Origin of the sequence: Streptomyces sp. NA04227, from assembly GCF_013364195.1 — a bacterium.
Taxonomy (GTDB): Bacteria; Actinomycetota; Actinomycetes; order Streptomycetales; family Streptomycetaceae; genus Streptomyces.
On sequence record NZ_CP054918.1, the window covers coordinates 7587337 to 7643476 of the forward strand.

Below are 56140 nucleotides of genomic sequence, written 5' to 3' on the forward strand. Positions count from 1 at the left end.
ACTGCTGTGCCGGACCGGGCGGTACTCCGGGTAGTGCACGGGTTCGGGGCTCGGACGTACGGGCGGCGGCTTGGGGCGCGGCCGTTCCGGCTCCGGAAGCTCCGGTTTCGGTGGGGCGGGCGGGGCCGGTGGGGGCGGCGGAGGTGGCGGGGGCGGCTCGGGCGACGGTGGCGGGGGAGGTGCCGGAGGCTGCACGGTCGGTGGCGGCGGACGGTCCGGTGGCGGGGGTGGCGGGGGCGGAGGATCGGGCGGACGGGGAGTCGGCGGACGGCAGAAGGCGCCGTCACCGGCCACGGCGGTGAGGTCGCCGAGTCCCGATCCGAGGTCGCCGATCGAGGCCCAGGCGCAGCTGTCCGCAGGCACCGCGGCCGAGGCGGCGCCGGCGGGCACACCGAGCACCCAGACCAGCGTCAGGAGCGCGATCATGCGGGTGACTAGGGCGGAAGGAGTCCGCGGGGTTGGCTGCACGCCGGAAGCATCGGCGGCGGCATGCGCACTCAAGCCGAAGCGGACATGGAATTGCTCCGATGGAGCGGAGTTCCGCGTCATGGGGTTTGCGAGCCCGGGAAACCGTCATGTGAAGTGCCCTGTTGAATCCTGGACAGTGATCTCGGGTAATCGAAACGGGGCGCCTAACGGGAGTTCGTGATCACGACAGCGCGTGACCGTGGCGGTGCGTGGCGCAATTCAGTCCGCCCGTCCGGTATGACTCAAAGCGGGGCTTCACCTGGCCGCCGATAGGCGGTAGTTGGCGCCGCCGACGGTGAACTCCCGTGCTGTGCCTGCCGACTGGCCGGTTTTCGCCCTGTTCCGTTCGGAATGCATAGGGGCGAATTCGTCCGTCTTTTCCGTACGTCTACGTGCGCGTTGTGACTGAGAACGGACTGCCAATTTCCGTTTTGGCTCGCTCCTTTGGCGGGCGATCAGTAACCTCTGCCCGGACAGTGGCTTCCTACGCCTTGGAGACTCCAGATGCAGCGACCCGCCTGGGCGCCGACCGGTATCGACATTTCGGTGCCGAGCGTGTCCCGCATCTACGACTACTACCTGGGCGGTTCGCACAACTTCGAAGTCGACCGCGAAGCCGCGCGCAAGGCCATGGAGTTCATGCCGGGACTTCCGAAGATCATGCAGGCGAATCGTGCCTTCATGCGCCGCGCCGTACGGTATGCGGTGGACCAGGGGATCGAGCAGTTCCTGGACATCGGTTCCGGCATCCCCACCTTCGGCAATGTGCACGAGGTGGCCCAGAAGGCCGCCCCCGGCGCCCGCGTCGTCTACGTCGACCACGACCCGGTCGCTGTCGCCCACGGCGAGGCCGTACTGGCGGACAACCCGCACGCGCAGTCCGTGGCCGCCGACTTCCTCCGGCCCCGGGAGATCCTGCAGAGCCCGCCGGTCAAGGAACTCCTGGACCTCGACCGCCCGGTGGCCGTCCTGCTCATCGCGCTGCTCCACTTCATCGACGAGGACGACAACCCGCACCAGGTCCTCGCCGAACTCGTCGGCGCCCTTGCCCCGGGCAGCCTGATCGTCCTCACCCATGCCGCACCGGAGTTGATGCCGGGCCGGGCCGAGACCGAGGGGGTGGCCGGGGTCTACGAGGCCATCCGCAGCCCGCTGTGGCTGCGCCCCAAGGAGGAGGTCGCCCGGTTCTTCGACGGACTCGAACTCGTCGAACCGGGCCTGGTGCCGATACCCCACTGGCGGCCGGAGGCCGCCACCCCCGAGGAGGAGGACCCACAGTCCCTTGCCCCGGGCTACGCGGCTGTGGGGCGTACGGCGTGATGACACAGGATCCGGACGGCCCGGAAGACAGAGTGCGGCGCTTCGCGACCATATGGGGCCGGGCGGTGTACCCGCTGACGGCCACCTCGCTCACCCGCCCGGAGTTCGAAGAGCAACTGGTGCCGCTGGCCCGGCAGTTGCGAGACGCGCTGTGCGCCCCGGTCTTCGACGCGGGCCGGGGCCGCGCGGTGGGCGCCGCACTGGTCGACGCCCACTGCACCGACCCCGACGCACTGGCCCGCGCGCTCGACGTCGTCGAGTCGTATCTGGTGCTCTACTGCGGCGGCGACGGCGACCGCGAGGAGATGCGGTCCCGCTCGTCCCGCCTCCAGCACTCCGCGGCGGCCGGATTCGCACACGCCCTGCGCGAGCGCACCCTGTCCGAGCAGGAGGCGATCTCCGCCGCCGCGCTGAAGGCCCGCAGCGCCGTGGCCCAGGCGCTGCACGCCAGCGAGGCCCGGTTCCGCGCGGTGTTCGAGGGCGCGGCGATCGGCATCGGGATCGCCACGCTCGACGGCACCATCATCGACGTGAACAAGGCCCTGCTGCGCATGCTGGGCGCACCCGAACACGTGGTGCGCAGCCGCAACGTCTCCGAGTACCGGCACGCCGAGGACTCCCCGCACGTGTGGAACCTCTACGGCGAACTCACCCGCGGCGAGCGCGAGCACTACCACGTGGAGAAGGCCTTCTACCGGCCCGACGGCACGGCGCTGTGGACCAACATGACCGTCTCGCTGCTGCGCGGCACCGACGGCGAACCGCAGTACCAGCTCGCGCTGATGGAGGACACCACCGAGCGACGGCTGCTGAACCTGCGCCTGCGCTACGAGGCCACCCACGACGCGCTCACCGGGCTGCCCAACCGCACCCTGTTCTTCGAGCGCCTGGAGAAGGCACTCGCCGCGGGCGGACCGGGCCGGTTCGGCCTGTGCTACCTCGACCTGGACGGCTTCAAGACCGTCAACGACAGCCTCGGGCACGCCGCGGGCGACCGGCTCCTGGTCGAGGTGGCGGACCGGCTCCAGGCCTGCGCGACCGCCCCCGGCGAGATGGTGGCCCGGCTCGGCGGCGACGAGTTCGTCGCCCTCATCACGGGCGAGCGCACCGAGGAAGAGGTGGACGACCTCGCCGGGCGGATCATGCACGCCCTGTCCGCCCCGATCCGTATCGACGGACGGGAGTTGACGGTCCGCGGCAGCATCGGCATCGTCGAGGGCCCGGCCGCCGAGCGCAACGCCGCCGAGGTGCTGCGCAGCGCCGACATCACGATGTACCGGGCCAAGTCCGCGGGCGGCAACCGCTTCGAACTCGCCGACCCGGAGCAGGACGCGCGGGCCATCACCCGGCACGGTCTGACCACCGCGCTGCCCGCCGCGCTCGCCCGCAGCGAGTTCTTCATCGAGTACCAGCCGCTGGTCCACCTCGGCGACGGCAGCGTCCGTGGCGCCGAGGCCCTGGTGCGCTGGCTGCATCCGCAGCACGGCGTCCTCGGCCCCGACCGGTTCATCCAGCTCGCCGAGCACACCGGGCTCATCGTGCCGCTCGGGCGCTGGGTGCTCGAACAGGCCGTATGGCAGGCACGGCAGTGGAAGGAGCGCCACGCGGGCGCGGGCCCGCTGCGCATCAACGTCAATCTCTCGCCCTGCCAGCTCACGCACCCCGGACTGGTCTCCGACACGGTCGAGATACTGGAGCGCGTCGGCCTCGAACCCGGCGGACTCTGCCTGGAAGTCACCGAGTCGGCGCTGATCGGCGCGGACGACGATCTGCTCAAACCCCTGCGCAGGCTGGCCGAGATGGGCGTCGACATCGCCCTGGACGACTTCGGCACCGGCTACTCGAACCTCGCGAACCTGCGCCGCCTGCCGGTGAGCATCCTCAAGCTGGACCGCTCCTTCACCCAGGGCATGCAGCAGTTCCCGGCCGACCCCATAGACCTGAAGATCGTCGAGGGCATCGTCTCCCTCGCGCACAACCTCGACCTGTCCGTGACGGTCGAGGGCGTGGAGACCGGCGCCCAGGCCGAGCAGTTGCGCGAGCTGGGTTGCGACACCGCTCAGGGCTGGTACTACGCGCGTCCGGGCCCGCCGGACCGCCTCCACCAACTCGCCATGGCGGACGCCGTTTCCTGATCCGGGGGCGCGGCCAGGGCTGCCGTACGGGCCCGGTCAGCCGGAGTTCCGCGCCGCGAGCTGCGGCGCTTTGGCGAGCACCAACTGCTGGAGTTCACGGGCCGCGCGCGGCGGGGCCACATCGCTGCGGTGCGCCAGCGCGATGGTGCGCTTGAGCCCGGGACTGGCCAACGGGGTCACCCGTAGCCCGAGTTCGGCACGGGTGGCCACCATGTGCGGCACCACCGCCGCGCCGAGCCCCGCCCGTACGAAGCCGAGCACGGCGTCCATCTCGCCGCCCTCCACCGCGAACCGCGGGTCGAAGCCCTCGGCCCGGCAGGCGGCCACCGTCAGCTCCCGCAGGTCGTACCCGTGCCGGAACATCACCAGCGGGGTCTGCTCCAGCTCGCGGATGTGCACCGGGCGCCCGCGCCGTCCGGGGGCCGGGGCGTCGGGCGAGGAGACCACCACCAGGTCCTCGTGCAGCACCTCGACCGTGGTGAGCGCGGGGGAGGGGGTGGGAAGCGGCAGGACGACGAGGGCCAGGTCCAGGGAGCCGCGTGCCAAGTGCCGTACCAGGTCGTGCGATCCGCCCTCCTCGACCAGCAACTGCACGCCGCCGTACCGGTCGTGGAAGGCGCGCAGCACCCCCGGGAGCAGCCCCGTGCACAGGCTCGGCGTGGCTCCGAGCCGGACCCGGCCGCGCCGGAGCTGGGCCAGCTCCATGACCTCGTGCCGCGCGGTGTCGGCGTCCGCGAGGATCCGCCGGGCCAGCGGCAGCAGCGCCTCACCCGCGTCGGTGAGGGTGATGTTGCCGCGGGCCCGCTGGAAGAGGTCCGCGCCGAGCTCGCGCTCCAGGGCACGGATCTGCTGGGAGAGCGAGGGCTGGGCGACATGCACGGTTTCCGCCGCCCTGGTGAAGTGCCGTGTCTCGGCGACCGCGACGAAGTACTGGAGCTGCTGGAACTGCATTACCCCAGCATAGAGCAGTGATAGTCACTGCCTATCGAAATGAGCCGTTCCATGACTTGGACCGATGGTGCGGCCCGGGCCTACCTTCGGCTCCATGGCACTGGCAACGAGGACGGGTCGGCGGCCGTCCATGGCCCGGACGCTCTGGGACTCGACCGTCGGCAAGAAGACGGTCATGGCGGTCAGCGGACTGATCATGCTGGCGTATCTGCTGACCCACATGTTCAGCAACCTCAAGGTCTTCTTCGGTCCCGAGGAGATCAACGAGTACGCCCACTGGCTGCGCGAGCTCGGCGAGCCCTTCATGCACTACGGGTGGACGCTCTGGCTCGTCCGCATCGTCCTGATCCTCGCGGTCGTGGCGCACGCGGTCTCCGCGTACCAGCTCAGCCGCCTGGACATCAAGGCACGGCCCGAGAAGTACGTGCACAAGCGGCAGCGCTCCAGCTACGCCACCCGCACCATGCGCTGGGGCGGCGTCATCCTCGGCCTGTTCGTGGTCTGGCACATCCTCGACCTGACGACCGGCACCGTGCACCCCGGCGAGTTCGAGCACCTGCACCCGTACCAGAACCTCATCGACACCTTCTCCACCTGGTACAGCAACGTCATCTACATCGTCGCGGTGAGCGCCCTCGGCCTGCACGTCAGGCACGGATTCTGGAGCGCCGCGCAGACCCTCGGCATGGGCAAGCCGCACCTCGACCGCGGCTTGAAGATCACCGCGAACTTCCTCGCGCTCGCACTGACCGTCGGGTTCGTGTCCGTCCCCGTCGGCGTCATGACCGGACTGGTGAGCTGAACATGTCTTCCTACCTGCACTACGAGGCCGGCGACCCGCTCCGGGACGCCAAGGCCCCCACCGGGCCGGTCGCCGAGCGCTGGACCACCCGGCGTTTCGAGGCCAAGCTGGTCAACCCGGCCAACCGCCGCAAGCACACGGTGATCGTGGTCGGCACCGGCCTGGCCGGCGGCTCCGCCGGAGCCACCCTCGCCGAACAGGGCTACCACGTCGTCCAGTTCTGCTACCAGGACTCCCCGCGCCGCGCGCACTCCATCGCCGCGCAGGGCGGCATCAACGCCGCCAAGAACTACCGCAACGACGGCGACTCGGTGCACCGCCTCTTCTACGACACCGTCAAGGGAGGCGACTTCCGCGCCCGCGAGTCCAACGTGCACCGCCTCGCCGAGATCTCGGTGGAGATCATCGACCAGTGCGTGGCCCAGGGCGTGCCCTTCGCCCGCGAGTACGGCGGCCTGCTCGACACCCGCTCCTTCGGCGGTGTCCAGGTGTCCCGTACCTTCTACGCCCGCGGCCAGACGGGCCAGCAGCTCCTGCTCGGCGCGTACCAGGCGCTGTCGCGGCAGATCGCGGCGGGCAACGTCGAACTGCACGCGCGCACCGAGATGCTGGACCTGATCGTCGTCGACGGCCGCGCCCGCGGCATCGTCGCCCGCGACCTGGTCACCGGCGAGATCAAGACCCACTTCGCGGACGCGGTGGTCCTTGCCAGCGGCGGCTACGGCAACGTCTTCTACCTGTCGACGAACGCCATGAACTCCAACGCCACCGCGATCTGGCGCGCCCACCGGCGCGGGGCCTACTTCGCCAACCCGTGCTTCACGCAGATCCACCCGACCTGCATCCCGCGCACCGGCGACCACCAGTCCAAGCTGACGCTGATGAGTGAGTCCCTGCGCAACGACGGGCGTATCTGGGTGCCCAAGGCCAAGGGCGACACCCGCCCGGCCGCGGAGATCCCCGAGGACGAGCGCGACTACTACCTGGAGCGGATCTACCCCTCCTTCGGCAACCTGGTGCCCCGTGACATCGCCTCGCGCGCGGCGAAGAACGTCTGCGACGAGGGCCGCGGCGTCGGCCCCGGCGGCCAGGGCGTCTACCTCGACTTCGCCGACGCCATCAAGCGCATGGGCCGCGAGAAGGTCGCCGAGAAGTACGGCAACCTCTTCGACATGTACGAGCGGATCACCGCCGAGAACCCCTACGAGGTTCCGATGCGGATCTACCCCGCCGTGCACTACACCATGGGCGGCCTGTGGGTCGACTACGACCTGCAGACCACCGTGCCCGGCCTGTTCGCGGTCGGGGAGGCCAACTTCTCCGACCACGGCGCCAACCGCCTCGGCGCGAGCGCCCTGATGCAGGGCCTGGCCGACGGCTACTTCGTCCTGCCCGCCACGCTCAACGACTACCTGGCGCGCAACCCGAACCAGGAGCCGGTGACCGACGGCCACCCGGTGGTGCAGGAGGTGCTGGCCGAGACCGAGGACCGGCTCAACCTGCTGCTCGCCGTGAAGGGCGACCGCACCCCGGACTCCTTCCACCGCGAGGTGGGCGAGCTGATGTGGGAGCTGTGCGGCATGGCCCGCACCGACGAGGGGCTGCGCAAGGCCCTGGAGCGCATCCCGCGGATCCGCGAGGAGTTCTGGAAGCGGATCCGGGTGCCGGGCACGGGCGAGGAGTTCAACCAGTCCCTGGAGAAGGCCAACCGGGTCGTCGACTACCTGGAACTGGCCGAGCTGATGTGCCTGGACGCGCTGCACCGCGCCGAGTCCTGCGGCGGTCACTTCCGCGACGAGTCGCAGACCCCGGACGGCGAGGCGGCCCGCCGCGACGAGGAGTTCTCCTACGCCGCGGCCTGGGAGTTCACCTCCACCGGCGAGGCCCCCGTCCTGCACAAGGAACACCTCCTCTTCGAGTACGTCCACCCCACTCAGCGGAGCTACGCATGAAGCTCACCCTGCGCGTCTGGCGCCAGAAGAACACCGACGCCCCGGGCGCCATGGCCACCTACCAGGTGGACGAGATCTCCGAGGACATGTCGTTCCTGGAGATGCTCGACACCCTCAACGAGCAGCTCATCCTCGAAGGCGACGACCCGGTCGCCTTCGACCACGACTGCCGTGAGGGCATCTGCGGCGCGTGCAGCCTCGTCATCAACGGCGACGCCCACGGTCCTGAGCGCACCACCACCTGTCAGCTGCACATGCGGTCCTTCAAGGACGGCGACACGATCGACATCGAGCCCTGGCGTGCGGCCGCCTTCCCGGTGGTGCGCGACCTGGTCGTCGACCGGACCGCCTTCGACCGCATCATCCAGGCGGGCGGTTACGTGACCGCTCCGACCGGGGCCGCGCCGGAGGCGCACGCCGCACCGGTCCCCAAGCCGGACGCGGACTTCGCCTTCGAGCACGCCGAGTGCATCGGCTGCGGCGCCTGCGTCGCGGCCTGCCCCAACGGCGCCGCGATGCTGTTCACCTCGGCCAAGGTCAACCACCTCAACGTCCTGCCGCAGGGAGCCCCGGAACGCGAGACCCGGGTGCTCGACATGGTGTCCCAGATGGACGAGGAGGGCTTCGGCGGCTGCACGCTCACCGGCGAGTGCGCCACCGCCTGCCCCAAGGGCATTCCGCTCAGCTCGATCAGCGGCATGAACAAGGAGTGGCTCCGGGCGACCCGCAAGGTCCGCCGCTAGGGCCTGTCCGGCGATACGACGTCCGTACGGCCGCTTCCACTCGGCCGTACACCCGCAGCGGGGCACTGCCACCCCGCGGCCGGAGGGCGGACAGGCACGGAACCCCCGTCGTGCCTGCCCGCCCTTCGCGCACCGCGCGGAACGTCACGGGCAGGTCAACTCGCCGCCCCCGCAAGGCCGGTGAGCCGGGCGAGCCTCCGGTAGGAGTCGAGGAGCGCCTCCCGGTCGTACGTGCTGGTGGTCACCAGGACCTCTTCGGCGCCGGTCTCCGCGAGCAGCTTCCGCAGGCCCTCGGTCACCTCGTCCTCGGTGCCGTACAGCTGACCGCGCAGCCCGGACTCGTACAACTCGCTTTCCTTCGCGGTCATTTCGAGGCTCTCGATCTCTTCCGGCGGCAGCAGCGGAGGGAAGGAACCGCGAGTGCGGGCGTGGGCGGAGGCCCATGCCTCCGGTATCAGGAGCCGCCTGGCGTCTTCGGTGGTTCCGGCGACGGCAACGGTGCCCGCCACCACCACATGGGGTGCCGACGCCCGGGCGGAGGGCCGGAACCGGGACCGGTAGGTGTCGATCGCCCGCAGCAGGTTCTCGCGTCCCTTCAGGTCCCCGACCACCAGCGGCACACCCGCCTCGGCCGCGGTGACCGCGCCCGCGCCGGTGGCCAGTACGAAGACGGGGACGTCCAGGCCCTCGGCCGGTCGCGCGCGTACTCCTGTCGGGGAGCCGCCGTCGAACCACCGGAGCAGTTCCGTGAGCTGTCCGGCGAAGTCGTCCGCGTCGTCCCGGCCCCGGCCGAGTGCCCGGCGCACCCCGTCCGTGAAGCCGACGGACCGCCCGAGCCCCATGTCGATCCGGCCCGGGTACAGCGATTCGAGTACGCCGAACTGCTCGGCCACCACGAGGGGTTGATGGTTGGGCAGCATCACGCCGCCGGTGCCCACCCGGATCGTCCGGGTGGCTGCCGCGACGCCCGCCGCGAGCACGGTCGGCGCCGAACCCGCGACGCCGGGCACACCGTGGTGCTCGGACACCCAGAACCTGTGGAAGCCGAGTTCCTCGATGTGCCGGGCGAAGTCCACGGTGTCGCGCAGGGCCTCGTCGGGCCGCTGCCCCTCGCGGATACGGGAGCGGTCCAGGACGGAGAACCTGACCGCGGGGATCGCTGTGCTCACCTCCCGTACAACGCCCCGTGCGGCCGGGCATTCCCGCTCGGGCGCCGGGCCGTACGCTCCCTTACGTGACGCAGACCCGTAGGCCCCTGGCTCTCTTCGACCTGGACGGCACCCTCGCCGACACCGCCCACCGTCAGCACCACCTGGAACGCAAGCCCCGCGACTGGGACGCCTTCTTCGCCGCCGCGCCGCAGGATCCACCGCTGGCCGAGGGCGTGGCGCTGCTGCGCGCCACCGGCGAGGAGTGCGAGATCCAGTACCTCACCGGGCGTCCGGAGCGCTGCCGCGCGGACACCGAGGAGTGGCTGGCCCGGCACGACCTCGTGGCGGGCCGGATCTGGATGCGGCGCAACGACGACCGCCGTCCGGCCCGCCACACCAAGGTCCAGGTACTGCGCCGGATCGCCCGCACCCGGGAGGTCCGGATGCTGGTCGACGACGACGTTCTCGTCTGCCAGGAGGCCGAGCAGGCGGGCTTCCGGGTCGTACGGGCCGACTGGGCGCAGACCTCGGCGGCGCTCAAGGACGCCCAGGAGCGCCTCGGCCGTACCTGACCGTCCCCCTCCGGCATCAGAGGGATGGACCCGCCGTCTCAGCCCTCCTCGTCCAGGCGGAAGCCCACCTTCAGGCCGACCTGGTAGTGACGGATCTCGCCGTTCTCGATGTGCCCGCGCATTTGAGTGACCTCGAACCAGTCGAGATTGCGGAGGGTCTGGGAGGCCCGGCTGACGGCGTTGCGGATGGCCTGGTCGCAGCTCTCGTGCGACGAGCCCACGATCTCGGTGACCCGATAGGTGTGGTCGGACATGCGGAACTCCTTCGCGGTACGGCGGCTGCGGCGTACCTCCACCGTGCCCCAGCCCGCCCCCTTCCGCGAGGCGGGCCGGGGCACGGCCACGCTCAACGCGCGACGCTGAGGGAGAGCGCGAACCGTCCGGCGCTGTCCGTCCACCAGTGGCTGGTGTCCAGGCCCGCGGCGGCCAGCTCGGCGCGCAGCCCCTCCTCGCGGAACTTGGCCGAGACCTCGGTACGCAGTTCCTCACCCGCCTCGAAGTCGACCGCGAGGTCGAGGGCGGGGATCTTCACGCCGACCGGGCGCAGCGCCCGCAGTCGCATCTCGATCCACTCCTCCTCGCGGTTCCACAGGGCCACGTGCGCGAAGTCCTCGGGGTCGAAGTTCGCGTCGAGTTCGCGGTTGACGACCAAGAGGACGTTCTTGTTGAACTCGGCGGTCACACCCTGCGCGTCGTCGTAGGCGGCGACCAGCACGGCCTCCTCCTTGACCAGGTCGGTGCCGAGCAGCAGCGCGTCGCCCGGGTCGAGCATGGCCCGGACCGAGGTGAGGAAGCGGGCGCGTTCGGCGGGCAGCAGGTTGCCGAGGGTGCCGCCGAGGAAGGCGACCAGGCGCGGGCCCGGCGTGGCCGGCAGGGCGAACGACGTGGTGAAGTCGGCGATCAGACCGTGCACATCGAGACCGGGGTGCTCCGCGGCGATCGCCTCGCCCGCCTGGGCGAGGGCACTGGCGCTGACGTCGACGGGCACATAGGCCTTCAGCTCGGTCAGTTCGTCGAGCAGGTGCCGCGTCTTCTCCGAGGAACCGGAGCCGAGTTCGACCAGGGTGCGGGCCCGGGACGCCGCGGCGATCTCGCCGGAACGTTCCCGCAGAATCTCCGCCTCGGCACGCGTCGGGTAGTACTCGGGGAGCCGGGTGATCTCCTCGAACAGGTCACTGCCACGCGCGTCGTAGAACCACTTCGGCGGCAGCGTCTTGGGGGTACAGGTCAGTCCGTGCAGGACATCGGTGCGCAGGGCCGCGTCCGTCGCGTCCTCGGGCAGGGTGCGGGTGAGATGGAACGGGCTCACGCGGACGGCTCCTTCAACGGGGTCAGCTGGACATCGGTACGGCTCGCGACGAGCAGAGTGGCCTCGGGCACCTGCCGCCAGCGCGGGTCGTCGTCGTACGGTTCGGAGGCCACCACGGCCCGCTCGCCGGGTTCGGCGAGGAACCACAGACTGTCCCCCCACGCCGTGGCGGCGATCGACGTCCCGTCGGTGAGCAGCAGGTTCAGCCGTGACGACGGCGCCGCCTCGGCGACCTCGCGGACGGTTGCGGCCAGTGCCTCGCCGAGCGCCTCGCCGGAGCGCAGCCGCCGCAGCACCAGCGCCCACACCAGCGCGGAGTCGCAGCGCGCTTCGAGGCTCAGCAGTTCGGCGGGCGGCAGCCCGGCCGCGAGCGGGGCCAGCGACTGCGGCCAGCCGTTCACCGCGCCGTTGTGGCTGAACAGCCAGCGCTCGGCGGCGAACGGCGCCGCGGCCGCCTCCCCGTCGGCGCCCGCCAGGGTCGCGTCGCGCACCGCGGCGAGCAGCGCACCGGATCGCACCACCCGGGCGAGATCCCCGAACGACAGGTCGGACCAGATCGGCACCGCACGCCGGTACCGCGCGGGCACCGGATCGCCCTCGGCGTACCAACCCACCCCGAAACCATCGGCGTTGACTGTCCCGTGCCGCTGGTGCCGGGGCTCCCAGGACTGCCGGTACAGCGCGTGCGGCTGCGCGATCAGCAGTTCGCCGAGCACCAACGGCGGCCCCACATAGGCAACATGACGGCACATCAGGCGACCGCCTCGTCCGGGTGGGCGTCCCGCGCAGTGCGGAACCCGGAGAAGATCTGCCGCCGGATCGGATAGTCCCAGTTGCGGAACGTGCCCCGGCAGGCCACCGCGTCCACGGCGAACGAACCACCGCGCAGCACCTTGTACTCGGGACCGAAGAACACCTGCGAGTACTCCCGGTAGGGGAAGGCCGCGAAGCCCGGATACGGAGCGAAGTCGCTCGCCGTCCACTCCCACACGTCGCCGATCAACTGCCGTACGCCCAGCGCGGATTGACCCTTCGGATAGCTCCCGGCGGGTGCGGGCCGCAGATGGCGCTGGCCCAGGTTGGCGTGCTCCTCGGTGGGGTCCTCGTCACCCCACGGGTAGCGGGTGGAGCGTCCGGTGACCGGGTCGTGGCGGGCGGCCTTCTCCCACTCGGTCTCGGTGGGCAGCCTGCGTCCCGCCCAGCGCGCGTATGCGTCGGCCTCGTACCAGCTCACGTGCAGCACCGGCTCCTGCGGCGGCACCTCCTCGGTGACACCGAACCGGCGCCGCAGCCACCGGCCCCCCTCGTGCCGCCAGAACAGCGGTGCGGTGATCCGCTGCGCCTGGACATACGCCCAGCCCTCGGGCGTCCACCAGCGCGCGTCCTCGTAGCCACCGCTCTCCAGGAAGCGCAGATACGCGCCGTTGGTGACCGGGGCCGTGTCCAGATGGAACGCCTCGGTCCAACTGCGGTGCGCGGGGCGCTCGTTGTCCAGCGCCCAGGGTTCGGTGGACGTCCCCATGGTGAACTCGCCTGCCGGGACGAGGACTTCGGCCGGTCCTGGGTCGCCCACCACGGGAGCGGGATCGGGCGCGGTCAGCGCGGCGGGGCCCTTGCGGAGCTGATGGGTGATCAACATGGTCTCGTCGTGCTGCTGTTCGTGCTGGGCGATCATGCCGAAGGCGAACCCGGCGTCGGTGAGCGGACCACCGGTGAACGCGGTGCCCTCCAGCAGGTCCAGGGCGCGTCCACGCACCTCGGCGGCGTACCGGCGCGCTTCCACGGGCGGCAGCAACGGCAGCGAGGGCCGCGCGGACCGCGGATGCTCGAAGGCGTCGTACAGCGGGTCGATCTCGGGCCGCATCGCCGCGTGGCCGCCCACCGCGCGCAGCAGCCACTGCTCCTCCTGGTTGCCGATGTGGGCCAGGTCCCACACCAGCGGGGACATCAACGGCGAGTGCTGGGCGGTGAGTTCGGCCTCGTCGACGCAGCCGGTGAGCAGCGAGGTGCGCTCCCGGGCCCGCAGCAGGGCGGCCAGGGCGCGTGCGCGCAGTACGCCATGGTCCGCGGCGTCCGCGGCGGCGTCGTCGTGCGCGGACGCGTCGGCGGTGGGGGTGGGGTGGTGGCCGGTCATCGCAGGGCGTCCTTCCCGTGGACGGTGAAACTCTCGATCAGGTCGTCGGCCGGACATCGTCCGGGCAATACCCGGTGCTCGATGAACTCCCGTACCGCGCCCAGGACTTCCTCACCCGCGCCGAGTCGCGGCAGCGCGTCGAGCGCGGCCGTGAAGCACCGCACCGCCGCCTCGTGCAGCTCGGGATCGGTGAGCGCGTCACGTGCCGCGCACTCCCACAGGGCGTTGTGCGGCGCGGGCCACTCGCCGTACCGCTCGGCGAGCGGCTTCACGGTCCGGTACGCGGTCTCGGCGGCGGCCGGGTCGTCGAACAGGGCCGTGGTGACGGCGAAGGGCACGATCCACCCGTCCTCGCCGGGCTGCGCGTCGATCATCCGCAACTCCAGGTGCCCGCGCGGCCGCACCGGCGGGAAGAGCGTGGTCAGGTGGTAGTCCAGGTCCGCGCGGGTGGGCGGGCGCCGTCCCGCGCCTGCTGCCCAGTCCCGGAAGGTCAGGCCCTCGGGCACCGACCACGGCCCGGCCTCCTCGCGGACGCACATCACCGGCGCGTCCAGGACCCGGCGCGTCCAGGCCGTGCGCGGGGCGACGGTCAGGTCGGGCGCCGCGCTGCGGCCCGGTTCGATGCCCGCCCAGAACGCCTGCCGGGTCGACCGCCAGCCGGTCAACCGGCCCGCGTGGACGGGGGAGTTGGCGAAGGCCGCCACCAGGACCGGGCCGAGCCGGTGGGCAAGGAGCCAGCGGCGCGCGTGGCCGAGGGGGCCGGGCTCCTCGTGGCCCGCGTCCAGACAGACCTGGACGGAGGCCGAGGCGCACATCATGCCGCGCCCGTCGGGTCCCGCCCGGTCGAGGTAGGCCTCCATGGCGTCGTAGCGCGGCGCGTGGACCAGCCTGCGCGGGGCGCACCACGGATTGGCGCCGAGTCCGGCGAGGCTCAGTCCGAGGGTGGCCAGGGTGTCGCGTACGCGGGTCAGATCGGCCGAGACGGCGCGTACGCAGTCCGTCAGGGCGGGAGCCGGGAGGGAGGAGAGTTCCAGCTGACCGCCCGGCTCCACGGTCAGCGGTGAGCTCAGATCGAGAGCTCTCAGGGCCCGGCAGGCCTCGTCGAGCCGCTCGCCCGAGAGCGGCAGGGAGGGCTGTCCGGTCTCCTGGAGCAGCCACTCCACCTCGACACCCACGGCGGCGGGAGGGCCGGTCTTGAAACAGATCCCGTGGACGATTTCCTCGACTTCGGCCACCGATATCCCGGGGCCGTCGGTCCTGCAGACTTGGTCGGACATCTGGGGATTCTCCGATCCTCAGGTCGGGGTACGGGCCCGCTTCCGGCGAACCCGCCCGTACAGCCAAGACCTTCCCGGCGGATCCCACAAGAGCGCCCGAAGAGGGCGCGACGACCTGTCGCGTACCCGGCACGGGCCGTTCGCCAGGGCCTCCCACGTGCCCTTTCCGTCACCTGCTCCCGGTGCCGCCGGCCGACGGAGGCTCTGCGGAGAGCGGCACCGGTGTGGGCCGGTACCGCTCCCCCTTGGTGGAGCAGACAAAGGACATTCTGGGCCCGTCCAAGGATCGTGTCGCGCTGGACGATCACGTTCCGTGTTCGAGAGGTGACGCGGCCCCGCGTTCGCGAGGTGACGTGCCCTGCCTTCCCGGCGAGCCCGCCCCCTCAGCGCCAGCCGTAACGCTCGCGCAGCCGGTTCACCACCAACTGGAAGCGGCCCCGGTCCAGCGCACAGGCCTCCCGGCGCATCCCCTTGTCGTGCACGCGCAGTACGCGGTCGACGTCCACCCAGGAGTCGCGTCCGGCCCGGTCCCAGGGGCCGCTGCCTATCGGCACCCACTCGCGGTTGTGGTGGTGCGGCTTGCTGGTGAGCTGGACGGCGAGGAGGGTGCCGGCCGCCTCCCGGGCGACCACGAGCACCGGGCGGTCCTTGCCGCGGCCGTCGTTCTCCTCGTAGGGCACCCACGTCCACACGATCTCGCCCGGGTCGGGGTCGCCGTCGTGGGCGGGGGAGTACTCGGTGCGTACCCGTCCCACCCGGTCCGGATCGGCTTCGGTTGTCGCGCTGGGACCGCACCGACCGGGAGTGGCGGGGCCCGCGGCGTCGTGCGGTCCGGTGGCGCGCGTATCAGGATTGGCTGTCACGGCGGCCACGGTAGGGGAGTGCCACGGCGGTGCGTGCGCCGGGGCGAAGCCGCACCACGCGGCACCGGACGCGTGCCGCAGGCCAAGTCCCCTTCCCCTGCGCCCTGTTGAGCGGGCCCGGTACACGCATCCCGTACGAACCGTCCCCCGGGCAACGTCCCGCAGGCGGCCACAACGGCCGCTGCCGCGCCGCCGCTTGGCGTGAAAGGATGCTCCGGTCATGGTGCAGATACCGAATGAACAGGCCACGCGGGCACAGGTTCCGCCACAGCGCGCCGCGCACTCCGTGCCCACCAGCGCGGACGTGGCGCGGCGTGCCGGAGTCTCGCGCGCCACCGTCTCGTACGTGCTGAACAACGTCCCGGCGGTGCGCATCAGCGAACCGACCCGGCGCCGGGTGCGGGAGGCGGCGAGAGAACTTGGCTACGTCCCGCACGCCGCGGCGCGCAGCCTGCGCGCCGGACAGAGCCGGATGGTCCTGATGCCCTCCCCGAGCGCACCCGTCGGGGCGCTCTACCACCGGTTCTTCAACGAGTTCCAGTGGGCGCTGAGCCGTCTCGACTACACGGTCGTGCAGTACGGCAGCGTCGGGCTCAGCGGCGACGACGCGGCGCTCGCCTGGGCGGAGCTGCGCCCGGTGGCCGTGGTCGCGCCCGGCGCGCACGAACTCGGCCCGCAGGGCGTGGCCATCCTCAAACGCTCCGGCGCGCGCGCCGTCATCACGGTGGGCCCCCGCGCCGTCGAAGGCGCGCACGCCCTGCTCGTCGACCACCGCACGGTCGGCCGCTGCGCCGCGGAACACCTCCTCGCCCGCGGCTGCCGCCGGATCGGCGTGGTCATGCCGGAACTCACCGCCCTGGAGTTCTACTCCCGGCCCCGCCTCGCCGGGGTGCGCGAGGCCGCCGAGGCCGCGGGCGCCGAGGTCAGGGAGCTGCCGCTGGCCTACGAGGAGGAGTCCGCCGCCCGACTGGCGGCGCGGTGGCGCGACTGGGGCCTCGACGGCGTCTTCGCCTTCAACGACGAGTACGCGATGCTGCTGATGGCAGCCCTGCGCGACGAGGGCCTCGACATCCCGGCCGACACGGCCATGGTCGGCGTCGACGACCTCGTACTGGGACGCCTTCTGCGGCCGCGCCTGACCACCGTCCGCATGGACCTGCCCTCCGGGCAGGAGCTGGCCGAACTGGTCGACCGCACCGTCCGCCACCCCGGCGGCTCACCCGTGGTGCGCGACCTGCTCGGCACCACCCTGGTGCCGCGCGAATCGAGCTGAGCGGCCGGGGCACGGGACGGGCGGGTGCGCCGTACGCACATCCGCCCGGCCGCGGGCCCTTCGGCCGTCCGGAGCGTCAGGCCTGCGGGCCCGCCCCGGCCCCCTTCTCCTGCTCCTGCGCCTCGGCCTCGGCGATCGCCCGGCGCACCTCGTCCATGTCCAGATTGCGTGCCTGGCCGATGACATCGTCCAGGGCGGCCTTCGGCAGCGCTCCGGGCTGGGCGAAAACGGCGACCTGATCACGGACGATCATCAGGGTCGGAATCGAGCTGACGTTGAACGCCTGCGCGAGCTCCGGCTGCGCCTCGGTGTCGATCTTGCCGAACACCAGGTCCTGGTTGGCCTCGGCGGCCTCTTCGTAGACGGGGGCGAACTGGCGGCAGGGACCGCACCAGGAGGCCCAGAAATCGATCAGGACGAACGCGTTGTCCGTGACCGTCCGGTCGAAGTTCTCCTTGGTGAGTTCCACGGTCCTCGTCATGGTGTCCCCTAATTCGTTCTGCGGGTGCTGGTACGTATACGGGTACCCGGGGTACCGCAGCTGACAACGGTGCGGGAACCCGGCGTATTCCGGCCGCGTACCCGTGTGGCCGCCGCGCACACCTCGGTTCAGACTGGCCGCATGACGCAGAGCGCGGAACGGGACGGATCCACCGCATACGACGTGATCGTGCTCGGCGCGGGCCCGGTCGGCGAGAACCTCGCCGACCGGGCCCGCGCCGCCGGACTGAGCACCGCGGTGGTCGAGAACGAGCTGGTGGGCGGCGAATGCTCGTACTGGGCGTGCATGCCGAGCAAGGCCTTGCTGCGGCCGGTGATCGCCGCGGCCGACGCGAAACGGGTTCCGGGCCTGCGCCAGGCGCTCACCGGCACCTTCGACAGCGCGGCCGTCCTCGCCCACCGTGACGCGTACACCTCGCACTGGAAGGACGACGGCCAGGTCAAGTGGCTGGACGGGACCGGCGCCCGCCTCTACCGGGGCCGGGGCCGCCTGGACGGAACGCGCAGGGTGACGGTCGTCGCCCCGGACGGCGGCCGTCACGACCTCACCGCCCGGCACGCCGTCGCGGTCTGCACCGGCAGCCGCGCGATGCTCCCCCCGCTGCCCGGCATCGAGGACGCCCGCCCGTGGACCAGCCGCGAGGCCACCAGCGCCGACCGGGTTCCGCCGCGGCTGCTCGTCGTCGGCGGCGGTGTGGTCGGCGTGGAGATGGCCACCGCCTGGCAGGCCCTCGGCTCCGAAGTGACCATGCTGGTACGCGGCGAACGGCTGCTCCCGCGCGTCGAGCCCTTCGCGGGCCAACTTGTCGCGGACGAACTGCGCCGGGCCGGGGCCCAGGTGCGTACCGGCGTCTCGGTCACCTCCGTACAACGGCAGGACGGCTTGGTCACGGTCGGCCTGGACACCGGGGAGAGCGCCCAGGCGGAGGAGGTGCTGTTCGCCACCGGCCGGGCACCGCGCACCGACGACATCGGCCTGGAGACCCTGGGCCTGGAGCCCGGGAGCTGGCTCGACGTGGACGACACCTGCCGGGTGCACGGCTTCGAGTGGCTGTACGCGGTCGGCGACGTCAACCACCGTGCGCTGCTCACCCATCAGGGCAAGTACCAGGCCCGGGTCGCGGGCGCCGCCCTCGCCGCCCGCGCCCGCGGCATCCCGCTCCTGGAGACCGACCGCTGGGGCGCCCACGCCGCGACGGCCGACCACGAGGCCGTGCCCCAAGTGGTGTTCACCGACCCCGAAGTGGCCGCCGTCGGCCTGTCCCTCGCCGAGGCGGAAGCGGCGGGCCACCGGGTACGCGCCGTCGATGTCGACCTGACCTCCGTGGCCGGGGCCGGTCTCTTCCTCGACGGCTACCGGGGCCGCGCCCGTATGGTCGTCGACCTGGACCGCGAGGTGCTGCTCGGCGCGACCTTCGCGGGACCCGGCGTCGCCGAACTCCTGCACGCGGCGACCATCGCGGTCACCGGTGAAGTCCCGCTGGAACGGCTGTGGCACGCCGTCCCCTCGTACCCGACCATCAGCGAGGTCTGGCTGCGGCTTCTGGAGAAGTACCGGGACGAGTGAGCGTACGAGACCCGGGCCCCGGTCACCTCAGCGGCGCTTCACCGCACGCAGCACCACGAACTTCGGGTCGCTCGCGACCAGTTGGCAGCCGCCGAACAGCCGCCGCAGCAGCGCGTGGTACCCGAGGTGCCGGTTGCCGACGATGCGCAGTTCGCCGCCGGTGCGCAGGGCCCGGTGGGCACTGGTGAACATCCGCCGGGCCGCGGCATCGGTCGTCGCTTGGTGGCTGTGGAACGGCGGGTTGCACAGCACCAGATCGAGACTCGCCGGAGAAAAGCCGGTGAGCGCGTCCCCGACCGAGAACCGCGCCCGCTCGTCGTCCGGCCCCAGGTTCTCCTCGTACGTGGCCCGCGCGGAGGCGAGTGCCTGGTACGACTCGTCCGTGAAGTGCACCCGCGCCCGCGGCTCGGTGAGCGCGACCGCGGTGCCCACGAGCCCGTTCCCGCACCCGAGATCGGCGACGTCCGCCTCCCCGAGCCCGTGCGGCAGCTGCCCGAGGAAGAACCGGGTCCCGATGTCGAGCCGGTCGGCACAGAACACCCCGGCATGATTGGTGACCCACCGGCCGGACAACACTCCGATGTCCTCGGGCAGCCGGTAGCGCAACGGCCAGGGATTCGGCCCCGGTGAGAGCCCCCGCTCCGGGCGGCAGAAGATCAGCCGGGCCTTGCGCTCCGCGAGCGAGGTCGTCGTCGGACCCAGGATGTCCTCGAAGAGCCGCAACGTGGAGGTGTGGATCTCCTTGACCATCCCCGTGCCGAGCACCACCGTCCCCGCGTGCACCGCCGGAGCCAGCCTGCGCAACTGATCCTCCAGCAGCCCAAGTGACTTGGGCACCCGGACCAGCAGCAGATCGACCTGCGCGGGCGGCTCGTCCCGCGTGGTGAGCAGGGTCGCCGCGGTGTCGTCGTACCCGGCCGCGGCGAGATTCGACTTCGTGGCCTCGCGCGCGAGATACGAGTCGGTGATCAGTACGGGCCCACGCTCGGCGAGCGCGGTGGTCAGCGCACCCCACCGGTCGCCGACGACCACGGGCGCCGTCTTCTCGGGCCCGTGCTCATCGAGGTGGCGCAGCAGATAGGCGTCGGCGGCGTCCCAGGCACGGAGCCGGTCGCGCGGATCCTCGGGAAACCGGCGAAGCGCCAGCTCACCCCAGGGGGTGGGAAAGGGGTCGTTCATCGTGCCGCCCAGGCTAGCCGAGCCCGGGGCGCGGACCCCGGTCGGCCGTCGGCCACTCAAGCTGTGGTGGCCGACGGCCCGGCGCCTCACTCGGGGAAATCGCCGCCCAGAACGGCGGCCATCCGCAGATACGGCGCCGCTTCCGCGTCGCGGCCCTGCCGCTCCAGCGTCCGGCCCAGCATCAGCCGCGCGTACCGCGCCACCGGGTCCCGCTCCACAATCTCCCGCAACTCCCTTTCCGCACGCCGCAGTTGCGCCGAGTGGTAGTAGGAGCGTGCGAGCAGCAGCCGTACGCCGTCGTTCTCCGGCTCCTGCGCACGCAGCCCCTCAAGGATGCGCGCGGCGTTCGCGTACTCCTTGGCCTCGAAGAAGAACCGCGCCCGCGTCCAGCGCTCGGCCGCGGCACCCTCGGTCCAGTAGTCGGGTTCCGTGTGCTGCTCCACACTGCGGTCCTGCACGTTCACTGATGCCTCCTCATGCGGCTCGACGACGGATCGCGATGTCCTCGCGATGAGCTCCAACACCCACCTGAGAACGCACATTCCCGTCGCCGCGAGCCCGCCGGGAGGGCGGCCGAGGCTCTACGCTGAGCGCATGAGCAATCTTGATCGCGAGGCGGTCCCCAGTCTGTGCGGCGGTCGCGGCTTCGTCGTCGCCGAACCGGTACGTGAACTGCTCAGCCCGCGCACGGTCAAGCTCGGCGAATCCACCGAGGTCCGGCGCCTGCTCCCGAACCTGGGCCGCCGCATGGTCGGCGCCTGGTGCTTCGTGGACCACTACGGCCCCGACGACATCGCCGACGAGCCCGGCATGCAGGTACCGCCCCACCCGCACATGGGCCTGCAGACCGTCAGCTGGCTGCACGAGGGCGAGGTGCTGCACAACGACTCCACCGGCAGCACCCAGATCATCCGCCCCCGCCAGCTCGGCCTCATGACCTCCGGCCGCGCCATCAGCCACTCGGAACAGAGCCCGCGCTCCCACGCCCGCCTGCTGCACGGCGCCCAGCTCTGGGTCGCCCTGCCCGACGCCGACCGCCACACCGATCCGCGGTTCGAGTTCCACGGGGATCTGCCGCGTGTGACGGCGCCCGGCCTCGACGCCACCGTGCTCCTCGGCTCCCTGGACAGCGCGGCCTCGCCCGGCACCACGTTCACCCCGATCGTCGGCGCCGACCTCTCGCTCAGCGAGGGCGCGGATCTGAACCTCCCCCTCGACCCCGACTTCGAGTACGCGGTCCTCGCCATGTCGGGCGAGGCCCGGGTCGACGGCGTCCCGGTACTCCCCGGCTCGATGCTCTACCTTGGCTGCGGCCGCCGCGAACTCCCCCTGAGCGCACCCTCCGACGCGGGCCTGATGCTCCTCGGCGGCGAGCCCTTCGAGGAGGAGCTGCTCATGTGGTGGAACTTCATCGGACGGTCGCAGGAGGAGATCGAGCAGGCCCGGGAGGACTGGATGACCGGCTCCCGCTTCGGTGAGGTGAAGGGGTACGACGGGGCGGCGCTGCCGGCGCCCGAACTTCCGGCGGTGCCGTTGAAGCCGCGGGGACGGGTGCGCTGACCTGCGGGAAGGGGTGGAGGTTGCGGACTGGTGGGCGCGCCTCGCAGGCAGTTCCCCCACCGGCGGCGCTACCGCAGCTCGAACTGCACGCCCGCTCGCTGGGCGACCCCGCGTAGTTGGGTCACCAGTGTGGCCGGCATCGGAATGCCGTCGCGGGTACGCTCCTCGCGCGCTCCGGCCTGCGGGTCACCGGCCACCAGCACCGGCGACTCCGCGTGCAGCGGCGGGGTCCGGTGCAGGAGGTCGATGGCATCGTCGAGGTCGTCCTCGAACGTGCCGGAAAGGCGGAAGAACGTGGGGTCCAATGCTAGGAAGAAGTGCCCGATGTTGTGCGGCGCGGCAGGATCATCACGTTCACGGATGGCAGGGAACGTCCCGCCGCACAGCGTCGCAGCGAGGATGTGGGCCATCATGCTGAGCCCGTAGCCCTTGTGACTGGACATCTCCGGAGTACCACCCAGCGGGGTCAACCCACCCCTGTCTTTCGCCTTGAGGATGCGCATGGCCTCGGCGGAGTCCTCTACCGCCTGTCCTTCCTCGTTCACGACCCAGCCGCGTGGCAATGGACGCTGGTGGTAGTCGTAGACCTTCACCTTGTTGACGGCAGCGGTCGTCGTGGCGATGTCGAGCAGGAAGTTCGTGTTGCGGCGGGCGGGCGCGGCGAACGCGAGCGGGTTGGTGCCGAGTCTGGGCACCACGGAGCCCGTGGGTGGGGCGCACGTGAGCTGTGCCGAACTCGTGACCAGCCCGAGAAGCCCTTCCTTCGCAGCGAGGTCTGCGTAGTAGCCGGCGGCCCCGAAGTGGTGGGAGTGCACCACCGACGCCACGCCGACCGTGTTCTCCTTCGCCTTACTGATTGCCGTGCGCATGGCGTACACGCCCGCCGGGTGCCCAAGGCCGCTCGCGGCGTCGATGAGCGCGGACGCGGCGTTCTCCCGCACGATTGTGGGTCGCGCCGCAAAGTCGATGCGTCCTTCCTGCCGATACTTCTCGTAAGCGATCAGCATCGATACTCCATGCGAGTCGATGCCCGAGAGGTCGGTGTCGACCATGACGTCCGAGGTGACTGCTGCCAGGTCGCCGTCCATGCCCCACGCGGTGAGAACGTCGACGATCAGCCGCCGCACCAGGTCAGCGGGAACTCCCATCACTTTCTCCTTCTGTGTCATCAAAGTGGTCAGATCGCCGCGGAGTCGCGTACGGAGCGGGCCAGATCGTCGTCGCCGAGGTGGGAGAACGCGTCCGCGGCGATGTGGGCGCCGATCTGCAGGCTCGACGTCGCCGCGGGTGAGGGCGCGTTGAGCAGGTGGATCGCCCCGGGTGTGCGGTCGATGACGAAGTCGTCGACGAGCTCGCCGGTGGCGGTGACGGCCTGGGCCCGCACCCCGCTGGTGTGGCGGCGCAGGTCCTTGGCGTCCAGCGTGGGGACGAGCTTGCGAACTTCTCGCACGTACAGCGGCGAGATCAGCGACCGGCTCATCTCGGCGACCCCGTAGCGCCAGTATCTCCGCGCGAGGCCGCGCAGGGCCGGGTCGCGCACCATGTCGGTGAGCATTCGTGGGTCGATGTCGCGCCACCGGTAGCCTTCGCGCGCCAGGGCGGGCACGGCGTTGGGGCCCACGTGCACGGAGCCGTCGAGCATGGGGGTGATGTGCACCCCGAGGAACGGCAGGTCCGGGTCGGGCACCGGGTACACCGGGTTGCTCACCACGTCCCTGCGACCGGGCCGGACCTCGGTGTACTCACCGCGGAAGGGCATGATCCGTACGGTGGGGGTGTGGCCGGCCGCACGAGCGATCCTGTCGCTGTGCAGGCCGGCGCAGTTGACGAGCACGCGTGCGCGGATCTCCGCGCCGGGAGTGTGGACCACCGTCCGCTCGCCGCCTGCACGAATCTGAAGCGCGGGTGCGTTCGTCCGCAACGTCGCGCCGAGCTCGGTCAGTTCCCCGGCCAACGCACGGCACACGTGAGCGAAGTCGGTCATCGCGGTCTCGGCGACCGCGAGTGCGGCGATCCCTGCGACATTCGGCTCCCGCTCGGCGATCTCGCCCCTGTCCAACCGCCGCACGGTGACCCCGTTGGCCTCGCCACGCTGGGCGAGCAGCTCAAGGCCCGGCAGCTGACTCTTTGCGGTGGCCACCACGATCTTGCCCGTGCGCTTGACGGGTACGTCGTGCTGCTCGCAGTAGCGGATCATGGCCTCGCCGCCGGCCCTGGCAAGGCGGGCCTTGAGGCTTCCGGGCCGGTAGTACAGGCCGCTGTGGATCACGTTGCTGTTGCGCCCGGACTGGTGGGCTCCCCATTGGTCCTCCTTCTCCACCACCGTGACGGTCCTGCGGGGATCGGCGCGCAGGACCGCCCTGGCCGTGGCGAGACCGACCACCCCTCCCCCGATGACGACGACATCGACAGCTTCGGACATCTTCCGAACCTCCATGAGCGCAGCGAATCACTGCGACTGTATACATTCGCTGCGTCTGCACACAAGGCGATACACTCCAGCAATGATCCCCGCGACCCGGAGCCACAACAGCGCCAACGTGATCGCCGACCGACTGCGCGCTTCGATCCGGCTCGGTGAGCTGCTCCCCGGCACCCGGCTCGTCCAGGAAAAGCTGGCGGCCGAGCTGCAGGTCAGCCGTATCCCACTGCGCGAAGCCCTGCACACCTTGGCTGCCGAAGGCTTGATCGAAGTACTGCCCCAGCGCGGCATGCACGTCGCGGAGCTGAGCCGGGCCGACATCGAGAACCTCTTCGAGCTACGCCTGCAGCTGGAACCAGAGCTGGCGGAGGAAATCGTGCGAGGCTGTCGGGACCGCGACGTCGACGAACTGCAGTCACTGGCCGACGAGATGCGCGCCAAGGGACCGGACGCCTCCGGCCGTGCCGCCCTCAATTACCAGTTCCACCGGCGCATCTACGAACTGTCGGAACGCAGGCTCTCCCTACGCTTCATCGACCAGTTGCTGCACCTCGTGGAGCCCTACAGCCGCCGCTGGGTGCACTCCGGACACGAACTCACACGCATCGACGACGAGCACGCAAAGATGGTCGAGGCGTTGCGCACCCATGACGCGGAACTGCTACGACAAATGATCGTCGCCCACGTCGAGGGTGCGCGTGACCATGTCCTCGGACATCATCCCGTCTGACAGCATCTGGAAGGTCTCCCCCTTCGGCGATCACCACGTGTACGGCAACGACGGACGCGCTTCTCCACCCGCGGCAAGGTCGTGACGACGCGGTGGTGGTGGGGGAGGGGGGACCCGGCGGCGGGTGTGGCCGGGGTAGATCTGGGGTTTCCCCGGCACGAGTGAGTGGCATTGCGGCCCGATTTCCGCGGCCAGGGGCGCTCCGTGACGGTCACGGTGACGTGGGCAGGGAGACGGGGAGGGACTGCTCGGTCCAGATGATCTTGCCCTTGGCGGTGTAGCGGGTGCCCCAGCGCTCTGTGCACTGGGCCACCAGGAACAGGCCGCGGCCGCCTTCGTCGGTGAACGCGGCGCGACGCAGGTGGGGTGCGGTGATGCTGCCGTCGGACACCTGACAGATGAGCGAGGTGTCACGGAGCAGACGGACCTGGATGGGCCCGGTGCCGTGGCGGATGGCGTTGGTGACCAGCTCGCTGAGCACCAGTTCGGTGGTGAACGCGGCTTCCTGTAGGCCCCAGTCGTTCAGTTGCCGGACGGCGGCCTTGCGCACGTCGGCGACGGCATTGGGGACAGCGGGCACGTCCCAGCTCGCGATCTGCTCGGCGGCCATGGCGCGGGCACGGGCGACCAGCAGGGCGATGTCGTCGTCGTTGCCGGCCGGCAGGAGAGCGCTGAGGGCGGCGTCGCACGTCTGCTGGGGAGAGCGGCCGGGGTGGGAGAGCGCACGGCGGAGGATTTCGAATCCGGTGTCGATGTCGCGACTGCGGGACTCGATGAGGCCGTCGGTGTAGAGGGCGAGTTGGCTGCCCTCGGTGATGTCGAGAACCAGGGTCTCGAAGGGGAGCCCGCCCACCCCCAGCGGTGGCCCGGCGGGGACTTCGAGGAACTCGACGGAGCCGTCGGGGTGGATGAGGGCGGGCGGGGGGTGGCCCGCGCGGGCCAGGGCGCAGCTCCGAGAGACCGGGTCGTAGACGGCGTAGAGACAGGTGGCGCCCACGATCCCGTCACTGTCGTCGGCCGAGGCCGTGTCGTGGTCGATGCGGCTGACGAGGTCGTCGAGGTGGGTCAGGAGCTCGTCGGGGGGCAGGTCGAGCGCGGAGAAGTTGTGCACGGCGGTCCGCAGACGGCCCATGGTGGCGGCGGCATGCAGGCCGTGGCCCACGACGTCGCCGACGACCAGGGCGACCCGCGCGCTGGACAACGGGATCACGTCGAACCAGTCGCCACCCACTCCGGCGCGTGCGGGCAGGTAACGGTGGGCGACCTCCACGGCCACCTGCTCGGGTGTTCCGCGCGGCAGCAGGCTGCGCTGCAGTGTCACGGCGGTGGTGTGCTCGCGGGTGTAGCGGCGGGCGTTGTCGATGGAGACGGCCGCGCGGGCGGCCAGTTCCTCGGCGACGGCCAGGTCGTCGGTCTCGAACGGCTCGGACTGGGGCGCGCGTGAGAAGGACGCGACCCCAAGGGTGACGCCACGGGCGCGCAGGGGGACGGTGATGAGCGAGGCATCGCCGCCTTCCGGTTCCGGGCCGTCGGCCCCCGGGGGCCGGGCGGGCGTTGCCGTGGGGTCCTGCACACCGGGTACGAGCACTGCTTTTCCCGAGTCGAAAGCTTGGGCCTGCGGCGTCGACGGACCGTGCCGGATCAGCTCGCCCACGGACCGTGGCAGGCTGTCCGCGCCCGCGCCCGCGCCCGTGTCCGCGGCCGCGACCCGGCGCAAGTGCGTGCTGCTGTCGGAGGGCTCCTCTCCGGCCAGCACGGACTCCACAAGATCGACGATGGCGGTGTCGGCGAACCCTGGCACCGTCGCCTCGGTCAGCTCCTCGGCGGTTCTGGTCACATCCAGACTGCTGCCGATTCGCGCACTGGCCTCGTTCAGCAGCCTCAGCCGGGTGCGGGCCACGTCGGCCTTGCCGGTCAGCGCCCGCAGTTCAGTGGTGTCACGGAGGGTGGCAACGCTCCCGTACCGGCGGACACGCCCCTGCGTGGGGCGGAGGTTGACGGCTAGTACCCGTTCTCCGGCGAGGTGGATCTCGTCGGTTGCCGATCGCCCGGAGGCAAGGAGGTCGGCGAGGGGCTCGTCCAGCCCGAGGTCGGTGACGGGACGGCCCTGCGTGCCGTCCGGCAGGCCGAGCAATCGCTGCGCCTCGTCGTTGGCCAGCAGCAGCCTGTGCTCGCCGTCGATGATGAGGACGCCTTCACGCACGGAGTGCAGAACGGCGTCGTGGTGCTCGTACATGCGGGTGATTTCCTGGGGCCCCAGGCCACGGGTCTGGTGCCCCAGCCGTCTGCTGACGAGCGCGACACCGCCGGTGGCGAGGAGCAGTGCGCCACCGGCGGAGGCGAACAGGACAGGAAGGTGCGCCACGCTCTCCGGCGCGATTCCCACGGCCACGACGCCGATGACCGATCCGTCACGATCCGTGACAGGCGCCAGCCCCTGAACCGCCTCACTGCTGAAGGGCCCGTCGCTGGACACCGTGTAGCTCTCACCGCGCAGGGCCCGCTCGATACTGCCCGGGTAGGACCGTCCGATCTGTGCCGGGTCGCGATGGGTGTACAGAATGCCCTGGGTGCTCACCACCGCGACGGACTCCGCGTCGGCCAGCGACCGGGCCTCCTCGGCGCGCGGCTGCAGGGACGCCGAGGGGTCGTCCCCGCCGAGCGCGGACACCGTTGCGGGGGAGTTCGCGAAGGTCTCGGACGCGGCCAGCGCCTGCTCGCGGGCGTGTTCCTGACTGTGCTGGACCGCGTTCCACACAAAGGTGCCCACTGCGCCCGCGAAGAGCAGCGACACGACCGCCACGAGCAGGATGAACACCTGGGTGGCCACGCTGCGCAAGCCCATGGCCGATCGCCAGCCCGACGCGTCCGATACACGGCCCATTTATCACGCTTACCACGTATCAAGTGGTTTGTCTTCGCCCCAGGGTGCAGCCCGCGACTCCGCTCTGGTCGGCCCAGCCGCGGAGGACAGCGTCCGCCCTGCGCAGGTGAACGTCATGTCCGGTTTGTCGTGTCGGGCCGTGGTGAGGGCGGCTTCGGGTTCCCACCCCAGCGCCGGCCGGCTGCGGAGTGCTTCTCGGTTGACGGCACAGCGTTCGTCCGTATGCGGGCCATGGAGCGTCTGTCGCATGGGGCGAGTGTCGCGATGCGGCTGCGTGCCGTGGTCTCCTCGGCACGGGTTCGCGCCAAGGAGACGACAGCATGTGCGGGCGGGCCTCACCTGACGTTGACCGTGGTCCAGGCAGCGGCCGCGGTCTTGTACTCCTGGCTGGTGGTGCCGTACAGATCCTTGGCCGCTCTCAGGGCGGCCGCACGGGCACCGGAGTAGGTCGTCGTCGAGGTCATGTAGACGGTCAGGGCGCGATACCAGAAGGCGGCCGCCTTCTGGTTGCCGATGCCGGTGACCTTGGAGCCGTCGTACGTAGGGCTGTTGTACGTGACGCTGTAGATGGTCTTGGCGCCGCTGCCCTCACTGGCGAGGTAGAACCAGTGGTTGCCGACGCCCGAGGAATGGTGCACGTCGAGCTTGCCTACCCGACGACCTCGGCGTCACCGTTGGAGCTGTTCGAGGCTCTGGAGCCGGAGTTGCGCTGGTGCATGCCGACAACAGCGGCAATCCGGATCTGATGGCGGCGGTCTGCGGATGAACGCCCGCTGCAGGAGGCGTTCTCCCCCCAAGCACAGCCCGCTGCATCCGTGTCTCGCCGAGGGGGAGAGGACATCAGCTCCAATGCCCGGGACTACCGGGTGTGTTACGGCCGCCGCAGCGGTGGCAGTGCGTCGAGGGTGGGGCGGATTGCGTGTTCCGCCTTCTCCGGGTACGCGAAGTCCTGCGCCTCGGCCACCTCCTTGGCCAGCCGGGCGAAGAGGTCGGCCGTCGCCTGTGCTGCCTGCAACATCCCGTCCACCGTGAAGTCGCCGAAGATCCTGGGCAGTTCGTCCCAGATCCAGGGCTGGGCCCACTGCCGCATGCGGGTGCCGCCGTACCAGATGTCGTGGCCGGTGCCCTGACGAGTCAGAGCATGCCACTCGATCATGGACTCCAACAGTTCTTTCGTGGTCCGGTCCCGTGCTTGCGCCACCCACAGCTCACCGCGGGCGAGGTAGCGCGGCAGGTGCGCCACTTCGAACCAGAACTCCGCGCACAGCTCTGCGAATTCCTCGGCGTCCGGCAGATCCACATCTGGCGTTCCTGGGGCGGCTGGCAGCTTCGCTGCCAGCCCGTCCCGGTCCAGCAGCACTTCGTAGCCCCGGACGTGCACGTCGTCCAGTCCGTCCGTGGCCATCTTCTCCAAGAGGTCGACTGGCACCACCTGGAAGTCGGCTTTCACGCCGCCTTCGAAGAACACCAGATGCGCCGGGTTCTCCCAGGGGCCCTCCAGCGCGACCTGCACCGCCACTGGGCCGAGTTCCAAGACCCAGTCGCCCTCCTCATAACTGTCGGGATCGGTGGTGTAGATCTCGATGTCGTGGTCGGAGAGAGCGTCCACTGTGCCGTCGTTGCGGGCGCGTGACCCGGTGCGGAGCACGGCCCGGACATCCTGCCGGTTGTGGGCCCAAGCCAGCACCCGGGTGACGATTCCCTCGTCATCTATGTGGATCACAGCCGTCATGGTAGGCGGTCCCGAGCCCCCGTTTGCGTAGCAACTGGCCTGGCGTCACGGTCACATGGCCGGACGAGTGGGCGCCGCCGTAGGTCGAGACCTCGGCGTAGAGGTAGTCGTAGTCCTTCTCGATGTCCCACCAGCCGTCGAGCTCGAGGGACGCCTTGGCCTTGCCGGCCAGGTCGATCGAGCGGGAGAGTGCGTTCTTGAGATCGTCGCCCAGGTCGCTCCACCACTGCTTGGAGCCCTGGTCAGGCTTCTTCTGCCGCTTTTCTGTCAGCGGTCCGACCGATGAAGAGTTCCACCGGGACGGAAGGGGCCCCGGCTTCCGGCAGCCGCACCAGCCACCGGCCAACTATTCGCACACCCCGGGAAATTGAGGGGAATGGGGGAACTACGGATGCCCGGGAGAAATGGTCTTGTCGCCCGGTCCCCCAGGATCCGGACCGCCGCCCTTCCCCTCAGCCTCCGGACCACCGGATTTCCCGGTCCCCGGACCACCGGCCTCCCCGGGCTCGGCCTCCACCCGCGTACCGGGATGGGCCAGAGAGCACAGGAAGGCGATGCCGCAGGCGATCGCCATGCCGTAGAACACCCACTGGTTGGCCTCGGCGAAGTCCATACGGATCGCCGACATCGCCTTCCGCATCACCGCCGCCGAACCGCCTCCGCCGGAGGGCTCCTGGTCGTCGGGATGTCCCGTGACCGCCTCCGCGATGCCGCGGGCCGTGTTGTGAGAGGCGCCCTCGGACAGGCCCTTCGCGGTGAGCGTTTCGGTGACACGGTTGGTGGTGACGTGGGTGAGGACGGTGCCGAAGACCGCGAGGCCCACACTCGCCGCGTAGTTGCGCACCGTCTGGGTGATGCCGGTGACCTCGCCGTACGAGGAGCCGACCGCCCGGTTGACCGCGTCGGTGGACGCGGGCGAGAGGAGCAGGCCGATTCCCGCGCCGGCCAGCGCGGCGTAGGGCCACTGGTCGTGGAAGGAGAGATCGGTCAGCTTGTTGGCCCACAGGGCGAAGCCGACCGTGGCGAGCGCGGTGCCGATCTTGAGTGCCGGGCGGGCACCCCGGGTGTCCAGGATCCTGCCGCCGCGCTGGGAGGCGAGCCCGAACCCGGCGAAGAAGTAGAGCATGTACAGCGCGGCCTGGTTGGGCGAGGCGCTCAGCGAGACCTGGGCGTACACCGACATGAAGAAGAACACCGGCACGAACGCCGTCATGGCGAAGAACAGCACCAGCATGTCCACCGTGAAGGCCCGGTCGTGGAAGACCCGGAAGGTGATGAGCGGGTCCGCCGCCCGCAGCTCGTACCGCCAGAAGAGGACCAGCACCACGAGCCCGCCGATGATGCATGCCCAGGTGGCGAAGCTGCTCCAGCCCCAGGCGGACGCCTGCTGGAGACCGAACACTCCGAGGCCCATGCCGACGGCCACCAGTACCGCGCCCGGTACGTCGAGCCGTTCGGGGCGGCGGGTGCTGGGAATGCGGGCGAGGGCGGTCAGTACCAGCGCGATGACGGCCACCGGCAGGTTGATCCAGAAGATCGCCCGCCAGGTCCAGTCCGTGAGCCAGCCGCCGAGCAGCGGGCCCACGGCGGTGAGCGCCCCGGACAGCCCGAAGAACAGGGCGATGGCCCTGCCCCGCTTGTCGACCGGGAAGACGGCGACCACCACCGCAAGTGCGGCAGGGAACATCAGGGCCGCACCCAGCCCCTGGGTGGCCCGGAAAATGACCAGCCAGGTCTGGGCGAAGTCGTTGTCCGGCACACACCCGCAGAGCACCGAGGAGATGACGAAGATCAGGGTGCCGATGACCATGATGACGCGGTGCCCCACGATGTCCGCGAGCCGCCCGCCGAGCGCGAAGAAGGCGGCAAGGGACAGCAGGTAGGCGTTGATGACCCACTGCATCCCGGACGAGGACAGCGACAGTTCGTCGACGATGCGGGGCGCGGCCACGCTCACGATCGTCTGGTCGATGAAGGTCATCGACACCGCGAAGAGAGTGGCCGCGAGCGCCAGAGCCTGATGCGGTCCCTCCCCGGCCACCGCAGCGGATCCGGAGTCGCCCCTACGGCCCGTTGTGTCACCCATGGGCCGATCCTGGCCCGGGGCCGCCGGGGGGTGCACGCTGGGTGGGCCATGTGGTTGGGCGCGGGGGGCAGGGGGCGAGGACATAGGGCGAGGACATAGGGCTCTAGGCAGGCACAAGGAGGACATGGACGGGCACCGTGCCCGAGTGGAGTTTCACGCTCCGCCTCGATCAGCCGCTGACTCCGGAGCAGGCAGACGCTGTCGACCACCGTGACGTGCATGCCTTCAACGAGCACCCCGACCAGGCTTTCAGGGTGACAGGCCGGCTGACCCACCCCTGTCCGCCGTGCGGATCCCGGCGCCTCCCCGGCCACGAGACACAGCGGCGGCTTGCGACAACACCCCTGGTCAAGACGCGGATCTCGACCGGTAGATGGGCAGCCGAGCCCCCTGCTAAGGTGCGCCGATGTCATCGGTCAAGCAGTTCCAAGTCACCTTCGACTGCGCGGAACCCGAGCGCGTCGCCCGCTTCTGGTGCGAGGTGTTGGGGTACGTCGTATCGCCCCCGAAGGGATTTGCCACTTGGGACGAATTCGATCGGTCGCGGCCGCCCGAGGATCAGGGCTCATGGTTCGCGTGCAGTGACCCCTCGGGCGTGGGCCCGCGCCTGTTCTTCCAGCGCGTTCCCGAAGGCAAGGTCGCCAAGAACCGGGTGCATCTTGACGTGCGAGTCGGTACCGGGCTCGTGGGCGCGGAGCGCCTGGCCGCGCTGGAGGCGGAATGCGCCCGACTGGTCCCGCTCGGCGCGGTACGCGTGCGACTGCTGGCGGATGACAACGATTCGTGCATCCTGATGCAGGACTTCGAGGGCAACGAGTTCTGTCTGGACTGACCCCCGGAGAGGGCGAGGTGGCAAGTCACCTCGCTTGACTCTCGGAGCGTCTACTTCACCTTGTACTCGCAGGTCTTGCTGCTGCCCGCCGACTGGTCCACGACGGTCTTTCCGTCGACCGTGATACGGCAGGCCGCCTGTTCCAGCATGCCGTCGGAGCCCTTCACCGAGCCCGGGACGACGGACACGAGCACGCCGACGCTCTGCTCCGCCTTGGTGAGGGAGAGGGTGCGGGTCAGCTTCCAGGGCAGGCTGACCCGTTCCATTTTGTTGCTGCCGAGGATGTACATCACCTGGGAGCTGCCCGAGCCCGGCACCTCCAGGGTGACCTCGCGCTGCACCTCACCGGAGGAGCCCGGCCCGCTGCCGGTGGAACCGCTGTCGGTGTCGTCGGAGTCCTTGTGCGAGGAACTTCCCCGGGACTTCGACTTGGACTTGCCGCTGTCGCCGCAACCGCTGAGGCCGGCCCCGAGACCGAACACCATGACCGCCGTGACCGTACCGGCCATCGCTCGCCGGACCCTCTCGCGCACCGCTGACTCCTTGTGATCGAAAAGCTGCGCCGTGATCCTAACCGGTGATCAGGAATGAGCGAACTCGCCTGACAGGCAGGGCAGTTGGTGCTCGGCGGCCGCTGCGGGGACGGTCCCTGCGGCCGCGACCTCAACGGGCGGCTCGGGGATGCCGCAGACGCCCGTCATGGACCTCGGCGATCCGGTCGACCGCTGTGAGGTGGCTGCGATCGTGCGTGACCAGGACGGTGGCGGTGGCCCGTTGCCGGGTGAGGCGGTTGAGCAGGGCGATGACGGCGGCGCCGCGGTCGTGGTCGAGGGCGCTGGTGGGTTCGTCGACCAGGAGGACGGTGGGGTCGTTCATCAGGGCACGGGCGATGTTGACGCGTTGGCGCTGACCGCCGGAGAGCTGGTGAGGGCGGCGGTGGGCCTGGTCGGACAGGCCGACCGCGTCCAGGAGTTCCAGGGCGCGCGTACGGGCCCTGGTCGCACTGCGGCCGTCGATTCGGGCCATGACCTGGAGCTGTTCGCCTGCGGTGAGGGCGGGCAGCAGGTTGGGCTACTGGAAGACGATGCCGATCTTCTCCCGGCGCAGGCGGGCGAGTTGGCCACGGCTGAGGCCGGAGGTGTCGGTGTCGTCGATCGTGACCGTACCGGTGTCGGGGGTGATCAGGGTGGCGGCGACGGCCAGCAGGCTCGACTTGCCGGAGCCGGAGGGGCCGACCACGGCGGTGAGTCCGCCTCGGGGGACGTCGAGCGTGACGTGGCTCAGGGCGGTCAGGCGGGTGTCGCCGTCGGGGTAGGTCAGGGTGATGTCGGCCAGGCGCAGGCTCATCGTGCGCTCCCCAGTGCGGTCAGCGGGTCGACGGAGGTGATGCGGCGGATGGGCAGGGCGGCGCCGAGGGCGCCGAGGAGCGTCATCACCGCCGCGGGGATCAGGACACCGGTGGGGGTGAGGAGGAACGGAACCTCGCTGTCGGCGAGGAGGGCGCCGAGGGCGACGGCCGTGCCGGTGCCGATCAGGGTGCCGCCGACGAGCAGGACGGCCGCCTGCCCCAGGGCGTCCTTGAGGAGGCTCGCGGTGGAGGCACCGAGGGCCTTGAGGACGGCGACATCCGCGCTGCGCTGGATGGTCCAGACGGTGAAGAAGGCACCGGTGACCAGGGCGGAGATGGCGAAGAGGAATCCGCGTATGAGCTGGAGAGAGCCGTTCTCGGAGGTGTAGGAGCCGATCGCGGACAGAGAGTCGTTCTTGGAGACGGTCCTGGTGCCGGCGGCTCGGTCGGCGGCGTGTGTGTCGGTGCCGGAGGTGGTGTTCAGCGCGATCACGGTCGCGGTTGGAACGTCGCCGGTGTCGTTCGGGGGTGCGGTCCTCTGCCAGGTGGTGAGGCTGGTCCAGATGACCGGGGTGTGGTTGAAGAAGGCATCGCCCTCGACGGCGGCGACCGTCAGTTTCCGCCCGGCCAGGGTGAAGGTGTCGCCGGAGGCGAGGCCGAGGTTGTCGGCGGCGGTGGTGGAGAGCACCGCGGTGTGTGCGTTGATCTCGTCGCTGTCGGGGAGCAGACGGGAGTCCGGCCGGACTCCGAAGGCGGAGATGCCGGTGCTCTTGTCACCGGCGGTGGCCTTGGTGGTGGTGATGCCCAGTGGTTCGGCGCTTGTGACGCCGGGAGTCGTGGCCCACCGTTCCCACTGCCGCGCGGTGACGGTGGAGTTGGCGTACGAGAGATCGTGTCCGCCGCTGGGCGCCTGGAAAGCGATGCTGTCGGCGGGCAGGCCGGTGAGGGCGGAGATGTTCTGCTGGCGCAGCCCGGCGGTCAGGCCGGACAGGAGGCCGACAAGCAGGGTGATGAGCACGATGACGGTGCCCATCAGGGCGAAGCGGCCCTTGGCGAACCTCAGATCTCTCCAGGCGACGAACACGGCTCTCGACTTGCCCTTTCCGGCGGTGGAAGCGGAATGCCCTCACCCTCGTCGTCGGCGCCCGGTCCGGGCATCCGGCACGGGAGGTCACTTCGCGGGCCGAAGGACAGCACACGGGTTGTAACTTTCGGGGGAGGCCGTCCCGGGCGCCGGTCCCTAGGCTGGAAGGCACTGTGAACGCCGCCCCCGCTGCCCTGACGCCGACCACCCGGGCCCTGGCCTGGTGCCTGCACCTGTTGTTCGTCGCCCTGCTCGCGCTCGCCGCGGTCCGGGCCGTCGTCGACGACCGCCCGCACGCCGGGGCGACCGTCGCCGTGGCGGCGGCGTGTGCCGCGGTGTACGCGGTCGGGCCGCTCGTGCCGCGTATCCACCGCTCGCGCCGGGCCGCGGCCGGATGGCTGGGCGCCGTCGGCGCCTGCTGGCTGGTGCTGCTGATCCTGTCGGCCGACGGGGTCTGGGTCGCCTTCCCGCTGTACTTCCTGCAGCTCCACCTGCTGCCGCGCCGCGCGGGCCCGGCCGCCGTGGCCGCGACCGCACTCACGGCGATCGCCGCGTACGCCGCGCACCAGCACTCCTTCGGCGCCGCCATGGCGATCGGTCCTGCCCTGGGTGCCGCGGTCGCCGTCGCGGTGGTACGGGGCTACCAGGCCCTGTACCGGGAGAGCGAACAGCGCCGACGACTCATCGAGGAACTCACCGCTACCCGCGCCGACTTGGCCCAGGCCCAGCACACCGCCGGGGTGCTGGCCGAACGGGAACGCCTGGCACGGGAGATCCACGACACCCTCGCCCAGGGCCTGACCAGCATCCAGTTGCTGCTGCGCGCCGCCGAACGCGCCCTGCCCGGCGCACCGGAAAGCGCCGCCCGTCATGTCGACCAGGCCCGCCAGGCCGCGGTGGACAACCTGGCAGAGGCCCGCCGTTTCGTCGCCGCTCTCACCCCGCCCGCCCTGGAAGGCGCCACTCTGTCCGGCGCGTTGGAGCGGTTGTGCGCCACCACCAGTGCCCGGCACCGGCTCGCCGCCCGCTTCCAGCTGACCGGTGACCCGGTGCCGCTGTCGACCGCGCACGAGGTCGCCCTGCTGCGCATCGCCCAGTCCGCCCTCGCCAACACCGTTCGCCATGCCGAGGCCACCACCGCCGAGGTCACCCTCGGCTACCTCGGCGACCACGTCACCCTCGATGTCGTCGACGACGGCAGCGGCTTCGCCCCGGACCAACTGCCCGCCCCCGACCCCGAGTCCGGCGGCTTCGGGCTGGCCGCGATGCGCGCCCGTACCCACGCACTCGGGGGCACTCTCACCGTCCGATCCGCCCCCGGCAGCGGCACCGCCCTCGCCGCCAGGTTTCCCCTGGCACCGCCCGCCGACAGCGAACCCGAGGCACGCCCGTGACCGACAACCCCATCCGGCTGCTCCTGGCCGACGACCATCCGGTGGTGCGGGCCGGACTGCGCGCCGTCCTGGAGACCGAACCCGGCCTCCTGGTGGTCGCCGAGGCCGCCACCGCGGAGGAGGCGGTCACCCGTGCCGCCCGGGGCGACATCGACGTCGTACTGATGGACCTGCAGTTCGGCAGGGGGATGGGGGGAGCCGAGGCCACCGCGCGGATCACCGCCCGGCCGGACGCCCCCCGCGTGCTGATCGTCACCACCTACGACTCCGACGCCGACACGCTGCCCGCCATCGAGGCCGGCGCCACCGGCTACCTGCTCAAGGACGCCCCGCCCGCGGACCTGGCCGCCGCCGTACGCACCGCCGCCCTCGGCCGCACCACACTGGCCCCCGCCGTCGCGGACCGCCTCATGAACCGGCTGCGCGCCCCCGGCACCGCCCTGACCCGGCGGGAGACGGAGGTCCTCGTCCTGGTGGCCGAGGGCCTGTCCAACCAGGTCGTCGCGGGACGGCTCCACCTGACCGAAGGCACCGTCAAATCCCACCTCGCCCGCGTCTACGCCAAGCTCGGTGTGGACTCCCGCACCGCCGCGGTCGCGACCGCCATCGATCTCGGTCTCATCCGCCGCTGACGACGACGTCCGCATCCCAGGGACGCGGGGCGGGCGTCCGCCCGGTTGGCCCCTCCCCGGACCGCGATGTTCACTGGTCGGAGGGGGCGGGCGTGGGCCGAGGACGTTCCGGAGCCGGGAGGTGCCGATGGACCCGGTGCGGGCGCTGGACCGAATCGCCTTCCTGCTGGAACGGACGTTGGCGGAGACCTATCGGGTACGGGCGTTCCGTACCGCGGCCGCAGCCCTCGCCGAACTCGCGCTGGACGAGGTCGCGCGCCGGACCGAGGACGGCACGCTCGTGCGGATCAAGGGAGTGGGGCCGAAGACGGCCAAGGTCGCCGAGGAGGCGCTCGCGGGCAGGACGCCGGACTATCTGGAGCGGCTGGAGGCCGAGGCGGCGACGCCGCTCGCCGACGGTGGCACCGCACTGCGCGCCGCCCTGCGCGGGGACTGTCATCTGCACTCCGACTGGTCGGACGGTGGCAGCCCGGTCGACGTGATGGGGCGTACCGCGGCGGACCTCGGCCACGCGTGGGCGGTGCTCACCGACCACTCGCCCACGCTTAAGGTCGCTCGTGGGCTCGACGCCGACCGGCTGCGCGCCCAACTCGACCTGGTGGCACGGCTCAACGAGGAGTGGGCACCGTTCCGGCTGCTCACCGGGATCGAGTGCGACATCCTGCCGGACGGCTCGCTCGACCAGGAGCCGGAACTGCTCGAACGACTCGACCTCGTCGTCGCCTCCGTCCACTCGAAGCTGCGGATGGAGAGCCCGGCCATGACCCGGCGGATGCTGCGGGCCGTGCGGAACCCGCTCACCGATGTGCTGGGCCACTGCACCGGGCGCCTGGTGACCGGCGGACGCGGCACTCGTCCCGAGTCGCGGTTCGACGCGGAACAGGTCTTCGCCGCCTGCGCCGAGCACGGCACCGCACTGGAGATCAACAGCCGCCCCGAACGCAAGGACCCGCCCCGGCGTCTGCTGCGTCAGGCGCTCGCCGCCGACGTACTGTTCGCCATCGACACCGACGCGCACGCTCCCGGCCAGCTCGACTGGCAGATCATCGGGTGCGCCCGGGCGGAGGAGTGCGGGGTGCCCGCCGAGCGCGTGATCAACACCTGGTCCGCGGACCAGCTCCTGGAGTGGACCCGCACCCGGAGACAGCCCGAGCGCGTCGGGTGAGCCACCGGCTTGCGGCTCGCGCGGTCTCGTTCCCGGGGCCCGCCCTTCCGGCTCTGGTTCCGTACCCCGCCCCGGTTTCCGTCCGTGCCCCCGACCGGCTCAGCGAAACGCGCACGCCGCCCGCCGAACTGATCAGCTGACCGGAGACTCAGTACCCCTACGAGGGAGCTCAGCATGGCGATCGTCGCGGTTTTCGATATGCCGGGGATGACCCAGGCACAGTACGAGCAGAGCGCGGAGATGGTGGCGGGCCGGCCCGGCCCGGTCAAAACCCCCGCCGACTGGCCGGTGGCCGGTCTGCTCTCGCACACCTCCGCCCCCACCGCCGACGGCTGGCTCGTCGTGGACGTCTGGGAGTCCGAGGAGGCGTTCCGGCAGTTCGGCGAGAGGATCATCCCGATCCTGCGCGAACTCGGGGTCCCGGACGTGGAGCCGCGGGTCTATCCGGTGTTCTCCATGGTTCCTCGCTGATCGGTACGGTCCACCGAGGGCGCCGTACTCGGCGGAGTGCGCTACGGACGTGGTCGCCTCTCAGGACGCGACCGCGACCGCCGTCCAGGCCGCGGCGACCGTGTTCCGCCTCCGCGCTCTGCTGCCCGTAAGGGTCCGTGGTGGACACGGGCCGGCCGCGGTGCGCTCCCGCCGTTCCTCGGCCCCTTGCGGTCGGGGACCTTCTCGTAGAAGTCCCAGGCGTGCGATTCCTTATGCGACGCCCGCGGCGGCGCTCTGGGCGTTCCGCGTCGTGCCGTTCCCCCAGACGTTGCCGTCCTCCTTGAACAGCATGCCCTTCACGTGCCGTACGCGTACGCGATCATGAGCCGTACGCGTACGCGCGGGCACCCAACGAGTAGGCATCCGGGCCGAGTTCGTGGCTGCGGGGCCGGGCCTTCCGTGACCCGGCCGATCGCGGGGTCAGCGCGCCAGGCGCTCCGTCCCCTCGTCGCTCTGGCGACGGGCGAGCCAGGCCTCCGTGATGTGGGCCTGCATGGCGGCCGCCGCGCCCGCCGCGTCGCCCGCGGCCATCCGCTCGAAGATCTCGCGATGGCCGCGGTTGGAGTCGACGCAGTCCGAAGTGGTGGGACTGCCCACGTACTTGGCCGCGTCGGCGGCCTGCAGTTCCAGGGAGTGGACGACGCCGCGGGCGATGCGGTTGCCGGAGGCCTTCATGATCAGGTCGTGGAACTCCTTGTCGCGTGGCATGTACGTGGGCCAGTCCGTGACCAGGGTGTCCATCAGGTCGACCAGCGCGCCGAGTTGACGCAGCCCGGCCTCGTCGAGGGTGCCGGTGGCCACGAAGACCATGTCGGCTTCCAGCAGGCGCCGGGTGACGACAAGGTCGTCCAGGACCGACGAGCCCGGATCGGTGCTGATGGTCGCGGCCAGCACCTGTGCGTCGAGCAGATTCCACGCGTCGCGCTCGGTGACCAGGGTTCCGGAGCCCTGCCGTACCCGGACCAGGCCCTTCTCCTGGAGCATCTTCACGGATTCACGGATCACGGTCCTGCTCACCGAGAACGTCTCGCACAGTGACGGCTCGGTGGGCAGGGCGCTCCCCGAGGGATAGACGCCGGAGACGATCCGCTCGACCAGTTCCCGGGCGACGGCCGTGGACAGACCGGCCGGTCGCCGCGTCCACGCGGGTGTCGCCGCCGAACCGTCTGCTGGTGAACCGATACTCACGGTGACAGGCCTCCCGCATTCTCTGCTGTGACGATCGCGTTCTCGCGAGCTCGCGGAATCCATCATACGAATGACGTTGACGACAGTCGTCATACGACTTATGTTTCCCGGGAACTTGGCTGTCCGTACTCGGAGGTACCAGTGCAAAACGATCAGATCCGTCCGGTGGCGCAGCCCCCGGAACCTTCCGGGAGTGCGGCGCCCTCGTTCCCCGAGCCGCCTTTCCGGCACTTCTCACTGCGGGGCGCCTTCGCGGTCTTCGGACCCGGCGCGGTGTTCGCGTCCATTTCCATCGGCGGCGGCGAGACGGTCTTCGCCGCACGCGGTGGCGCGGTGTTCGGATACGCGATCATCTGGGTGCTCGTCCTGGGCGCGATACTCAAGGGCGCGATCATGTACGCGGGCAACCGCTACGCGGTCCTGACCGGCGAACACCCCATGACCCGATGGGCACGCACCGTCCCGGGACCGCGCGGCTGGTACCCGGCGGTGCTCGGCGGCCTCGCCATCCTGTCGTTCCCCACCGCCGCGGCCGGAGTCTCCCTGATCGTCGGTGACTACGCGGCCTCGCTGCTCGGCGGCACCGGCGTGCTCTGGGCGACGATCATGCTGGTCGTGTGCTGTGTCCTGTCCTGGATCGGCGGTTATCAGTTCCTGGAGCGGGCCCAGACGGCGATCGTCGGTGTGATGCTCGCCGCCATCCTGGTCTCCGTCTTCTGGGCACGGCCCGACTGGCTCGGCGTACTCGGCGGATTCCTGCCGCAGATGCCCAAGTTCGAGGGCTGGCTGTCGACTTCCTACCCCTCGGTCGCCGAACGGCCCGTATGGGTCGAGGTCGTGATGTACATGGGCGGCATCGGCGGCGGTGTCTTCGACTTCATCGGCTACACCGGACTCCTGCGCGAGAAGAAGTGGGGTCTGCTCGGCCGCGAGGAGGTCAGCGCGCTCGAGGCGCGGTACGACGCCACGCCCAAGGGGGAGTACCTGCCGCTGCCGACGGGTGAGAAGGAGATCGCCAAGGCGAAGTCCTGGACGCTGGTACCGCTCGGCGACGTCCTGCTGTCCTCGGCCGCGATCGTCGTCTTCACCGCGGCCTTCGTCATCAACGGTGCGAACCTGCTGCACGACAAGCAGCTCGTGCCCGCCGACGACAACCTCCTGTCCAACCAGGCGAGTTTCCTCGAAGTGCTCTGGCCGGGCCTCGTCTATCTGTACTACGTGGCGATCTTCTGCGCGTTCTTCGGCACCCTGCTCGCGCTGTGGGAGGTCTACTCGACGACCGCGCACGAATCCGTCGCCGCGCTCAGCCGTACCGTGCGCAAGAAGGGACTCGCGTCCACCAGGCGCTGGGTCTACCCGTATGTGCTCGTGGCGTCGCTGCTGCTCGTGTGGACCGGCATCGACCCCGTCGTACTGCTCACCCCGACCTCCCTGGTCGGTGGCGTACTCGGCGTCGGCACCATGGCCTTCGCGATGGTGTGGACCGAACGCAAGGTGTTGCCGCCCGCCTACCGCATGCGCGGGCTGGGACGCTGGTTCCTGCTGCTCTCCGGTGCGGTACTCACCGCCTTCGGTGTGGTGGCGATCCTGCAGCAGATGGGAGTACTCAAGTGACCGGCATCAGGATGCGATCCGTGTTCCGCCGTGGCTTCGCCTGGCACTGGGCGGTGGCCGCGCTCTCCTTCACCGTGCTGTCCGTACTGCGGGTGGTGGACGGTCAGGGCCGTACGGCGGCGGGCTTCGCCGCACTGGCCGCGGTGGCCTTCGCGCTCACCGCCTTCCGGACCCGTACGGCGAGGACCGGCGACGGCCCCGAGCGGGCGCCCGCTGCCGCCGCCGTCGCCGGAGGCGAAGCGGAGCGGCTGCGGCGCACGCACGACGTGTACCGGTCGCGGCTCTCCGGCTGGCGGGCCATCGGCGTCGCCGCGGTGCTCATGGGCGCCGTCGGGATCGCCTTCTTCCCGCTGCTGACGCTGGTCGCCGCGCCTGCCGCGCTGACGGCAGTGCTGAAGCAGCGTCGGTACGCGCGGGGCCACCGTGCCCTGGCCGCGGAACTCGGGCGACGGGGCGTGGCCGTGGCCGCGTGACGGAACTGGTTGTGGGAAGGGCCCAGCCGCCGGTGGTGCTGTGCGACGCACGGCACCACCGGCGGTTTTGTCTGTCCGAGGACGACTCGGCACGGCCGAGCGCGACGGAACAGTCGGGGCCGACCGGGGCCGCGGTGGGTCAACCGGCACCGGCCGGGCCGGGGGAGAGCGACCGACACGGGCCGGGCCGGGGGAGACACCGGCACCGCCGGGGCGGGGGAGACCAATCGCGGCCGGCCGGGACCAGGGAGGTCAGCCAAGACCGACCGGGTAACCCGGGAACAGCCGAGAGCCGCGAGGGAAGGCGCGAGTACAACCCCGAACAGCCGTGCGCGGCGGGCCGACCACTGTCGGAACCCGCCGCGCACGGCCTGGTGGGGAGGGGGACCTCAGCCGCTCGTCATCACCCCGTCGACCCTGCGCGGCACACCGGCGCAGTCGTCCCGGAGCTCGACGGGCAGAAGCGACGTGGGGGCGTCCTGCCAGGCCTGCGGGCGCAGGAAGCGGCGCATGGCGAAGACGCCCACCGAGGTGTGGACGGAATTGGTGGCGGGCCAGGGGCCGCCGTGGTGCTGGGCCCAGGAGACACGGACCCCGGTCGGATAGCCGTTGAAGACCAGCCTGCCCGCGGCGCGGGTCAGGACCGGCACCAGCCCGGCCAGGAGTTCTTCCTCGTGGGGCTCTGCGTGCACCGTCGCCGTCAGCGAACCGGGCAACTGGGCGAGGGCGGAGCGCAGGGCCTCGTCGCCGTCGTGGCGGACCACCACGACGAGCGGGCCGAAGCACTCCTCCAGTACGGCGCCGAGGGAGTCGGCGTCGGTGGTGAGCACCTGCGGCGTGACCGTGCAGCCCTCCCCGTGCACGGCCCCGCCCGAGGCGACCGCCGTCACGGCGTCGGTGGCGGTCAACCGCTCACCGGTCTTCGCGTACGAGTCGGCGATGTGGCGGTTGAGCAGCACCTGTGCCGGTACCTCGGCGACGGCGCTGCCGAGCAGTTCGACGAGCCGGTCGCCCGGCGCGCCCGCAGGGACGAACACCAGACCCGGCTTGGTGCACAGCTGTCCCGCCGAACCGGTGACGGACTGCGCGAGTCCCGCGGCGATGGCCTCGGGTCGTGCCTGTGCCGCGCCCGGGGTGACGACGACCGGGTTGAGGCTGCCGAGTTCGCCGTAGAAGGGGATGGGCTCCTCGCGGGAGTTGACGATGTCGAGCAGGGCTCGGCCGCCGCGCGGGGAGCCGGTGAAGCCGACCGCCTTGATCCGCGGATCCGAGACCAGGGCGATGCCCGCCTCCCGGCCGAAGACGATGCCGATCGTTCCTTCCGGGGCGCCGGTGTCCGCGACCGCGGCCCGTAGCGCCTCGTACGCCGCTTGCGAGGTCAGCAGATGCGAGTCGTGCGCCTTGACGACGACCGGGCAGCCCGTCGCCAGCGCCGAGGCGGTGTCGCCGCCGGGCACCGAGAAGGCGAGCGGAAAGTTGCTCGCGCCGAACACGGCGGCCGGGCCGAGGGGGATCAGCATGCGCCGGATGTCGGGTGCGGCTCCGAGCGGTGTGTCCCGCGCGTGGTCGATGGTCGCTTCGAGGTGGCCGCCCTCGCGTACAGCCTCCGCGAACAGCCGCAACTGGAAGGTGGTACGGGCCAGTTCGCCGCGTATCCGTGCCTCGGGCAGGCCCGTCTCGGTCATCGCCGTCGTCACCAGGACGGACTCGGCGAGTTCCAGGCGCGCGGCCATCGCGTCGAGCAGTGTGGCCCGGTCGTGCCGGTGCATGGCGGCGAGCAGCGGGGCCGCGCGGTGGGCGTCCGCGACCACCCGCGCCACGTCCTTCGGGGAACTGCGGTGCAGCCCGGTCGGCGTCGTGGTTCCGGTGCGCGGGTCCGTCGAGACGAGCGGGGCGGTGCGGTGGGGGTCGGTGGTCACAGCAGTCCTCTCCTTGCCAGATTGCGCATGAGGTCGGCGGCGCCGAAGGTCCACGGCTCGCACTTCTCGCTCGCTTCGACCCGATTGACCAGGCCGCCGAGCGACTCGGTGGAGATCCGTACGAGGTCGCCGCGGTGGTGGGTGAAGCCCATGCCCGGCTCGTCGCGGTCCGCGGTGGGCGCGAACATCGTGCCGAGGAAGAGCACGGCTCCGTCGGGGTACTGGTGGTGCGGTCCGGTCAACTGGCCGACGAGTTCCTCGGGATCGCGGCTGATGGCGCTCAGCGAGGAGGTGCCGTCCATGGTGAATCCGTCGGTGCCCTCGACCCGGAGGCGCACGGTCGCCTCCCGTACGTCGTCCATGCCGTACGTCGCGTCGAAGAGCCGCAGGAACGGGCCGATCGCGCAAGAGGCGTTGTTGTCCTTGGCCTTGGGCAGCAGCAGCGCGGAGCGGCCCTCGATGTCCCGCAGGTTCACGTCGTTGCCGAGCGTCGCGCCGACGACGGCTCCACGGGAGGTGACAGCGAGGACGACCTCGGGCTCCGGGTTGTTCCAGCGGGAGCAGGTGAGAACACCGATCTCGGCCGCGGTGCCGATCGCCGACAGGGGCTGGGCCTTGGTGAAGATCTCGGCGTCGGGGCCGATGCCCACTTCGAGGTACTGGCTCCACAGCCCCTGTGCGACCAGGATCTCCTTCAGCCGCGCCGCTTCGGGCGAGCCCGGGCGGACGCGGGTCAGCCGGCCGCCGAGGGCGTCGAGGATCGCCGTACGGACCTCCTCCGCCCCGGCGGCTTCGCCGCGTACCCGCTCTTCGATGAGCCGTTCCAGCATCGAGTCCACGAAGGTGACGCCCGCGGCCTTGACGGCTTGGAGGTCAACGGGTGTGAGCAGCCAGGGGAGTTGAGGGTCGCGCGGGGTGGCCGCGGTGTTGGCGAGGACGTCGGCGAGGGGCGCGACGTAGCGCCGCGGCGCTGCGGCGACGGCGGCGGCCGGATCCGGCTGCTCGCACAGGTCGCGGACGGTGGGGAAGGCCGCGGTGATGTCGTGCAGCGCACCGTCGCGGACGGTTACGACCGCCGGCCCTGCCTCTGCGGAATCCCATATCCGTCCGACCAGGGTGCCGCGGGTGCCGTCGACGGGAAGCGTCTCGTCGACATCGGCGGCCCGAGCCGCGAACGTTGCCGCATCTGCGGTGTCCGCCGCGGATGGGGTGTCTGCGGTGTCTGCGGTGCTCATGCTGATCTCCCGTCAGGTCCGGGTGAAGTGGGGTGGGCGCTTCTCCGCGAAGGCCCGTCGGCCTTCGGCGGCGTCGGCGGTCGCGAAGCAGACGGCCTGTACGTCGCGTTCGTAGGAGACGGCCTGGTCGAGCGGCATGTTCACGGCCGCGGACAGATTGGCCTTGGCGGTCTCCACCGCGACCGGGGCCCGGGCGGCGATGGTGGCCGCGAGTTCGAGCGCCCGCGGAAGCAGGGCCTCGGGCTCCAGTACCTCGCTCACGAGCCCCCAGTTCAGGGCGAGTTGGGCGTCGACGGGATCGCCGGTCATCAGCATGAGCGCGGTGTTGCCGGTGCCGATGGACGCCGCGAGCTGTGCGGACATGCCACCGCCGCCGATCCAGCCGAGCTTCACCTCGGGCGCGGCGAACTTCGCGCGGACCGAGGCGAGCCGGATGTCGCAGATCAGCGCCGTCTCCAGGCCGCCGCCGAGGGCATAGCCGTTGACCGCCGCGATCAGGGGCTTGCGCAGTTCCTTCAGCGCGTCGCAGTAGTCCCGGCGGTTGCGGAAGTCCCAGGGGGTGGCGTACCTGTCGAGTTCGGCGATGTCGGAGCCCGCGCAGAACGAGCGGTCCCCGGCGCCGGTGAGCACCACCGCGCGGATCTCGTCGTCCGCGTTGCAACGGCGGGCGAGTTCCGACAGGGCGTCGGACATCTCCCGTGTCACGGCGTTCAGTTTCGCGGGACGGTTCAGGGTGAGGACGCCGACCGGTCCGCGTTGCTCCCAGAGCACGTGGCCGTCTGCGTGGGCGGATGTCGTCATCGGGTGGCCTCCTGCTTGCCGGTGGTGAACAGCTCGTCGAGACGGCGCAGTCCGGATGCCGCGGACGTCCTGCCGAGCACGACCTCGCGGACGACCTGTGCCCCCTCGGTCTGGAACCGGATGTATCCGGCGTGCCGAGGCCGTACCCAGGCCCGCGAGACGGTTTCCCGGGTTCCGGAGTAGAAGCCACCGGCGGCCCGGTCGACCTGTTCGGAACGCCAGGCTGAGGCCATCGCGGGCTGCCCCGCGTGGACGGGGATGAATTCCTCCTGCGTCTGCGGTGAGAGCAACTCGCGCAGGTGGGCGAGGAGTTCGGGCGTGGGGTCGCAGCGCCGGGTCAGCGCGAGTCCGGTGCCGCCGAGAGTGGAGCCGGGGCGGCCGTCCGGGGTCAGGCGGGGCGCGTCGGTGAAGGTCACCCGTCGTTCGAGGCCGGGGGAGGCGTAGTTGACGTACCCGTACACCAGGGGGCAGTGCGCGAGGGTGTCGTCCTGCGTCATGGTGCCCAGCAGGGCGATCGGGTTCATGGTGTGGGAACGCGCGGGCGCCCTGCCCGCGAGCGCCGTCATGAGTTCCAGCGCACGGCGACCGGTCGGCTCGCTCACGAACCCCGGTGCCCTGGTACCGGGTTCCTCGCCGAGGGCGACACAGACCGAGGCGAAGGTGAGCAGCGCGTGCGGACCGGCCAGGGACAGCGCGACCGGTGCCCGCGCCGCGAGTTCGACCACCTCCCGCCACAGGGTGGGCGCGGCACCGGCCAGGTCCAGGCGGGTCGCCGCGACCTGAGTGGCGGCGTCCAGCGGCAACGCCCAGAGGTGACCGTCGAGTTCGTACGACGCGAGACTCGGGCCCGACGCGCCGCGCCGCCAGGACTCGACCGTGTCCGGGTCGAAGAGCTCGTCGAGCGGGCGCAGGCACCGGTGCTTCAGGGCGTCCCCCAGGTGGGGGTGGTCGAGGACGATCACGTCGTATTCCTCGGCCAGTTGCTCGATCGGTGTGGACTCGAAGCCTTCGAGCGGGTGGGTGTCCCACACCAGCTCCAGACCGTTCTCCGTGGCTGCTCGTGCCGCCGCGACCAGTGCGTCGCGGCCGCGCGGGTGATCCCAGGTCAGACCCTTGTGGCTCATCACCCGCTCACCCCCGTGACGTCTCGGCGACGACACCGGTGCGCAGCAGGGACCGGATCTCCTCGGGAGTGAGCCCCGCCTCCGCGAGGACCTCCGAGGTGTGCTCGCCGATCAGGGGTGCGCCCCGGTCGATGCGTGCCGGAGTGCGCGAGAAGCGGTAGGGGAACCCGGGCGTGGTGACCCGGCCCTCGGTGGGGTGCTCGTACTCCACGAAGGTGCCGTTGTGGCGGATCTGCGGGTCGTTGACCAGCGCCTCGTAGTCGTACACGGGTCCGGCCCACAACCCCGCCTCGGCCAGCGCGGCCAGCCACTCGGAGGTGGTGCGGGTGCGCAGCCGCTCGGCCGTCGCGCGGTGCACCTCGTCGCGGTGCGTCCAGCCGTGTACCTCGGAGTCCATCTCCAGGAAGGACTCCTCGCCGATCACCTTGCCCAGCGTCGGCAGGTCGGGCATGGCGAGTGCCAGATAGCCGTCGGCGGTCTCGAACGTGCCGTACGGAGCCCGGATGTACACATGCGCGTGCGGCTCGGCGCTGCGCTGCTGCGGCACGCCGCCCGCGGTGTACACCGAGAGTTCCTGCATCTGGAGTGTGGTGATCGCGTCGAGCATGTTCACCTGCACCAGCTGTCCCTCGCCGGTGCGTTCACGGTGCAGCAGCGCGGCGAGCACGCCCTCGAAGGCGGTGGACGCCGTGACGGCGTCGACGAGGTACTGGCCCGCGGGCATCGGGGGCTGGCCGTGCCGTCCCGCGGAGAGCATCGCCCCGGACTTCGCCTGGAGCAGCAGGTCCTGCCCGGGCAGGTTCCGGTCCGGTCCGTCCTCGCCGTAACCCGACATCGACACGTAGACCAGGGCCGGGTTGATCGCCGCGAGCGTCGTGTGGTCCACGCCCAGCCGCTCGGCCACCCCGGGGCGGTAGTTCTGCAGGAAGACGTCGGCGCTCGCCACCAGCCGGAGCAGCAGGGCCTTGCCCTCCGCGGTCTTCAGATCGATCGCGAGCGAACGCTTGTTGCGGTTCAGGGAGAGGAACGAGACATTGACACGGTTGCCGCGCGCCCCGCCGGCGGCGGCATGCCGCTGCCATTCGCCCGTCACCGGCTCGATCTTGACGACGTCGGCGCCGAGGTCGCCCAGGCGCTGGGCGGCAAAGGGTCCGGCCATCGCGATCGAGCAGTCCAGGACGCGATAGCCCTTGAGTATCTGTGGTGTGGTGCTCATGGTGCCTTCCTTGCGCGGCGGTTCACTCGGGCTGGTCCGCGACGGCGCGGATCCGGGCGCGTGCGGCTGCGGTGGCGTCCACGCCGTCGAGCACGCGTAGCGAGGTGGTGTACGTACGGGACTCGCCGTGCTCCAGCCAGATCATCGATCCGTCGTCGCGGGCGGCCGCGTCCCCGGCGACGTGGTGCGTCGAGGGTTCGAGGCCGACGGCGTACTGGCCGCTGCGCAGGTTCTGCCACTCGAAGAAGTGGGGCATCGCCGCGGAGTCCCAGGCGACCTCGACGCCGAAACCGCCTCCGGGGCCGACCAGCGCGACACGGTGACGCCCGTCCCGGTCGGGGACGAGCCGGTGCTCGAAGACCTGCTCGACGAAGCCGGGCCGCGGGGCGGGCAAGTGCCGGTAGGAAACGCCTTGTTCGCGCACCGAGTCGCTCTGCCAGAGCGTGCCGGAGATCGGCGCGAGGAACTCGGTGCCCTCCTCGACCAGCGGCCAGCCGAAGTTGAGGTGGTACAGGAACATGTGCGGCGTCCGCTCGAAGCCGAGGTTGTCGACGACGTCGCGCAACCGGATCTCCAGTCCGTCGAAGTCCACCTCGACGGTCCGGGTCAGGCGCAGGTGCTCACCGAAGGACGTCGCCTGCACCATCTCGCCGCGCACCCGCAGCACACAGTGGTCGCCGTCCCACACTTCCCCTGCTTCGAGCAGGCGGCCCGGGACGGCGGTCAGCCGTCCGTGCAGACCGTGCCGGACCGTCTGCCTGGGCGGGTACCCGTACCCCGACGCGTCCACCTCGCCGCCGAACAGGGTGTGGTCGAGTCCGCCCGAGACCAGCAGTCCGTCGAGCGCCCGCAGCCAGGACAGCCCGTCCTCGTCGTTGTGCTCGTGCAGCCCCGGGTGGCGGAAGCCGTTGCCCGAGCGCCAGCCGAAGGGGACGCCGCGGAAGCGGGCGGCGCCGAGGTCCATGGCACGGTCGACCAGGACGTCGACTTCCAGGCCCGCGGCGGTGCGCAGTTCGACGGCGCGTACGCCGCGTTCCGTGCCGTTGGCCAGTTCGACCTGGCGGACTCCGGCGACGGATTCCAGGTCGCCGGTGCGCTCGCGCAGCGCGCGGGCGGACAGTTCTCTGCCGAAGATGTTCATCGCGTTCACCCCATGACCCATCCGCCGTCGACGTTCACCGTCTGGCCGGTGACGAAGGAGGAGTCCGGTCCGAGCAGGAAGGACACCACCGCGGCCAGCTCCTCGCCGGTCCCGCGCCGTTTCAGCGACTGGTGCTCGACCACGAACCGGGCGTACTCCTCCGGGTTGTCGTGGATGGTCTCGGCCTTGGTCGGAAACGCGCCCGGCGAGACCGCGTTGACCCGGATCCCGGACGGGCCCAGTTCACGGGCCAGCGCCCGGGTGAGCGAGACCGCGGCGCCCTTGGTCGAGACATAGCCGGAGAGATTGGCCCAGCCGCCGTGCCAGGTGATCGACGCGAGGTTCACGATCGCGCCCCGGCCGCGCGGAACCATCAGCCGGGCGGCGGCCTGCGCCGCGAGGAAGTAGGCGCGCTGGTTGACCGCGACCACCTCGTCGTACTCCGCGAACGTGACTTCCAGGAAAGGGGTGTTCGGGTAGACGGCGGCGTTGTTGACGAGTGCGTGCACGGGGCCGAGGGTGTGCTCGACCGTGTCCACGGCCTCGGGTATCGCCGTGGCCTCGCGCAGGTCGACGCCGAGTGCCAGGTGCTTGACTCCCGCCGCGTCGAGGGAGGCCGAGGTGGTGTCGAGTCCCTCGCCGGGCAGATCGAGTACGGCGACGTCGTAGCCGTCGGCGCCCAGGCGCAGGGCGGTGGCGCGCCCCAGGGACCCGCCGCCGCCGGTGACGACGGCGCTGCCCGAGGGCCGTTCAACGGGCCTTGTCATGGTGCTCCTTGGTGCTGGTCGGTGGGTGACGTCGGTTGAGGTCGCAAGCTGGTTCCGCCGCCGTCCACGGCGAGTTCAGCCCCGGTGAGGGAGCCGCACACGGGCGAGGACAGGAGGAGCACCGCCTCGGCGATCTCTTCGGTGCCCACCAGGCGCCCGTGGGGCTGGCGGGCGGTGAGCCGGTTTCGCGCGGAGCCGGGGTCCTGGGAGGAGGCGACCAGCCGGTCCACCCAGGGCGTGTCGGCCGTGCCCGGGTGCACCACGTTCACGCGGACGCCGTCCCGCAGTCCGTCCGCGGCCATCGCCCTGGCGAGCGCGGTCACCGCGCCCTTGCTGGCGCCGTAGACGGCCCGTTCCTGGTAGCCCTGGGCCGCGGCCATCGAGCCCACGACCACCACGGCGGCGTGGTCCGATGCGGCCAGGTGCGGCCAGGCCGCACGGCAGAACCGGGCGGTGCCCGTGACGTTGACGTCCAGCACCCGCGCCCACTCGTCATCGGACGCCTCGGCGACGGTGCCGACCGAGGCCACACCGGCCGCCGTGACGAGCACATCGAGTCCGCCGAGTGCGTCGACGGCGCTCACGACGGCCGTACGAACCTGTGCGTCGTCGCGGACGTCCGCGGTCGTGCGCCGTGCCTCACCGGGACGCGGCGGACCGTAGGCGCCGCGGCCGACGGCGACCACCTCGGCGCCCTCGCGGAGGAACGCCTCCACGACGGCGAGGCCTATCCCGGAGGTTCCGCCGGTCACCAGGGCGCGTATGCCGTCGAGCCGGTGCGTGGCAGTGCGTTTCATGGCGGTCAGCCCCTTCGAGGGTCGGGCTTGCGTGTCAGACGGCGGCCCGCGTCGGACGGGCGTACGTGCGGACTCGCGGGGGCCGTCCACCCGTTGGCGCCGTTCGCCCGCGTCACGGCCTCCTCGTCGACGACGAGGCCGAGCCCCGGGCTGTCGCCGAGCACGACCCTGCCGTCCTCGAAGGTCTGGTCGGCGCTGATCCCCTGGGGGAAGCCGAGGTCCTGGATCTCGACGGCCATGTGGTTGGGCACCACGGCCGCCGCGTGGCACAGCGGGTTGGCGTTGTAACCGACCGGGCTGATGGGCAGGTCGACCGAGTGCGCCAGGGCGGCGACCCGCAGGAAGTGGGTGATTCCCCAGATGCTTCCGGTCTGCACGATGTCCACGGCGCGCGCCAGGACCAGCGGACGGAACTGTTCGAGCCCGGTCAGGTTCTCTCCGGTGGCCACCGCCGCGCGTACCCCCCGCGAGACCGCGGCGAGGCCTTCGGCGTCCCAGCGGCGTACGGGTTCCTCGACCCAGGCGAGGTCGAGTTCCTCCTCGATGCGCCGCACGTGCCGGACGGCCTCCTTGCGCGACCACGTCTCGTTGGCGTCGAGCATCAGGGCCGGACGGCCGCCGGAGGCCGCGGCGTACACCTCGTCGGCGAGCCGCAGCCGACGGATGTCGGTGGCCGCGTCTAGCCCGCCCTTCAGCTTTACGGCGCCGAACCCGCGCTCGGCGAACGGCTGGTGGGCCGCCACGAGTTCGTCGTCCGAGAGTGGCCCGTCGAGGGCGGAGGCATAGGCGGGCACGACGCGGTCGGCGGCGCCGAGGGTGCGCCACAGCGGTTCCCCGGCGGCCTTCGCCTTGAGGTCCCACAGCGCCATGTCCAGCGCCCCGATGGTGCCGAAGACGGCTCCCGCGTGTCCGGCCTTGAACACTCTGGCGAGCATCCGGTCGTACAGCGCGGGGGCCGCCCTCGGGTCCGCCCCGTCGAGCAGGGGGAAGAAGTCCTCGATGTGGGCGGTGGAGCCGAGCCCGACGCCGGTCTCGCCGGAGTCGGTGCTCAGCAGCACGATCGGCACCTCGGTGGTCCCGGAGCGCACGGCGCCGTTGGCGTCCCCGATCGGGCGTCCCCAGTCGTGCACGGTGGAGAGCGTGCGATAGCCGGTGATGCGCATGGTGTGTCCCCTAGGGCCTTGGTCCGGTCGGCCGTGCGGCCTGTGGTGATCGCCTGGCGGAGGGAGCGGTGGACGGCGGCCACGGATGGCGCCCACCGAGGGAACGCCGCCTCGCACGGGGCGGACGACGCGCACGAATCCTCCGGTGCCTCGCCGAGCGCGGTGCGGTGCGACGGCTTGTTCGGGCCCGCCCGTACGTGGCCGTGCCCGGTTGCCGTGGTCGTGCCCCGGGTCGACTGCGACCTGCGATCCTCCTCAGGCTCAGTTGATTGTTAGTTGTCTGTTGACTGTTGTCAAGAAGGCAGATGTAGGTCTACTCTTCGGTGTCCTAAGGTGTGGGCATGCCAGTAGTTCGCGGGGGAGGAGACGACGTGGCCGGATCGCTGATCTCAGCGCTCGACCTCAGGCTGCCCGCCGCCACGGGCAAGCGCCCCGCCCGACTCGCGCAGCTCGTGGTCGGTTCGCTCGTCGATGCCATCGTGGCCCGGCGTATCGCGCCGCAGAGCGTGCTGCCGCCGGAGTCGGCGCTGTCCGCCGCGTTCGAGGTCAGCCGCATCACGGTCCGTGAAGCGGTCAAGCTCCTCGAGGCCAAGGGGCTCGTGTCGGTCCGGCACGGCGTCGGCGCGGTGGTCAATGCGGACACCGAGTGGAACCTTTTGGACGCGGACGTGCTGGCCGCGGCCATGCGTCACGACGAGAACGTGACCCTTCTCGACGAACTGGTCGGAGTGCGTGTCGCGCTGGAATCGGACCTGGCCGCCCAGGCGGCGCTCAACGCCGACGCCACCGACCTCGCCGAGATCGAGGGCCTCTACCACCGCCTGGAATCCCAACTGCGCGAGCCCGAGGCCTTCATCGTCTCGGATGTCGAGTTCCACGACCGCATCATGGCCGCCTCGGGCAACCGACTCGCGCGCTCGATCGTCGGTACGGTGCATAGCCAGGCCCGCACAAGCCTCCGGTACCAAGGGCATCCGAGCGTCCAGGACGTCACCGTGACCAACCGCGAGCACGCGAAGATCCTTGAGCGGCTGCTCGACCGGGACGCTGCCGGAGCGGGTACGGCGATGGCTGACCACATTCGCTCCGCTTGGTCGCGCCGTCGGCCGACGCCTGCCTGACGGCCGCCCCGCGCCTTTCCGCTCATTCCCAACAACCGTGGTGCGTCCGGGAGTTGAGGGATTTCCGGCGCCGGTTGCCCGGACAGGCCGGTGCGCGTGCCTAAGCCTCGCGCACCGGCCTGTCCCCGTGCTCGGTGGCGTCGGTCAGGTCCTCCTCGTCCGAGCCGCGCCGCAGCCACTCCTCGATGCCGGCCACATGGGCCAGCGACCAGGCCGCGGCGATGCTCGGCTGCCTCCGCGTGATGGCGGTGGCAATCGCATGGTGCTCACGCCGGGTCTGCTCGAAGGCGCTCTCCTGCGTGACGCCTCGCCAGATACGGGCCCGCCGGGTACGGCTGGCCACGCCGTCGACCAGTGAGCACAGCACCGTATTGCCGGAGGCCTGGGCGATGCGGTGGTGGAACTCCAGGTCGTTGGCGACCACGTCGTCGACCTCCGACCCCGGGCCGATGGCTTCGGCCAGCGTGAGCAGATCCCGAGCGTCCTCGTCCGTCATCAGCAGGGCGGCCTTCTCCGCGGCCAGCGGCTCCAGCGCGCGCCGTACCTCGAACAGGTCCAGGACGCTCGAGTCCTGGTGCAGGTCGATGACGAAACCCATGGACTCCAGGAGCACATCGGGCGTGAGGCTGGTGACATAGGTGCCGTCGCCCCGCCGTACGTCGAGAATGCGCATCATCGACAGCGCCCGCACGGCCTCGCGGAGCGAACCCCGCGAGATGCCGAGCTGGACCGAGAGATCGGCCTCCCGAGGCAGGCGGTCGCCGGGCTTCAGACGCCCGTCCATGATCATCGACTTGATTTTCTGGATCGCGTCATCCGTCAACGCCATGGGAACACTCACCTGCCTCGTCGGGTCGCATCGTAGATCACCCGCGCAAGCGCAACCGGAGACCGGCGGAGCCGCCGTCGACCGCGAGCACCACACCGACCGTCGACCCGGAGCCGGGCCCGGCCAGGTAGGCCACGGCACGCGCGACCTCCTCAGGGCTGACCAGACGCCCGTGGGGCTGCCGTGCTTCGAGCGCGGCCCGCTCGGCGGCCGGATCGGCGGACCGGTTCAGCAGCCGCTGCACCCAAGGGGTGTCGGCGGTGCCGGGGTTGACGCAGTTGACCCGCACTCCGTCGGCGAGGTGGTCCGCCGCCATGGCGAGGGTGAGCGACTGGACGGCACCCTTCGCCGCGGCGTAGAGGGCCCGGTCCGGCAGGCCCGTCGTCCCCACGATCGAGCCGATGTTGACGATCGCGGCCGACGGCGACCGGCGCAGATGCGGCAGGGCGGCCCGGCTGACGCGGACGGCGCCGAGCAGATTCACGTCCAGCAGACGCAGCCACTCCGCGTCGGAGTTGTCCTCGACCGTGCCGACCGCGCCGATGGCGGCATTGTTGACCACCACGTCGATACGGCCCCAGGTCCGCACCACCTGCTCCACCGCCCGGCACACGCTCTCGTCGTCCCCGACGTCGGCCTTGATGCCGAGCACGCCCTCCGGCGCGCCCGAGGGTTCCAGGTCGAGGGCGGCCACGCGCGCGCCACGGTCCGTCAGTTCCGTGGCCACCGCCGCGCCTATGCCGGAGGCTCCTCCGGTCACCAGGGCGACAAGGCCCTCGTACTCGCCGATGCCGGTGAAGCTCATCGGTCCCCCTCGTGTGCGACGTACTCCTGCCGCTGACGGCCGAGGCCGTCGATCTCCACCTCGACCACGTCGCCGGGGGAGAGGTACGGGAACCGTCCGGAGAGCGCGACGCCCTCCGGGGTGCCGGTCAGCACCAGATCCCCGGGGTCGAGGACCATGTACTGGCTCAGGTGGTGAACGACATGGGCGACGTCGAAGATCTGCCCGGCCGTGCTGGAGTCCTGGCGCGGCTCGCCGTTCACGAAGCTGCGCAGGCCCAGATTCCGGTGATCCACCTCGTCGGGCGTGACCAGCCATGGGCCGAGCGGGCTGAACCCGGGACAGTTCTTGCCCTTGCTCCACTGCCCGCCGGAGTGCTCCAGCTGGAAGTCCCGCTCGGACAGGTCGTTGGCGACGAGGAACCCGGCCACATGGTCCAGGCTCTGCTCGGGGGAGTCGAGGTAGGACGCCTGCTTGCCGATCACGACGCCGAGTTCGACCTCCCAGTCGGTCTTCGTGCCGCCCCGTGGGATGGTCACCGTGTCGTGGGGACCGACGACCGTGTTGGGCGCCTTGAAAAAGATCACCGGCGAGGCGGGCGGCTCGGAGCCGGACTCGGCGGCATGCGCGGCGTAGTTCATGCCGACGCAGACGATGGCTCCCGGACGCGCGAGAGGGGCCCCGATGCGCAGTGCCTCGGCGTCCTCGACGAGGGGCAGTTCACCGGCGGCGAGTGCGGCGGCGGCACGGGCGGGTCCACCGGTCCGCCAGAAGTCCGGGCCGATGTCGTCGGTGATGCCGCGGAGGCTGCGGACCTCGCCGTCCAGGACCAGCACCGGCTGCTCCTGTCCTTTGGGGCCCAAGCGGGCGAACTTCATAGGTGAACTCCTAGAGATCTAATGTTTCGCCGAGGTCAGCCTGAATATTCGGGCCTAATCGGCGCTCTCCTCGAACTTGACACATGAAACATCTAATGTCTAGCGTCTGTCCATGTCCGGCGGGAGGAGCCCGCCAGGTCGGAGGCAAGGCCCCGACCGCCTTGGACCCGCCTCTGCCGAGGACTCACTGGAGCGACTCGGCCCGGCCCGTCCCGACCCACCGATTCCCGCCCGCGCTCCGGGACGAGCCGGCGGAGAGAGGACTGGTCCCGCGATGCGTGTAGCACTGTCGGTGACGTGTATGAACGACGCGCTGTTTCCGGAGACGGGACGCAACACGGCGAAGCTGCTCCGCCGCCTCGGCGTCGACGTCGAGTTCCCGGCCGGACAGGCCTGCTGCGCCCAGCCGATGGTCAACACCGGCTACCTCGCCGAAGCGGTCCCGGTGCTGAGGAACTTCGTGCGGACCTTCGAGGAGTACGACGCCGTCGTGACGCCGTCGGGATCCTGTGCCGGGTCGGTGCGGCACCAG

52 protein-coding genes and 3 pseudogenes (2 of these 55 running past the window's edge) are annotated in these 56140 nt (G+C 71.0%); 19 read left to right on the plus strand and 36 right to left on the minus strand.

Annotated features, from left to right (window positions below; genetic code table 11):
• Positions 1 to 426, minus strand: partial view of a hypothetical protein gene (locus HUT18_RS31885; protein WP_176096607.1) — the 5' portion only. The gene continues 90 nt to the left of window position 1, outside the view; only the first 426 of its 516 coding nucleotides appear in the window; its start codon is at positions 424 to 426; the stop codon falls past the left edge of the window.
• Positions 427 to 972: 546 nt separating this feature from the next.
• Here HUT18_RS31885 and HUT18_RS31890 point away from each other — a divergent pair.
• Together HUT18_RS31890 and HUT18_RS31895 are read left to right on the plus strand one after the other, a co-directional pair.
• Positions 973 to 1788 carry an SAM-dependent methyltransferase gene (locus HUT18_RS31890; RefSeq protein ID WP_176103972.1) on the plus strand — a complete coding sequence of 272 codons (816 nt, stop codon included), beginning with the start codon at positions 973 to 975 and terminating at the stop codon, positions 1786 to 1788.
• Positions 1788 to 3923 (plus strand): bifunctional diguanylate cyclase/phosphodiesterase, encoded by a 2136-nt coding sequence (locus tag HUT18_RS31895; protein ID WP_176103973.1) that lies wholly within the window; start codon positions 1788 to 1790, stop codon positions 3921 to 3923. Before HUT18_RS31890 ends, HUT18_RS31895 begins: the two co-directional genes overlap by 1 nt.
• Before the next feature lie 36 nt (positions 3924 to 3959).
• On the opposite strand, the gene HUT18_RS31900 is transcribed toward HUT18_RS31895, so the two are convergent.
• Positions 3960 to 4874 (minus strand): LysR family transcriptional regulator, encoded by a 915-nt coding sequence (locus HUT18_RS31900; protein WP_176103974.1) that lies wholly within the window; start codon positions 4872 to 4874, stop codon positions 3960 to 3962.
• A 130-nt stretch (positions 4875 to 5004) separates the two neighbouring features.
• Here HUT18_RS31900 and HUT18_RS31905 point away from each other — a divergent pair, with 130 nt between their 5' ends.
• From HUT18_RS31905 to HUT18_RS31915, 3 genes are read left to right on the plus strand one after another with little or no spacing between them, the layout of a single operon-like run.
• On the plus strand, positions 5005 to 5676 hold the full coding sequence (locus tag HUT18_RS31905; RefSeq protein ID WP_176104929.1) for a succinate dehydrogenase: 672 nt from the start codon (positions 5005 to 5007) through the stop codon (positions 5674 to 5676).
• Between the two features lie 2 nt (positions 5677 to 5678).
• Positions 5679 to 7628, plus strand: a complete 1950-nt coding sequence (locus HUT18_RS31910) for a fumarate reductase/succinate dehydrogenase flavoprotein subunit (protein ID WP_176103975.1) — start codon at positions 5679 to 5681, stop codon at positions 7626 to 7628.
• On the plus strand, positions 7625 to 8371 hold the full coding sequence (locus HUT18_RS31915) for a succinate dehydrogenase/fumarate reductase iron-sulfur subunit (RefSeq protein WP_176103976.1): 747 nt from the start codon (positions 7625 to 7627) through the stop codon (positions 8369 to 8371). Before HUT18_RS31910 ends, HUT18_RS31915 begins: the two co-directional genes overlap by 4 nt.
• A 155-nt stretch (positions 8372 to 8526) precedes the next feature.
• On the opposite strand, the gene HUT18_RS31920 is transcribed toward HUT18_RS31915, so the two are convergent.
• Positions 8527 to 9540, minus strand: a complete 1014-nt coding sequence (locus HUT18_RS31920) for an LLM class flavin-dependent oxidoreductase (protein WP_176103977.1) — start codon at positions 9538 to 9540, stop codon at positions 8527 to 8529.
• 65 nt (positions 9541 to 9605) lie between these two features.
• Here HUT18_RS31920 and HUT18_RS31925 point away from each other — a divergent pair, with 65 nt between their 5' ends.
• Positions 9606 to 10094 (plus strand): hypothetical protein, encoded by a 489-nt coding sequence (locus HUT18_RS31925; protein ID WP_176103978.1) that lies wholly within the window; start codon positions 9606 to 9608, stop codon positions 10092 to 10094.
• A gap of 38 nt (positions 10095 to 10132) precedes the next feature.
• Here the strand turns inward: HUT18_RS31925 and HUT18_RS31930 are convergent, their stop codons facing one another.
• The 6 genes from HUT18_RS31930 to HUT18_RS31955 all read right to left on the minus strand — a co-directional run bounded on the left by HUT18_RS31930 (position 10133) and on the right by HUT18_RS31955 (position 15677).
• Positions 10133 to 10348 carry a dodecin gene (locus HUT18_RS31930; protein ID WP_176103979.1) on the minus strand — a complete coding sequence of 72 codons (216 nt, stop codon included), beginning with the start codon at positions 10346 to 10348 and terminating at the stop codon, positions 10133 to 10135.
• A 92-nt stretch (positions 10349 to 10440) separates the two neighbouring features.
• On the minus strand, positions 10441 to 11403 hold the full coding sequence (gene egtD, locus HUT18_RS31935) for an L-histidine N(alpha)-methyltransferase (protein ID WP_176103980.1): 963 nt from the start codon (positions 11401 to 11403) through the stop codon (positions 10441 to 10443).
• Positions 11400 to 12155 carry an ergothioneine biosynthesis protein EgtC gene (gene egtC, locus HUT18_RS31940; protein ID WP_176103981.1) on the minus strand — a complete coding sequence of 252 codons (756 nt, stop codon included), beginning with the start codon at positions 12153 to 12155 and terminating at the stop codon, positions 11400 to 11402. The genes egtD and egtC overlap by 4 nt, the downstream gene beginning before the upstream one ends.
• Positions 12155 to 13537 carry an ergothioneine biosynthesis protein EgtB gene (egtB, locus tag HUT18_RS31945; protein WP_176103982.1) on the minus strand — a complete coding sequence of 461 codons (1383 nt, stop codon included), beginning with the start codon at positions 13535 to 13537 and terminating at the stop codon, positions 12155 to 12157. The genes egtC and egtB overlap by 1 nt, the downstream gene beginning before the upstream one ends.
• Complete coding sequence (gene egtA, locus HUT18_RS31950) at positions 13534 to 14814, minus strand: ergothioneine biosynthesis glutamate--cysteine ligase EgtA (protein WP_176103983.1); 1281 nt, start codon at positions 14812 to 14814, stop codon at positions 13534 to 13536. Before egtA ends, egtB begins: the two co-directional genes overlap by 4 nt.
• Positions 14815 to 15197: 383 nt before the next feature.
• Positions 15198 to 15677, minus strand: coding sequence for a type II toxin-antitoxin system PemK/MazF family toxin (locus tag HUT18_RS31955; protein WP_176103984.1), 480 nt, complete (start codon positions 15675 to 15677; stop codon positions 15198 to 15200).
• Between the two features lie 220 nt (positions 15678 to 15897).
• Between HUT18_RS31955 and HUT18_RS31960 the strand changes: the two genes are divergently transcribed.
• Complete coding sequence (locus HUT18_RS31960; protein ID WP_176103985.1) at positions 15898 to 16950, plus strand: LacI family DNA-binding transcriptional regulator; 1053 nt, start codon at positions 15898 to 15900, stop codon at positions 16948 to 16950.
• Positions 16951 to 17026: 76 nt separating this feature from the next.
• Here HUT18_RS31960 and trxA read toward each other — a convergent pair whose 3' ends face one another.
• Positions 17027 to 17431, minus strand: a complete 405-nt coding sequence (gene trxA / locus HUT18_RS31965; protein ID WP_176103986.1) for a thioredoxin — start codon at positions 17429 to 17431, stop codon at positions 17027 to 17029.
• Between the two features lie 141 nt (positions 17432 to 17572).
• Here trxA and HUT18_RS31970 point away from each other — a divergent pair, with 141 nt between their 5' ends.
• A complete protein-coding gene (locus HUT18_RS31970; RefSeq protein ID WP_176103987.1) occupies positions 17573 to 19018 on the plus strand; it encodes an NAD(P)/FAD-dependent oxidoreductase in 1446 nt (481 codons plus the stop codon).
• A 27-nt stretch (positions 19019 to 19045) separates the two neighbouring features.
• Here the strand turns inward: HUT18_RS31970 and HUT18_RS31975 are convergent, their stop codons facing one another.
• Entirely contained in the window at positions 19046 to 20197 is a 1152-nt protein-coding gene (locus HUT18_RS31975; protein ID WP_176103988.1) for a methyltransferase, read from the minus strand.
• An 86-nt stretch (positions 20198 to 20283) separates the two neighbouring features.
• Entirely contained in the window at positions 20284 to 20655 is a 372-nt protein-coding gene (locus HUT18_RS31980) for a M48 family metallopeptidase (RefSeq protein WP_254879127.1), read from the minus strand.
• Between the two features lie 136 nt (positions 20656 to 20791).
• Here HUT18_RS31980 and HUT18_RS31985 point away from each other — a divergent pair, with 136 nt between their 5' ends.
• Positions 20792 to 21757 (plus strand): pirin family protein, encoded by a 966-nt coding sequence (locus tag HUT18_RS31985; RefSeq protein ID WP_176103990.1) that lies wholly within the window; start codon positions 20792 to 20794, stop codon positions 21755 to 21757.
• A gap of 68 nt (positions 21758 to 21825) precedes the next feature.
• Here the strand turns inward: HUT18_RS31985 and HUT18_RS31990 are convergent, their stop codons facing one another.
• Together HUT18_RS31990 and lhgO are read right to left on the minus strand one after the other, a co-directional pair.
• Positions 21826 to 22926 (minus strand): Ldh family oxidoreductase, encoded by a 1101-nt coding sequence (locus HUT18_RS31990; RefSeq protein WP_217710538.1) that lies wholly within the window; start codon positions 22924 to 22926, stop codon positions 21826 to 21828.
• An 8-nt stretch (positions 22927 to 22934) separates the two neighbouring features.
• Positions 22935 to 24179, minus strand: a complete 1245-nt coding sequence (gene lhgO, locus HUT18_RS31995) for an L-2-hydroxyglutarate oxidase (protein ID WP_176103991.1) — start codon at positions 24177 to 24179, stop codon at positions 22935 to 22937.
• Positions 24180 to 24261: 82 nt separating this feature from the next.
• Here lhgO and HUT18_RS32000 point away from each other — a divergent pair, with 82 nt between their 5' ends.
• Positions 24262 to 24909, plus strand: a complete 648-nt coding sequence (locus HUT18_RS32000; RefSeq protein ID WP_176103992.1) for a GntR family transcriptional regulator — start codon at positions 24262 to 24264, stop codon at positions 24907 to 24909.
• Positions 24910 to 25120: 211 nt separating this feature from the next.
• Here the strand turns inward: HUT18_RS32000 and HUT18_RS32005 are convergent, their stop codons facing one another.
• From HUT18_RS32005 to HUT18_RS32025, 5 genes and pseudogenes are all read right to left on the minus strand, one after another.
• Positions 25121 to 27754: a SpoIIE family protein phosphatase gene (locus HUT18_RS32005; RefSeq protein ID WP_368661561.1), complete on the minus strand. Its 2634-nt coding sequence runs from the start codon at positions 27752 to 27754 to the stop codon at positions 25121 to 25123.
• A 374-nt stretch (positions 27755 to 28128) separates the two neighbouring features.
• A pseudogene (locus HUT18_RS32010) lies at positions 28129 to 28446 on the minus strand (M4 family metallopeptidase); the annotation flags it as partial.
• A gap of 218 nt (positions 28447 to 28664) precedes the next feature.
• On the minus strand, positions 28665 to 29516 hold the full coding sequence (locus tag HUT18_RS32015; protein ID WP_254878897.1) for an aminoglycoside 6-adenylyltransferase: 852 nt from the start codon (positions 29514 to 29516) through the stop codon (positions 28665 to 28667).
• 76 nt (positions 29517 to 29592) lie between these two features.
• Positions 29593 to 29772: pseudogene (locus HUT18_RS34080) on the minus strand (hypothetical protein); the annotation flags it as partial.
• A 138-nt stretch (positions 29773 to 29910) separates the two neighbouring features.
• Positions 29911 to 31611: an MFS transporter gene (locus HUT18_RS32025; RefSeq protein ID WP_176103997.1), complete on the minus strand. Its 1701-nt coding sequence runs from the start codon at positions 31609 to 31611 to the stop codon at positions 29911 to 29913.
• A 406-nt stretch (positions 31612 to 32017) separates the two neighbouring features.
• On the opposite strand from HUT18_RS32025, the gene HUT18_RS32030 reads away from it, so the two are divergent.
• Positions 32018 to 32443 (plus strand): VOC family protein, encoded by a 426-nt coding sequence (locus HUT18_RS32030; protein ID WP_176103998.1) that lies wholly within the window; start codon positions 32018 to 32020, stop codon positions 32441 to 32443.
• A gap of 50 nt (positions 32444 to 32493) precedes the next feature.
• Here HUT18_RS32030 and HUT18_RS32035 read toward each other — a convergent pair whose 3' ends face one another.
• From HUT18_RS32035 to HUT18_RS32045, 3 genes and pseudogenes are all read right to left on the minus strand, one after another.
• A complete protein-coding gene (locus HUT18_RS32035) occupies positions 32494 to 32976 on the minus strand; it encodes a hypothetical protein (RefSeq protein ID WP_176103999.1) in 483 nt (160 codons plus the stop codon).
• Between the two features lie 130 nt (positions 32977 to 33106).
• Positions 33107 to 33790 (minus strand): annotated as a pseudogene (locus HUT18_RS32040) (ABC transporter ATP-binding protein).
• The gene (locus HUT18_RS32045) at positions 33787 to 34875 is read right to left on the minus strand and encodes an ABC transporter permease (RefSeq protein WP_176104000.1); all 1089 of its coding nucleotides are present in this window, start codon (positions 34873 to 34875) and stop codon (positions 33787 to 33789) included. The pseudogene HUT18_RS32040 and the gene HUT18_RS32045 overlap by 4 nt, the downstream one beginning before the upstream one ends.
• Before the next feature lie 173 nt (positions 34876 to 35048).
• On the opposite strand from HUT18_RS32045, the gene HUT18_RS32050 reads away from it, so the two are divergent.
• The 4 genes from HUT18_RS32050 to HUT18_RS32065 all read left to right on the plus strand — a co-directional run bounded on the left by HUT18_RS32050 (position 35049) and on the right by HUT18_RS32065 (position 38537).
• Positions 35049 to 36269, plus strand: a complete 1221-nt coding sequence (locus tag HUT18_RS32050; RefSeq protein WP_176104001.1) for a sensor histidine kinase — start codon at positions 35049 to 35051, stop codon at positions 36267 to 36269.
• The gene (locus tag HUT18_RS32055; protein WP_176104002.1) at positions 36266 to 36901 is read left to right on the plus strand and encodes a response regulator transcription factor; all 636 of its coding nucleotides are present in this window, start codon (positions 36266 to 36268) and stop codon (positions 36899 to 36901) included. Before HUT18_RS32050 ends, HUT18_RS32055 begins: the two co-directional genes overlap by 4 nt.
• Positions 36902 to 37028: 127 nt before the next feature.
• Positions 37029 to 38066, plus strand: a complete 1038-nt coding sequence (locus tag HUT18_RS32060) for a PHP domain-containing protein (RefSeq protein WP_176104003.1) — start codon at positions 37029 to 37031, stop codon at positions 38064 to 38066.
• Positions 38067 to 38240: 174 nt separating this feature from the next.
• Positions 38241 to 38537, plus strand: coding sequence for a hypothetical protein (locus HUT18_RS32065; RefSeq protein WP_176104004.1), 297 nt, complete (start codon positions 38241 to 38243; stop codon positions 38535 to 38537).
• A gap of 231 nt (positions 38538 to 38768) precedes the next feature.
• Here HUT18_RS32065 and HUT18_RS32070 read toward each other — a convergent pair whose 3' ends face one another.
• Positions 38769 to 38921 carry a hypothetical protein gene (locus HUT18_RS32070; RefSeq protein ID WP_176104005.1) on the minus strand — a complete coding sequence of 51 codons (153 nt, stop codon included), beginning with the start codon at positions 38919 to 38921 and terminating at the stop codon, positions 38769 to 38771.
• Between the two features lie 57 nt (positions 38922 to 38978).
• Positions 38979 to 39746 (minus strand): FadR/GntR family transcriptional regulator, encoded by a 768-nt coding sequence (locus HUT18_RS32075; RefSeq protein WP_254878898.1) that lies wholly within the window; start codon positions 39744 to 39746, stop codon positions 38979 to 38981.
• 165 nt (positions 39747 to 39911) lie between these two features.
• Here HUT18_RS32075 and HUT18_RS32080 point away from each other — a divergent pair, with 165 nt between their 5' ends.
• Both HUT18_RS32080 and HUT18_RS32085 read left to right on the plus strand, forming a co-directional pair.
• Positions 39912 to 41360, plus strand: a complete 1449-nt coding sequence (locus tag HUT18_RS32080; protein ID WP_176104006.1) for an Nramp family divalent metal transporter — start codon at positions 39912 to 39914, stop codon at positions 41358 to 41360.
• Positions 41357 to 41833: a hypothetical protein gene (locus HUT18_RS32085; RefSeq protein ID WP_176104007.1), complete on the plus strand. Its 477-nt coding sequence runs from the start codon at positions 41357 to 41359 to the stop codon at positions 41831 to 41833. The genes HUT18_RS32080 and HUT18_RS32085 overlap by 4 nt, the downstream gene beginning before the upstream one ends.
• A 389-nt stretch (positions 41834 to 42222) precedes the next feature.
• Here the strand turns inward: HUT18_RS32085 and HUT18_RS32090 are convergent, their stop codons facing one another.
• From HUT18_RS32090 to HUT18_RS32130, 9 genes are read right to left on the minus strand one after another with little or no spacing between them, the layout of a single operon-like run.
• Entirely contained in the window at positions 42223 to 43752 is a 1530-nt protein-coding gene (locus HUT18_RS32090; RefSeq protein WP_176104008.1) for an aldehyde dehydrogenase (NADP(+)), read from the minus strand.
• Positions 43749 to 44987 (minus strand): fumarylacetoacetate hydrolase family protein, encoded by a 1239-nt coding sequence (locus HUT18_RS32095; RefSeq protein ID WP_176104009.1) that lies wholly within the window; start codon positions 44985 to 44987, stop codon positions 43749 to 43751. Before HUT18_RS32095 ends, HUT18_RS32090 begins: the two co-directional genes overlap by 4 nt.
• A gap of 12 nt (positions 44988 to 44999) precedes the next feature.
• Positions 45000 to 45788 carry an enoyl-CoA hydratase/isomerase family protein gene (locus tag HUT18_RS32100; RefSeq protein WP_176104010.1) on the minus strand — a complete coding sequence of 263 codons (789 nt, stop codon included), beginning with the start codon at positions 45786 to 45788 and terminating at the stop codon, positions 45000 to 45002.
• Complete coding sequence (locus HUT18_RS32105; protein ID WP_176104011.1) at positions 45785 to 46912, minus strand: carbohydrate ABC transporter substrate-binding protein; 1128 nt, start codon at positions 46910 to 46912, stop codon at positions 45785 to 45787. The genes HUT18_RS32100 and HUT18_RS32105 overlap by 4 nt, the downstream gene beginning before the upstream one ends.
• A 7-nt stretch (positions 46913 to 46919) precedes the next feature.
• Positions 46920 to 48128, minus strand: coding sequence for a CaiB/BaiF CoA-transferase family protein (locus HUT18_RS32110; RefSeq protein WP_176104012.1), 1209 nt, complete (start codon positions 48126 to 48128; stop codon positions 46920 to 46922).
• Between the two features lie 22 nt (positions 48129 to 48150).
• Positions 48151 to 49269 (minus strand): aldose 1-epimerase family protein, encoded by a 1119-nt coding sequence (locus tag HUT18_RS32115; RefSeq protein ID WP_176104013.1) that lies wholly within the window; start codon positions 49267 to 49269, stop codon positions 48151 to 48153.
• A gap of 5 nt (positions 49270 to 49274) precedes the next feature.
• The gene (locus HUT18_RS32120) at positions 49275 to 50036 is read right to left on the minus strand and encodes an SDR family NAD(P)-dependent oxidoreductase (protein ID WP_176104014.1); all 762 of its coding nucleotides are present in this window, start codon (positions 50034 to 50036) and stop codon (positions 49275 to 49277) included.
• The gene (locus HUT18_RS32125) at positions 50033 to 50833 is read right to left on the minus strand and encodes an SDR family NAD(P)-dependent oxidoreductase (protein ID WP_176104015.1); all 801 of its coding nucleotides are present in this window, start codon (positions 50831 to 50833) and stop codon (positions 50033 to 50035) included. The genes HUT18_RS32120 and HUT18_RS32125 overlap by 4 nt, the downstream gene beginning before the upstream one ends.
• 5 nt (positions 50834 to 50838) lie before the next feature.
• Positions 50839 to 51996, minus strand: coding sequence for a mandelate racemase/muconate lactonizing enzyme family protein (locus HUT18_RS32130; protein ID WP_176104016.1), 1158 nt, complete (start codon positions 51994 to 51996; stop codon positions 50839 to 50841).
• A gap of 371 nt (positions 51997 to 52367) precedes the next feature.
• On the opposite strand from HUT18_RS32130, the gene HUT18_RS32135 reads away from it, so the two are divergent.
• Complete coding sequence (locus HUT18_RS32135; protein WP_176104017.1) at positions 52368 to 53117, plus strand: FadR/GntR family transcriptional regulator; 750 nt, start codon at positions 52368 to 52370, stop codon at positions 53115 to 53117.
• Positions 53118 to 53217: 100 nt separating this feature from the next.
• Here HUT18_RS32135 and HUT18_RS32140 read toward each other — a convergent pair whose 3' ends face one another.
• Genes HUT18_RS32140 through HUT18_RS32150 form a run of 3 tightly spaced genes read right to left on the minus strand, consistent with a single transcriptional unit; the run spans position 53218 to position 55608 of the window.
• On the minus strand, positions 53218 to 53946 hold the full coding sequence (locus tag HUT18_RS32140; RefSeq protein ID WP_176104018.1) for a FadR/GntR family transcriptional regulator: 729 nt from the start codon (positions 53944 to 53946) through the stop codon (positions 53218 to 53220).
• Between the two features lie 37 nt (positions 53947 to 53983).
• Complete coding sequence (locus HUT18_RS32145; RefSeq protein WP_176104932.1) at positions 53984 to 54736, minus strand: SDR family NAD(P)-dependent oxidoreductase; 753 nt, start codon at positions 54734 to 54736, stop codon at positions 53984 to 53986.
• A gap of 11 nt (positions 54737 to 54747) precedes the next feature.
• Positions 54748 to 55608: a fumarylacetoacetate hydrolase family protein gene (locus HUT18_RS32150; RefSeq protein WP_176104019.1), complete on the minus strand. Its 861-nt coding sequence runs from the start codon at positions 55606 to 55608 to the stop codon at positions 54748 to 54750.
• A 274-nt stretch (positions 55609 to 55882) separates the two neighbouring features.
• On the opposite strand from HUT18_RS32150, the gene HUT18_RS32155 reads away from it, so the two are divergent.
• Positions 55883 to 56140, plus strand: partial view of a (Fe-S)-binding protein gene (locus HUT18_RS32155; RefSeq protein WP_176104020.1) — the 5' end (the start) only. The gene runs 492 nt beyond the window's last position; only the first 258 of its 750 coding nucleotides appear in the window; its start codon is at positions 55883 to 55885; its stop codon lies beyond the right edge, outside the window.

Bases quoted from the DNA above. Each gene is read 5' to 3' on its own strand.
- HUT18_RS31890 (WP_176103972.1), top strand. From the start codon at position 973: ATGCAGCGACCCGCCTGGGCGCCGACCGGTATCGACATTTCGGTGCCG.
- HUT18_RS31895 (WP_176103973.1), top strand. From the start codon at position 1,788: ATGACACAGGATCCGGACGGCCCGGAAGACAGAGTGCGGCGCTTCGCG.
- HUT18_RS31900 (WP_176103974.1), bottom strand. From the start codon at position 4,874: ATGCAGTTCCAGCAGCTCCAGTACTTCGTCGCGGTCGCCGAGACACGG.
- HUT18_RS31905 (WP_176104929.1), top strand. From the start codon at position 5,005: ATGGCCCGGACGCTCTGGGACTCGACCGTCGGCAAGAAGACGGTCATG.
- HUT18_RS31910 (WP_176103975.1), top strand. From the start codon at position 5,679: ATGTCTTCCTACCTGCACTACGAGGCCGGCGACCCGCTCCGGGACGCC.
- HUT18_RS31915 (WP_176103976.1), top strand. From the start codon at position 7,625: ATGAAGCTCACCCTGCGCGTCTGGCGCCAGAAGAACACCGACGCCCCG.
- HUT18_RS31930 (WP_176103979.1), bottom strand. From the start codon at position 10,348: ATGTCCGACCACACCTATCGGGTCACCGAGATCGTGGGCTCGTCGCAC.
- egtC (WP_176103981.1), bottom strand. From the start codon at position 12,155: ATGTGCCGTCATGTTGCCTATGTGGGGCCGCCGTTGGTGCTCGGCGAA.
- egtB (WP_176103982.1), bottom strand. From the start codon at position 13,537: ATGACCGGCCACCACCCCACCCCCACCGCCGACGCGTCCGCGCACGAC.
- egtA (WP_176103983.1), bottom strand. From the start codon at position 14,814: ATGTCCGACCAAGTCTGCAGGACCGACGGCCCCGGGATATCGGTGGCC.
- HUT18_RS31960 (WP_176103985.1), top strand. From the start codon at position 15,898: ATGGTGCAGATACCGAATGAACAGGCCACGCGGGCACAGGTTCCGCCA.
- trxA (WP_176103986.1), bottom strand. From the start codon at position 17,431: ATGACGAGGACCGTGGAACTCACCAAGGAGAACTTCGACCGGACGGTC.
- HUT18_RS31970 (WP_176103987.1), top strand. From the start codon at position 17,573: ATGACGCAGAGCGCGGAACGGGACGGATCCACCGCATACGACGTGATC.
- HUT18_RS31975 (WP_176103988.1), bottom strand. From the start codon at position 20,197: ATGAACGACCCCTTTCCCACCCCCTGGGGTGAGCTGGCGCTTCGCCGG.
- HUT18_RS31985 (WP_176103990.1), top strand. From the start codon at position 20,792: ATGAGCAATCTTGATCGCGAGGCGGTCCCCAGTCTGTGCGGCGGTCGC.
- HUT18_RS31990 (WP_217710538.1), bottom strand. From the start codon at position 22,926: ATGACACAGAAGGAGAAAGTGATGGGAGTTCCCGCTGACCTGGTGCGG.
- lhgO (WP_176103991.1), bottom strand. From the start codon at position 24,179: ATGTCCGAAGCTGTCGATGTCGTCGTCATCGGGGGAGGGGTGGTCGGT.
- HUT18_RS32000 (WP_176103992.1), top strand. From the start codon at position 24,262: ATGATCCCCGCGACCCGGAGCCACAACAGCGCCAACGTGATCGCCGAC.
- HUT18_RS32005 (WP_368661561.1), bottom strand. From the start codon at position 27,754: ATGGGCTTGCGCAGCGTGGCCACCCAGGTGTTCATCCTGCTCGTGGCG.
- HUT18_RS32025 (WP_176103997.1), bottom strand. From the start codon at position 31,611: ATGGGTGACACAACGGGCCGTAGGGGCGACTCCGGATCCGCTGCGGTG.
- HUT18_RS32030 (WP_176103998.1), top strand. From the start codon at position 32,018: ATGTCATCGGTCAAGCAGTTCCAAGTCACCTTCGACTGCGCGGAACCC.
- HUT18_RS32060 (WP_176104003.1), top strand. From the start codon at position 37,029: ATGGACCCGGTGCGGGCGCTGGACCGAATCGCCTTCCTGCTGGAACGG.
- HUT18_RS32065 (WP_176104004.1), top strand. From the start codon at position 38,241: ATGGCGATCGTCGCGGTTTTCGATATGCCGGGGATGACCCAGGCACAG.
- HUT18_RS32070 (WP_176104005.1), bottom strand. From the start codon at position 38,921: ATGCCTACTCGTTGGGTGCCCGCGCGTACGCGTACGGCTCATGATCGC.
- HUT18_RS32095 (WP_176104009.1), bottom strand. From the start codon at position 44,987: ATGAGCACCGCAGACACCGCAGACACCCCATCCGCGGCGGACACCGCA.
- HUT18_RS32100 (WP_176104010.1), bottom strand. From the start codon at position 45,788: ATGACGACATCCGCCCACGCAGACGGCCACGTGCTCTGGGAGCAACGC.
- HUT18_RS32105 (WP_176104011.1), bottom strand. From the start codon at position 46,912: ATGAGCCACAAGGGTCTGACCTGGGATCACCCGCGCGGCCGCGACGCA.
- HUT18_RS32110 (WP_176104012.1), bottom strand. From the start codon at position 48,128: ATGAGCACCACACCACAGATACTCAAGGGCTATCGCGTCCTGGACTGC.
- HUT18_RS32115 (WP_176104013.1), bottom strand. From the start codon at position 49,269: ATGAACATCTTCGGCAGAGAACTGTCCGCCCGCGCGCTGCGCGAGCGC.
- HUT18_RS32120 (WP_176104014.1), bottom strand. From the start codon at position 50,036: ATGACAAGGCCCGTTGAACGGCCCTCGGGCAGCGCCGTCGTCACCGGC.
- HUT18_RS32125 (WP_176104015.1), bottom strand. From the start codon at position 50,833: ATGAAACGCACTGCCACGCACCGGCTCGACGGCATACGCGCCCTGGTG.
- HUT18_RS32130 (WP_176104016.1), bottom strand. From the start codon at position 51,996: ATGCGCATCACCGGCTATCGCACGCTCTCCACCGTGCACGACTGGGGA.
- HUT18_RS32140 (WP_176104018.1), bottom strand. From the start codon at position 53,946: ATGGCGTTGACGGATGACGCGATCCAGAAAATCAAGTCGATGATCATG.
- HUT18_RS32150 (WP_176104019.1), bottom strand. From the start codon at position 55,608: ATGAAGTTCGCCCGCTTGGGCCCCAAAGGACAGGAGCAGCCGGTGCTG.